Below are 57,671 nucleotides of genomic sequence, written 5' to 3'. Positions count from 1 at the left end.
CGTGGCCGTACCGGACTTGGTGTCAGATGGGAGGGTGTTGATAGCGGCGACCCCTGCGCCCGACGTTCAGTCGGAGATCATACCGACCAAGGAATTCCTACTAAGAGCGAAACACCGCTGGCTTTCAAAGCCGGTCGTCCGTTCCAGGCGGTTTTCGCGGAGAGCTGCGCCGGGTGTTGCGCCGATTGCGATTGAGTCTCTGGCGATCAAACCGATTGAGGTCGCGTCGCTGTACAAGTCAACGGAACGTTCAAGTGGAGGGGGAGAAAAACGATGAAGTGGATATTCAGAACGGCTACAGGTCTCGCGCTGCTGCTGGCAGCTATCGGAGGAGTCGCGCAGACGGCGGCGAATCATGCGGTGTCGGCCGCCGCCAGGACGCGTTACTTCCAACTGACGCTGAATCTTAAGTTCGGTGCGAACGGGGAGCAGCAGGCGACGATGCAGACGATCACTACCGAATTCGCTGTGCGCGGCACGATCCCCGGGACGACGAAGGCGCGGATGGTGTCGCAGACGCCTGCGGGGAACGGGGTCCAGACGAGATATATCGAGGTCGGGACGAAGTTTGATGCCGACGATATCCACGTTGAGGGTAATGGCGTGGCGCTGCACTTCGTGCTGTCGGCTAGCCGTCCTGTGAAGATGATCAAGTACAAGGCGAACGATGGGACCGAGATTGAGGAGCCGATCATCACGGATAGGACCGTCGAACTCTCTGTGAAACTTCCGCTCGACAAGGCGAAGGTGGTCTTCGATTCGAGCTCAAAGAGTCTGGAGGTTTCGAAGCCGTTAGGGGGAAATGCGAAGGACGATCCGGCGGCGGCGATGCCAAAGCCGGATCAGCCGATGGCGATCGAGATGACGGTGAGCGAGGTTAGGTGATCGAGCCGGCACCTGTCCTGCCGGACGAGCCCGCTGCGCGCGGGGCGGTCACTTCGTGACGTGTATACCGCTTCGCGTGGCTCTCGCGTTGCTCGGGAACAGGGTTTTCTTACCGTAGACTGGGAAAGTCATGGCAACGCATGTTCGCTCGTTTTCGAAGATCAACCTGGGGCTGGCGATTGGGCCAGCGCGGGCGGATGGGTTTCATGGTCTGACGACCATGTACCAGACGCTGGCGCTGCGTGATGTGGTGACGGTAGCTGCGACTCGTTCCCCAGAGACGTCGATTGTGCTGACTTCGAATCATCCGTGGGTGCCGGGGGATAACCGGAATACGGCCTGGAAGATGGTGGAGCGGTGCCTGGAGCGGATGGGTGTGACGGCTACCGTAAAGATCCGGATCCAGAAGAACTTGCCGGTGCAGGGCGGGATGGGCGCGGGATCGGCGAATGCGGCGGCGGCGTTGATGGGGTTGGAGAAGGAGCTTGGGGTGGCGCTGCCGGGGCCGGAGCGGATGGAGTTGGCGGCTAGCGTCGGTTCGGATGTGCCTCTGTTTTTGCTGGGGGGATCGGTGCTGGGGCTTGGGCGGGGGGAGCAGGTGTATCCGCTGCCAGATTTGCCGGAGACGATCTGCGTGATGGCTCTGCCGGAGGTAGGGGTTTCTACGCCACAGGCTTTTCGGGATTGGGATGGGTTGGGGGGCGGGGGAGTTGATGGTGGTTCACCCACTGACTTTGGTAGCGGACCCACTCATCGCGAAAGACAAAGGCGCGATGAATGGGGCACAGGTTTAAGTACGGGTTTGGGCACAGATTTCGCCGCTAATTCAGGGGGGTTGACGGAATCCACAGGTCGCGATACTCTAAGTGAGTTGAGTTGCGCTCTGGCTTCTACATATGCCGAGCCTGGCACATCCGGTATCTTTTGCAAGCCTGGAACACAATCTACTGAGTATGGAATAGAGACTCAGGGTCGCGCCGAGAAAAAAGCGGGCGAGTTCGATCAATCTATAGGCCAATTGCAAACAGATCTTGCCGAGAATACTCTTCTCGCGCTTGTCCGCACCGGGATAGAAAACGACTTTGAAAAGGTCGTCTTTCCGATCCACCCCTCCCTGCGTGAAATCAAGCGTCAATTGATGGGTATCCGGCAGAATGAGTCCGCCAATGCGGGTTCAGGTTCGCTGGATGGTGCCGATTCGAGTGGCCCTGCGTTGTACGCTGCGCTCTCGGGTTCGGGTTCGGCGCTGTTTGGACTTTACCGGTCCATGGCGGATGCCATCGCGGCTCAACAACGCGTGCAGGCTTTAGGATGCAAGGCGGTGATTACTCACACCTTGCCCCGAACGGCTTACTGGCGCACAATGTTCGCAGGGTAATTTTTCCGGCGGCCGTCTTCAACAGGCGGGTTCCGGAGATTATTGGGCGATCGATCAATGGTAGGTCCGGAGCCTTTGAAGCTCTTTATCTAGGTTCGAATCCTAGTCGCCCAACCAAACTATCGACCGCCAGACCTCTTCGAGGTCTTCTGCGGGCGGGCAACACTTAGGGACCGTTTCACGGCAGCAACATGCCGCAGAGGTTGAACAGGTTTTTGGCCGGCGAAAACAGCGCTGGCGGATGTACCGAAGTTTGAAGGGCCACAAGTCTTACTTTTCGCAACAGAGTTTCGATCGCAACAGATGCTTCTCTTTGTACCGAAGTGTGCAGCCGCGACAAGGCTGCATGAACAGACCAAGCAGCAGGAACTACCAAGGTCAACCAGCCTGGAGGGTTTCACGTGAATAATCAAGACACGACTGCGGTTCTTTCCCCTATTTCAGCGCAGGCAGAAGAGACAGAAACGAACTCTTTGCCTGCAGCGACGCCGAGTGCGTCAGGCGCGTCTTCCTTTAGTGGACAAAGACTGGTCGCGTCCAGCCCCGAGAAGAAAAAATCCGGGAAGCTGGGCGAGGACAGGCGCTTCAAGATCTTTTCAGGAACCTCGAACCGGGAGCTTGCAGAGGAAGTCTGCAAGTTTGTCGGCGTTCCGCTGGGTGAGACCCGGCTGCAGCGCTTCTCGGATGGCGAGGTCCACTTTCAACTTTTAGAAAACGTTCGCGGTGCGGACGTGTTCCTGATTCAGCCCACATGTTTTCCTGTGGACCAGCACTTGATTGAACTGCTGATCATGATGGACGCGCTGAAGCGCGCATCAGCTGGCAGGATCACCGTGGTGATTCCGTACTACGGCTACGCCAGGCAGGACCGCAAGGACAGGCCGAGAGTCGCGATCACCTCGAAGCTGGTGGCCGATCTGCTGACTACGGCGGGAGCTAACCGGGCTTTGCTGGTTGATTTGCACGCGGCACAGATTCAGGGCTTCTTCAATATCCCGGTCGATCACTTATTCGCCAGCCCGGTGCTGGTGAGCTACTTCCGGGACATGAAGCTGCCGAACCTGACCGTGGTTTCACCGGATGCGGGAGGCGTGGAACGAGCGCGCTTCTTTGCGAAGAAGTTGGATGTTCCGCTCGCCATTGTGGACAAGCGGCGGACGGACATCAACGTCACGGAAGTGATGAATGTTATCGGCGATGTGCGCGGGCGAACCTGCCTGATACTCGACGACATTATCGACACGGCTGGAACGCTGGTGAAGACTGCCGATGCGTTGCTGGCGCAGGGTGCCGAAGAGGTTTATGCGTGCGCAAGCCATGCCGTGCTTTCGGGCCCGGCGGTAGAACGTATCGCAGCATCACGACTGAAGGAAGTGGTCGTGACGAATACGATTCCGCTGCGTGAGGATGCGCAGAAGGTGTCGAAGATCAAGGTGCTTTCGGTTGCGGGGCTTTTGGGCCGGGCGATTGAGAGCATTCATATGGAGACCAGCGTAAGTACGCTGTTCAACTAGTTTTTTACAGCCGCGAGGAAAGAGCTCGTAGCAAATGAGCAAAGGGAGCGGAGCTCAACTCCGTGCCCGAAAGGAATGAAACATCATGGCAAACCCCACTTTTGATGCCGTCGTCGCAACTCCGCGCGAGGGTAAGTTCAACAAAAATGCAGCTCGTCGCGTTCGTGTAGCTGGCAAGATTCCCGCAGTGGTTTATGGCGCAGGCCAGGACGCTGTTGCGGTCACCGTCGACCCGAAGGTCATCACCAAGATTCTGCACTCCGAGTCCGGGCACAACACCATCTTCGACTTGAACGTCGAAGGCGCTTCGCTGGTTAAGGCGATGATCGTTGATTGGCAGAACGAGCCCATCAAGGGCAAGCTGCTGCACATCGACTTGAAGCGCATTGCGATGAATAAGATGATGCGCGTCTCGGTGCCGGTGGTTCTGGTGGGTATCCCTGCGGGAGTCAAGGCCCAGGGCGGTATTCTCGAGCATGTCATGCGCGAGGTTGAGATCGAGTGCCTCCCGGGCGATATCCCGAGCCACCTCGATGTCGATGTGACCACGCTTGAGCTGAATGGCGTGATCCACCTGTCGGACCTGCCGCATTCGGGCAGCATCAAGTACCTCGGCGAAGAGAATGCGACTGTCGCTCACGTTGTGGCGATGAAGGAAGAGGCTGTTGCTGAGGTTGCTGCTGTGGCTGAGCCTGAAGTAGCGAAGAAGGGTAAGACGGACGCTGCTGCCGCTGCACCGGCTGCGGACGCTAAGAAGAAGTAAGCGGCTCTGGTTTTGCCGGGTGAGCGTTTACGTCCCACCCATCGCGGTGAAACTGCGATGGGTGGGGCACCCGGGCTTTCGTGGCGCAAACGAGGCAAGCAGATCCTCCGACTTCGTCGAAGGATGACAAGGGTTGGGGTCTGCGGCATCTGGCTTAGATTTTGCTGTAGTGAGGAATTAGGACGTGAAGCTGATTGTCGGTCTCGGCAACCCCGGTATCGAGTATCAGTTCACACCGCATAACGCCGGGTTTCTGGCGGTCGATCGCATCGCGGAGGATTGCGGCGTGACGATTGCCAACCGGCGGGGCAGGGCTCTTACGGCGAAGGCAAGGTTTGCGGGGCAGGAAGTTCTGCTGGCTAAGCCCGAGACCTTCATGAACCTGAGTGGGCTTTCGGTAGCCGCCCTGTTGCGGGAGTTAGAGATTGGGCCGGAACGGATGGCAGAGGACCTGGTTGTTCTCTACGACGAACTGGCAATTCCGCTGGGCAGCATTCGCATACGCGAGCGTGGTTCGGCGGGAGGGCACAACGGGGTGAAGTCGATCTCCGCGGTGCTGGGCACGGAGGAGTGGACGCGGATACGGATCGGGGTAGGGAAACCGGCGCTCGAAAGTGGACGCGAGGTGAAGGCAGGTGGTAAGGACTACCTGCTGTCACCGTTCCGCAAGCAGGAGCTTGTGGTGTTGGATGAGGTGCTTGACCGGGTTACGAAGGCGGTCGAGACGATTTTTACCCGTGGCGCGGGACCCGCGATGAGCGAGTTCAATGGCAATGCGGGGATGTAGTGGCGGGATCCCACCCATGGCCAGAAGCGAGCCATGGGTGGGGCACCCGGCAGCAGTTAGCAGCAGTTGATTCCAAACCGTCGTGTGCAGAGGATACGCATGCGCGGTGCGAAGAAGAACTTCGCAGAAAGAAGTAAACGAATGAATCGTACCTACGAAATCATGTTCATCGTCCGTCCGGACGTTGAAGAAGCCGACCTGGACAAGCTGATCGAAGGATTCTCCGGAAACGTCACCTCGGGTGGCGGCGAAGTGAAGTCCGTTGAGAAGATGGGCCGCCGACGTCTCGCCTACACCGTCCGCAAGTTCAACGACGGCTTCTACGTGCTGCTGAACATCGCTGCTGAGGGTAAGCTGATCACCGAGATCGAGCGCCGTCTGCGCGTGACCGAGCAGGTCATCAAGTTCATCACCGTGCGCATGGACGAAGAAGAGAAGCGTCTGGCTAAGGTGAAGGCGATCCGCGACACCAAGGTGAAGCGCAGTGCACAGCCCGCACAGTTCCAGCCTCAGGCTCCGGTTGCGGCTGCTCCGGCGGTTGCCGCTCCTGTTGCAGAAGAGACCCCTGCTGCAGAGCCCGTCGCCGCAGTCTAGTTTCTTCGACCGCGATTTCTTTGCTGGGCCGCGCTTGCGCAGCCCGGCACATGAGTTTCCACCCTGCTTCCACCGATTCCGTCTGTCATGCAAGATGTGAGGACGTTCAGAGACTCCACCGCGAGTCTGGATCGGCCCGGCGGCACTCCACCATCCGAAAGGGATATCACCATGGCTGACGAAACCAGCACCCCGAATACCGCTCCCGCAGCAGCGAGCGAGCACACTCCCAGCCCCCGCCCGGCATATGCCGGACCCGGCGGTCCCCGTCCTCCGCGTCCTGCCGGCGCTCCTGGCGCAGGCGGCCCTGGCGGCCGTAAGTTCTTCCGCCGCAAGAAGGTCTGCAAGTTCTGCACGGAGAAGATCGACTCGATCAGCTACCGCGATGTTCGCCTGCTTCAGGGCTTCGTTGCCGAGCGCGGCAAGATCATCCCGCGCCGTCTGAGCGGCGTTTGCACGCGTCACCAGCGTCGCCTCTCGCTCGCCATCAAGCAGTCGCGCAATATCGCCCTGCTGGCCTTCGCCGCGCGCTTCTAAGCGCGGTCTGGCGCAAAGAACCTGGCTGAACACTGATTCGCGGATTCGTTCCGCATACAAGTCATTCGGAGAATTGCAATGGAAGTTATTCTGAAAGAAGACGTCAACAAGCTGGGCCACCGTGGCGATGTCGTCAAGGTCGCCGACGGCTACGGGCGCAACTACCTCCTTCCCGGTAAGCTCGCCATCGAGGCGACGCTTGCCAACCGCGCCGTCATTGAACAGATGAAGGGCTCGGCTATCCGCAAGTCTGCCAAGGAGAAGGCTGCCGCTGAGACGCTGGCAACTTCGCTTGCGCACGTTGAGCTCACGTTCGAGCGCAAGACGGGCGAGAACGATCACCTCTTCGGTTCGGTCACGTCGGGCGATATCGCTCACCAGCTCGAACTGCAGGGCTACACCATCGACCGCCGCAAGATCTCGCTTGAAGATCCGTTGAAGTCGCTCGGTGAGTACCACGTGCCGATCAAGCTGCACCGCGAAGTCACCAGCCACATCAAGGTGACGGTGAAGGCTGAGGAGTCGGAGACCGAGGCTGCACCGGTAGCGTAAGCGTTTTGGAGTAAGAACAGAACAAATGCGGGGGTTCTCTCCACTTCGCATCGCATAAAGCCGCGATGCTTCGGTTGAGATAACGTTTCGTATGTATCATGAACGCCGCCCACCATCGAGAGATCGATGGTGGGCGTTTTTTTGCATTTGTCCCTCCCGTAGGGAATCCACGTTTCTCCCGTGACCGCAAAGGAGTAGCAAAAGCAGATTCCTTCGGGGAATGACAAGCAAAACAGCAGGTGTGGTGCGAGGCCGATCGGTGCCTGTCAACCTGTGTTTATGGGACGCGGCCATAATGGCTGTTATGACTGGACGTCGATCGTTTTTGCAATCTGGCCTTGCAGCGGCGCTGCTGCCAGCGGCGCGTGCGGCTGACGCTGCCCCGTTGCCAACGAATTTCCCGGCGCAGCTTCAGGAGGCGCTGGCGAAGTCGCTTGACGATCCGAAGGTGGCGGCGAGCCTTGCTCCCGTGCTTCTGGATGTAGGGTTCACTTGGGATGCGCCTTCGCAACCGGCTGCGGGATTTCACACCATCGTTGCGTATGCCTTTGGCAACCGTCCTGCGGCTGCGGGGACGACCACGCCTGCTCCGGGGCCGATGAACGAGACGCTGGCGAAGGCGGTGATTGAGGCGCAGCGTAAGAGTGGAGCGGCGACGATCTATGCGCAGTGGGAGATCGCCAGCTTTCTCACGGGGCGCGAAGGGATTGGCAAGGTGGTGGCGATCAATCCGGTTGTTGCCGCCGATGGTTCCGTCAAATATCTGAGTACGGATGGAGTTGCCGAGGCGATCGTGACGATGGTGGGCGGGGATGCGAAAAAGCTAGGCCGGGTGTGCGTGATTGGGCATCATGATCATTCGAAGCGGTGTGTCGAGACTTCGCGGGCTAGAGAGATGGATGCGTGGGTAATGGACGGGGTGCAGTTACCGGTGAACTACGATGTCGAGTCTGACCAGGCGTGGACGCGTGATCGGGAGATCTACCTGATCCACGATATGTTCGCGCAGTTGGGACAGATTCGCGCGGCACTGATTGCGCCGCTTAAGGCCAAGAGCTAGTGTTGTGCGTCATGCAGAACGGCGGTTACTCAAGCGGTATACGTCCCACCCATCCTCGCAAAAGACGCGAGTATGGATGGGCATCCGCGCTGTTGAGTACTGTCGGGATATCTGAAGCGCTTCATCAGCTGCTTTCTATCTAGGTGGGTCCAAGAGGCGGTCGCGGAGTTTCTGGATGTCAGTGGGGCTGAGCCTCAAGCTCTGGGTGACGTAGTTGTCGAAGGAGCCGTAACGGGCGTCGATGGCGGCGAAGGCTGCTGCGAGATAGCCAGGGTCGACACCCATCAACACCTGTACGGACGCGGGAGGCAGGCTTGCCAAAGGGCTCGGCGGATTGGTTTTTGCGCTGCTAACTGCAGCGGCCTGGAGGCGGGCCATCTGGGCGGGGACGGCGTCGTTGCTGCGGAGGTAGTCGGCTTCGACGGTCGCGTGGGGAACTCCGAGGACGCGGAGCAAGACCGCTGTGACGATGCCGGTGCGATCTTTGCCGGCGGTGCAGTGGACGATGGCAGGTTCGTCGCCTGTGGCGAGGTCGCGGAGGATGGTGCCGATCTCCCGGGCTCCGTCGAGGGCGATCTGGACGGTGATGGCCTTCATGCCGTCCTTCACCTGATCCGGGCTGGTGCCGTTGGCGAAGAGCTTCCGCATCGAGCTTGAGGGGGCTTCAGTCGCGGGGAAGCCTACGGAGATGGGCATCAGGGTGGGCTGATCGCCGGGCTGTGCTGCGATCCAGTGCGTGGGAGCGGAGGCGCGTTCCGCGTCGGTGCGCAGATCGAAGACGTAGTGGATGTGCAGGGGGGCGAGGGCGTCGAAGTCTGAGCTGGTGAGGTGGCTTAGTTCGCCGGAGCGATAGATCCTTCCTCTGCGGACGACGTGGCCGTCGGACGTGCGAATGCCGCCCAGATCGCGGAAGTTGAGGGCTCCGGTGAGGGTGGGAGCGGAGACGGTTTGGGCGGACGCCACGCCGGAGAGCAGGAGTGAGAGGAAGATGGCTGGTCGCACATTTCTTGATAGCACTGGCGGGCTAGGATCGCTTCAATGGGAAGTGAAAGCTCTCGCTCGCGCTCGAATTTCTCTAAACTAGAAGAGATGGTTACCGTTGCTGCCTACTATCGATTTCTGCCGCTGGCTGATCCTGCAGGTTTGCGCGAGGAACTGCGTGAGGCGTTTGTGGGGAGTGACCTGCTTGGGACGACGCTGATCGCGCCTGAGGGTGTGAATGGGACGATGGCTGGTTCGGCGGAGACGATTGAGCGGCTGCTCAGTCTGTTGGGCGAGCGGGTTGGGCTTGAGCGTGGCGAGGTGAAGTTTTCGACTGCGGAGGCGCTGCCTTTTCGGAGGCTGAAGTTCAAGCTGAAGCGCGAGATTATTACGTTTCGCGGAGCGGAGGTCGATCCGGCTCGGCCGGGGAAGTATGTCGAGGCGAAGGAGTGGAACGCGCTGCTGGCTGATCCCGAGGTGCTGGTGCTGGATACGCGGAATACGTATGAGTCGGAGATTGGGAGCTTTGCCGGGGCGGTGAAGCCGCAGCTCGAGACGTTCTCGGACTTTGCGAGCTATGTGAAGGAGCAGCTCGATCCGGAGAAGCATCGTCGGGTGGCGATGTTTTGTACGGGCGGGATTCGATGCGAGAAGGCTTCGGCTTATATGTTGCAGCAGGGGTTTCCTGAGGTGTTTCATCTGAAGGGTGGGATCCTGAAGTACCTCGAAGAGGTGCCGGTGGAGACGAGCCGGTGGGACGGGGAGTGCTACATCTTCGATGAGCGGGTTTCGGTGGGGCACGAGGATTTCGGGGACGGGGAGTAAAGGCTAAACGCGGGGATCTCTCCGCTGCGCCGCGCGATGAAGCTGCACGGCTTCGGTTGAGATGACGTTTCTTTTTTTTAGCGGGACCTAAGGATGAGTTGCGGTCCCACATCTCAGAAGCGGGATGTGGGGTGCTCGACCTTGTCTAACTGCTTCGTGGTTGAAAAGTTCGAACGGTTGAGGTGATGAAAGCGGTATCGGGGTCCTTCGACTCCGTCTCTCGCGATACGGTCGCGAGAGACTTCGCTCAGGATGACGGGTCTTGGGCGGGATCCCACCCATGGCCAAAGGCTAGCCATGGATGGGGCACCCGGCGATGCTTCGGTCGAGATGACGCTTCTATAAGCAGTTCTGAGGGACGGTGGCGTTGGTGGCTGTCCCACTCATCGCGATAGTGCTGCGATGAATGGGGCACAAAGCTGAGGCGAATGGGGCGCAGAGTTGTATAGTGGCGTAACCGGAGCTTTCCTTCTCACAACTCATCATCACCACGCGGATTTCTTCCGCCGAGGTTCTGCATGTCTCTTTGCCGACGACTCTTTTCGATCGCCTTGCTTCTGATCGCTGTGCCGAGCTGCTTTGCCCTGCAACCGGAAGTGCATCATCCGCTGGATGCGCTGACGCCGGATGAGTATTGGAAGGCTTACAAGGTGTTGCAGGCGGCGGGGAAGCTTGCGCCGAAGACGCTGTTTGCGAGCATCCTGCTGGAGGAGCCGGTGAAATCGGTGGTGCTGGCGTGGAAGCCGGGCGACCCGATCGTGCGCAAGGTGGATGTGGTGCTGCTGAACGAGAGCAAGTCTTATGCGGCGGTGGTGGATGTTTCGGCGAACAAGCTGGAGTCGTATACGGAGCTGACGAAGGAGCAGGCGCCGATGTCGACGACGGAGTCGCGGAGCTTCGATGAAGACATCAAGAAAGACCCGCGCGTGATTGCGGCGCTGAAGGCTCGCGGCATCACTGATCTGCGGACGGTGCACTGCGGGGTGATTCCGGCGGGGTATGTGGGGCTGCCGGAGCAGACGGACGGGCGGCGGATTGGATGGGGCGAGTGCAGCGATGAGATGGACTCGCTGTACCGGTGGGACCGGCGGATTGCGGGCATCTTTTACGTGATGGATTTGAAAGAGAAGAAGATCACGCGGTTCTCGGATAACGGCGCGGTGCCGATGCCGCCTTCGACGAGCATCTACGACGCGGACGGCGGCAAGGCGATGCCGGGGACGAAGCCGATCATCACGCTGGAGCCGGAGGGGCCGAGCTACACGGTCGAGAACGGCGAGGTGGACTGGCAGAAATGGCACTTCCGCTTCCGGCTCGATCCGCGGGTGGGACCGGTGATTAATCTCGTGAGCTATAACGATGGCGGCAAGCCGCGGTCGGTGCTGTACGAAGGGTCGCTCTCGGAGATGTATGTGCCTTACCAGGACCCGGATGAGGCCTGGAACTCGCATGTGTTCCTGGATGGGGGAGAGTTTTTTGCGAACACGGGATCGGGTGGGATCATCAAGCCGCTGCAGGTGGGCGTGGACTGCCCGGATTACGCGACGTTCTATAGCGGGACGTTCTTTCGTGATGACGGCACGCCTTATGTGCGGCCGCAGCTTGCGTGCCTGTTCGAACGGGTGACGGGGGACCCGATGTGGCGGCATTGGGATGGGTCTACGTCGGCGATCTCGGGAAGGCCTACGCGTGAGCTGGTCTTCAGGACGGTCGCGACGGTGGGGAACTATGACTACATCTTCGACTGGCGGTTTGGGCAGGATGGGTCGATCACGGTGGGTCTGGGAGCGACGGGCATTCTTGAGGTGAAGGCGGTGAAGGACCAGACGGCGGATGGGGATTTGTCCGCTGCAATGGTGGGCAAGACGCCGGAGGGTAAGCGGGTGGAGTTCGGGCAGTTGATCGCGCCGGGGATCTCTGCGGTGGACCATGACCACTTCTTCAGCTATCGGCTGGACCTGGATGTGGATGGGCCGAACAACTCGCTGATGGTGGACAAGCTGGTGCCGTACAAGCTGCCGGATACGGCGCAGGGACGGAAGTGGATATGGGCGATGATGCCGGAGATGGCGAAGACCGAGGGCGAGGCGAAGTACAACGTGTCGGTGGAGCACCCGGCGATGTGGCGGTTTGCGAATGAGGGCGTGAAGAACAAGCTGGGGCAGCTGACGAGCTACGCGATCATGCCGGGGGAGACGGGTATCAGCATTCTGCCGGCGGAAGAGTGGCCGCAGAAGAGGGCTGGCTTTTCTGCGCATAACTTGTGGGTGACGCCGTACGATCCGAACGAGCGGTATGTGTCGGGCGTGTACACGATGGGGAGCAAGGGAGAGGACAGTCTGCCGGCGTGGACGAAGCAGAACCGGAACATCATGAACACGGATATCGTGGCCTGGTACACGATGGGGTTCCATCATGTGCCGCGACCGGAGGACTGGCCGCAGATGCCTACGATGTGGCATACGTTTACGTTGATGCCGTATCAGTTCTTGATCAAGAACCCGACTATGGATCTGCCGATGACGCCTTAGGATCGTTTGGTAGGAACGCCCGCGAATCGTGATTGATTCGCGGGCGTTTTTTTGTTTGAGGCTGAAAGTGGGTTGAACCCTTGGCACGGGAAAAGCGTGGGGGTTCTTCGCCTTCGGCTCAGAATGACGGCGAGTTTAGGGTGTGAGGCTGACTCATTGCTATAAGGCTCTTTGCTTCAGAGTGTGGCACGTAGCTCCTTTGCGGCGGCGCACATGTTCTGGAGAGCGGCGATTGTTTCGGGCCACGCTCTTGTTTTGAGGCCGCAGTCGGGGTTGACCCAAAGTTGGCGTGGGGTGAGGACGTCGAGAGCGAGTTGGAGTAGATCACGCATCTCGGCGACGTCGGGGACGCGGGGAGAGTGGATGTCGAAGATGCCGGGACCGATCTCGTTGGGGTAGCCGTGGGCGCGGAAGGCGTGGAGGAGTTCCATGCGGGAGCGGGCGGTCTCCATGGAGATGACGTCGGCATCGAGGGCGGCGATCGAAGGGAGGACATCCTCGAACTCGCAGTAGCACATGTGGGTATGGATCTGGGTGCGGTCCTCGGTGCCGCTGGTGGTGAGGCGAAAGGCCTGGACTGCCCATTCCAAGTAGGGTGCCCAGTCGGAGCGACGGAGTGGAAGGCCTTCGCGGAGGGCGGGTTCGTCGACCTGTATGACCTGGAGGCCGGCGGCTTCGAGGTCGCGGACTTCGTCGCGGAGAGCGAGCGCGATCTGCCATGCGGTGTCTTTGCGGGCGATGTCGTCGCGGACGAAGGACCACTGCAGGACGGTGATGGGGCCGGTGAGCATGCCCTTCATGGGTTTGTTGGTTAGGGAGCGGGCGAAGCTGGACCACCGGACGGTCATGGGAAGAGCGCGGGAGACGTCGCCGTAGATGACCGGGGGTTTGACGCAGCGGGAGCCGTAGCTCTGGACCCAGCCGTTCTCGGTGAAGGCGAAGCCGTCGAGGAACTCGGCGAAGTATTCGACCATGTCGTTGCGTTCGAACTCGCCGTGGACGAGGACGTCGAGGCCGATGCGTTCCTGTTCGCGGATACAGTCCTCGGTGGCCTGGCGGAGGAAGGTGTCGTACTGGGCATCGGTGATGTGGCCGTGCTTGTGGGCGGCGCGGTGCTTGCGGACGTCAGCGGTTTGAGGGAAGGAGCCGATGGTGGTGGTGGGGAGCAGAGGGAGATTGAGCTCCTCGCGTTGGATCTCTGCGCGTTGTGGATAGGGACTCTTGCGACTGAAGTCTTGTTCGGAGAGACGGGTAAGGCGATTGCGGACGGCGGCGTTCTTGCTGGTCTCGGCGGCTTCGCGGTTGGCGACGGCGGCGGCGTTGGCGGTGAAGGCCGCATCGTTGCCGGTGGCGAGATCGTGCAGCTCTGTGAGCTTTTCGGTTGCGAAGCGCAGCCACGATTTGATGCGCGGACTCAACTGCTTCTCCGGTGCGAGGTCGTGCGGGACGTGGATGAGGGAGCAAGACGGAGAGACGATCACGCGGTCAGTTCCGAGTGATTCCACTGCCTGTTCGATAAAGGGATTTACAGCAGCGAAGTGCGTGAGCCAGATGTTGCGGCCGTTGACGCAGCCGAGGCTGAGGGTCTGGTTGGGGGATAGTGCGGTGAGGACTTCGGGGACCTGTTCCGGGGCGCGGACGGCGTCGATGTGGATGCCAGCAGTGTGGAGATCGACGGCGAGGCTGAGGTTGTCGCCGAGGCCGCCGAAGTAGGTGGTGAGCATGAGCTTGATGGGAACTTCCGCGAGCTGCTTGTAGGCACTGCGGAAGGCCTGTTTCTCCCATGGGGTGAGGTCGGTGACGAGCTTGGGTTCGTCGATCTGGACGTCGGTGACACCTTCGGCGTGGAGAGCTTCGAGAACCTGTTTGTAGGAGGCGATGAGTCTGAGCAGCAGCAGGGTGATATCGACGCCGGGGGCGGGCTTGCCGAGGAGAAGGAGGGTAACGGGGCCAATGAGGACGGGGCGGGGTTCGATGCCGAGCGCGCGGGCTTCGCGGAGCTCGCTGAGTAGCCTGGTGGTGTCGGGCATGAAGGAGAGGCCGGAGGTCCACTCGGGGACGAGGTAGTGGTAGTTGGTGTCGAACCACTTGGTCATCTCCATGGCGGTCTGCTCGGTGCTGTTGCGGGCCATGGCGAAGTACCCGGTGAGCGAGACGGGATCGTTGCCGAAGCGTTCGGGGGTTGCGCCGATGAGGACGAGGGCGTCGAGGACGTGGTCGTAGAGCGAAAATTCGTTCGACGGGATGATGTCGATGCCTGCGGCTTTTTGCAGGAGCCAGTGGTCGCGGCGGAGTTGCTTTGCGGTGGCGAGAAGGTCAGCCTCGGAGGTCTTGCCCTTCCAGAAGGATTCGAGGGCGAACTTGAGTTCGCGATCCTTGCCCATGCGCGGGAAGCCGAGGGATGAGGTTTTGAGAGGGGTGATGCGCGACATATATACGGTTCTCCTTGTTGCTGGAAGAACCACCCATGCGCAGGCGACACCGGCGAGCCGGAGCACGCGATGTTGCACTGTCCACCGTTCCAATCCACGAGAGCGGCAGGCTCAAACGCACCCACGGTGAGCGACCTGTCGCTTCCATGGTGGTGGTGGCAGGCCGGCCTTCGGACTTTGGGCACCCTACTGGATCGCCGCTTCCCATCTCTTGAAGAGACAGTGCGTTGGCTTCGCGCCGTTGCGACTGTTCGTTCCCATCACCGCTGCGGGACAGCGCCGGATTTACACCGGCTTTCCGTTTAACAAAGCTCGGGAGCTTTGCACCTACACAGGAAAAGTCTACAGGATGGGGGTGAGATGAAGGCTGCGATAAACTGAGGCCTCGCGGGCCGGAGTGAGACTTAGGGATAGAGGAATGCTTGTTTCATGAAGGATGAGCCTTATCGTTCCCGGGTGTCGCTTGAGCCGATTCTGCTTTCTCTGCTGGTTGGGGCAGCCTTCCTCATTCGCGTGTGGGGAGTGTCCAGGGCGCACTTCTGGGACGAGATGGTCTACCTGCAAAACGCGCAGGTGATCTGCTGCGGCAAGAGCAACTACTCCGAGTTGAGCTATCGTCCTCCGCTGATCTCGCTGCTCTTCGCGGGCGTGTTTCTGATCTGGCATAGCGTGTACGCGGCATCGATCGTCACGGCGCTGGTGAATGCTCTCGGATCGTTGTTTCTCTATCGCGCGGCGAAGCTTGCTTTTGGACGTACTGCCGCTGCAATATCGGCTTTGCTGCTGGCGCACTCGCCATTCTTCGTGGGCGTGTTTCCTGATGGCTTTTTGAGTGATGACACAGGGAACAGTCTGCTTACGGATTCGCCGGCGCTGACGCTTCTGGTGCTGGCTTTGTGGCTTTTGTTGCGGGCGCTTGCTCGCGAGAAGACTTTGCCCTTTGCGTGGGCTGGAGTGGTGCTGGGGCTGGCTGTGCTGATGCGGTTTGGCTCGCTTCCGAGCGTGGGATTGCTGTTTTTGCTGCCTCTTGCAGCGAGGTCTAGGTGGAAGGCTCTGCTGGTTTGTGTGGCCGGATTTCTGGTTGCGATGGTGCCGTATCTTGTCTGGTCGCGGGTGGAGTTTGGAGGATTTTTCCAGACGTTTCGCGATGGGTGGGCGAATGTCGAAGGGCCTGAGGGGGCGTCGTTTCTCAGAATTGCACCTGTGATCTTTACGCCGATCGCGTTGGTAGGACTTGCGATGGCTGCCTGTTGGGGGCTTTGGAGAGGCTATCGTGGCCTGCGCTTCAAGACTTTGCATGGGGCTTCTCATGCAGAAGCTCAGCCGGTTTTGATTGAGGCGTTTCTTTGGATGTGGCTGCTGGTGGATTTTGCCTTCTTCGGCACGATGGCTCACAAGGAGCCGCGTTACGTGCTTCCGCTTGCGCCGCCACTTCTGATGCTTGCTGGGGCGGGGCTTGCGCTGTTCCGGTTGTTGCCTCGGCGGTCACTTCGCCTTGGTGGAGGAGTGGTTGTCGTAGCGTTGCTGATGCTGACCTTTGTTCAGAGTTCGAAGCGGTTCGGCGGCCGGATGATTGATCTCAACGTTCCGGAAGAGATGTCGGCTTCGCAGTTTCTTCAGGACTCTGTTCCTGCAAGCACAGCGCTCTATATGAACTTCAACTATCCAGTGTTTGCTTATTACACGGGATTCCGGATTCACGAGATGCCGCCTGCCGGGGCTGATCTGTATAAAGCGATTAAGGAGATTCCTGCTGGCGGAGTGTTTATCGTGTACCGGGAATCTGAAGGCGGGGAGCCTGATTTGCGTTGGATGGATTCGAACACGCGGTTCCAGCGCATGCGGGATTATTCGGGGTTCGTGGTTTATCGATGCACGGCTCATGGTGGTGGGTAGTTCTGCACACCTAGACGTAGATACGGCTTTGCATGGCAACTGCATTGAAGCTGTTTGCACCATGGGAAATAGGAAGATTGAACGCGGATGCCGACGATGTGGCATAGGCCTGCGCTGATGCCGTATCAGTTTGTGCTATGAATCTGCCGTTGACGCCTTAGGAAGCGGGAGCTAAGGGACTCACACAAATACGGTTGAATTCGTGATGCTTCCCGTGACTAACATAATCCGGCGACATCTCTACGGTTCTGCGCTTCTATTTGGCTTTGCGGCCGATCCACGTCTCACCCTGCGCTCAGGGGCTGATGACTTGCTCCGGCTAAGGTGATCAATCAACGCCTCTACGAGGCGTCCTTCGCGCGTCACACGTTCTTTTGGATCTTCCATTCCCTGAATCGTCTGGATGACCAGTGCCCATTGATTTCCGTACTCCACGGTGCTTCGCTTTGCCTCTGCGGCTTGACGGTACTCATCTTCTCTTCGCTGGAAGACACGCTGCAAGAAGTACAACATGGCACTACTGGCGGTAGTTATGGCTCCGCCCGTCGTCTGATGTAACAGGAAGAGGATGATCCCCGATAACAGCACGAGAAACGCCATGCTTACAGCGACCAGCCAAAGTAGATAGGTAGTTCGCATCTGCTGCAGAAGAGCTTCGTATTCCTTGTGGAGCTGCTCCTGGTAAAAGTCCAATTTCTTTTTTATCTGTAGGAAGTGCGCCTCGCCCGATCCAAAAAAAGGGCCTGTCGTTCCCACAACCTGGGTGAACGAGTATCCGGTCGGTGTCGATCCCTGACCCATCACTGAAAGCCCGACAGTCATCGGCAGGTTCAGGCGGGTCATTACCGTGTTTGGTAGATCTTCTCGTTGAGCCGACCTGGGGACGACTGTTCCCCCTTCAGAAGGACCGAGAGTCCTCGGAGGCGCACCTGCGAGGAAGGGCAGCGCTTTGGGACCGTGGCCAAGGACTTTCAGCAGAGCTTCCACGAACTCCGAACAGGTTGCAAACCGCTCCGAGGGTTTCTTCGACAGCGCTTTGTGGAGCACAGTCGTGCATCCTGGCCCGAGCTTCGGGTTGAGCGAAAGCGGGTCGATCGGCTGTTGAACCATGATGGCGCTCATGGTTTCGACGAAGGTCTCGCCGGCGAACGGGGCCTTCCCAGTCAGCAACTCAAAGGCGACTACGGCGAGCGCGAACTGATCGACAGCAGGCGTGATGGCTCCTCCTGAGATCTGCTCCGGGGAGAGGTAAGCTGGGGTTCCTATAACCACTCCGGTCTGAGTCATTCGGGAGCCGGACGTCTGTTGAATCACGGCAATCCCGAAGTCAAGAATTTTGGGGTTGCCATCTTGCGCCAGGATTATGTTCGATGGCTTAACGTCGCGATGAATGACACCGCGCGTATGTGCATAATCAAGCCCAAGCGCGGTGCCCCGCAGGATCTTGCCAAGTTGAAGGGTTGTGAGTTTGCCCTGATGGTGCCGTAGGGATTTGCCGTCGACGAACTCCATAACAATGTAGGCTTGATTCTCTGCTGTTGTTCCAAAATCGAAGAGAGTAACTATTGAGGGGTGCTGGAGTTGCCCGGTTATTGTGGCTTCGCGAAGAAAGCGAGCACCGAGATCGAGGTTGTTCCCTGCATCTGACGCCTTCAACAGTTTGATTGCAACAGGTCTACCTATCCGCACATCCTCGCCGCGGTAGACGGTGGACATTCCGCCTTCGCCAATAAGTTCGATGGTCTTGTATCTATCGAGGTCCACGGAGAGCAAAGCGTATCACAAACGATCGACGTAATCGCCCGCATGTGAGGTAGCGTTTTTCAGGCTCTATTTCGTGGTGACGGTCTATTCGTATTTAAGCGTGTCGACGGGGTTCAGGCGTGCGGCGCGGTTAGCGGGGAGGGTGCCGAAGACGATGCCGACGATCATCGAGGTGGCTAGTGCGACTATTGCGGACCACCAGTCCACGGGGATCGCAAAGGGTGTGAAGAAGCGGACGGAGAACGGGATGGCGAGGCCGATGAGGGTGCCGACGAGGCCTCCGCTGAGCGAGAGGAAGACGGCTTCGGTGAGGAACTGGAGGCGGATCTCGCGGCTGGTGGCGCCGAGGGCTTTGCGGATGCCGATCTCTTTGACGCGGGCCTGGACGTTGGCGAGCATGGAGTTCATGATGCCGACGCCGCTGACGATCAGGGTGACAAACGCTGCCAGTGTGAGAACCAGGGTGAGCATGTTGGCGATCTTGCCCATGAGTTCGAGCACGGGTGTCATCACGAAGGCTTTGTAGACGGACGAGGCGCGGTGGCGCCCCTGGATGATCTTGAGGATCTGAGCGGAGGCGGTGGTTACGGAGCTGGTGCTCTTGGTGGAGAAGAAGATTTCTTTGACGGTGTCGGTGCCGGTGAAGTAGCGGGCGACGGTGTAGGGGATGAGCATGGTCTGCTCACTGATCTCCGACTGGCCGAAGGTGTTGATGCGCTCCTTGAAGACACCGATGATGGTGAAGGGGATGCCGCGGATGCTGAGGGTCTGGCCGACGGCGCCGTCGGCTGAGCCGAAGAGGGTGATGGCGAGGGGTTCGACGAGGACGGCGACCTTGGTGTGGCCGGTGGCGTCCTGGTCGTCGAAGAAGCGGCCGGCGACGACGACGGAGTTGCGGACGTCTTTATATTGCGGGGAGACGCCGAGGATCATGACGTTCTTGGTGAGGCCGTCGCCGATGTTGACGTTGTCGTGGGCCTCGAGCATGGGGGAGGCGGCGGCGAGGCCGGGGACCTGCTCCTGGACGGCGAGCATGTCTTCGCGGGTCATGAAGTCGGGGTTGGTGGTGTTGTCGGGGCCGGCGATGCTGCCGCCGGAGTACTGCATCTCGATCATGTTGGGACCGATGGAGGAGATGAGGTTGAGGGCGTACTCCTTGCCGGTGAGGCCGAGGGTAACGACGAGCACGATGGACGCGGAGCCGATGACCATGCCGAGCATGGTGAGGAGGAAGCGGACCTTGCTGGCCTTGAAGCTGTCGTAGGCGAGCTGGAGGACCTCGCTGAACATCATGGTCTTGCGGGCGCTGGCTAGGGTGCGCTCGAAGCGGCGCCTGGAGCCGGCGTTGCGCCGCGACTCGGTGCTGGGTGAAGCGGTTTCGAGATTTGGGATGTTCGCGGTCGCCATGGGGCTTGGTAAATGTCTCTTCCTAAAACTTTAGACGCTTTCGAGGGGTTTGTCGGCGCATTGTTTGTGGGGGATGGCCCGTCTGTTGCAGAGAGAAGAGCTTGGCACCGGTGGTTGGGGTCGACTAGACTTGAGGTAAGGAAGAGTGGCCGAGTGGTTGATGGCTCCAGTCTTGAAAACTGGCGTACCTGAAAGGGTATCGGGGGTTCGAATCCCTCCTCTTCCGCCATTTATCGATTCAAAGGAGCCTGATAACATCCAGATTCAGAGCTGAAACCCCAGCAAATGCTGGGGTTTTATGGTTAATGTGATCCAGTAACGTATTACGACAGCCGACTCCCGGTGCGGCTACATCTGTGGGTATGCGGCTTGCGAGATGTGGGTATGTCGGAATCTGGAGGGCGACGATCATGTCGCTCAGCGACACTGACGTCAAAAAGGAGAGGCTTCAAGCAAAGCCATACAAGCTGAGCGATAGCGGGGGCCTGCCTTTGGGGCACGCCTGCAGGAGGCAAGCTCTGGCGCTGGTCCTATGGGTTTGAGGGCAAGCACAAGACGATGACCCTTGGACGGTATCCCGAGCTTTACTTAGCTTTGGCCCGCGACGGACACCGGCAGGCCAGGAGGCTGCTCGCTGCCAAGGTTGACCCAATCGAGGAGAGGAAGACGGAGCGGCAAGCGAAGCACGTGTCGATTGCAAACTCTTTTGTCTCGGTGGTGCCTAAATAGTTCAGAGCACGGAGGAGCGGCTTCGCTGCTACAAGCCGTGAGTGTTAGCAACTGGTTTCACCCAGAAACCGGGGTGCATGCTCAGCCGGCGCTTGATTTCGAGCGGAAGTTGATCTTCTGCCCGGCCTAAGCGATATCCGAGCATCTTGCCAAAGGTACGCGTTAGCGCGACGGGTAGCTGTGCTGCGGCATTCCGCCACAGGTAGGTCAACTCAGACTGCAAAAAGCGCTTACCTTCTCCGCTCGCTTGACCAAACTCTTCGAGCAACCAATGCTCGCGGCTATGCAGAACTCCTATGTCGAAGTATCTTTTGAACTCCTGCATCCAGGTATAGGAATGACTGTGATAGGCGCGTGCCTCCGCAACATACCCTATCTTGTAGCCGGCGAGCAGCATGCGGGCAGCGGTGATGGTGTCTTCACCAAAGATCACGTTCGTGGGGAAACCACCCACTTCCATCAAGGCAGAACGGCGATATGCGGCCAGGGAGTTTGAAAGAAAGACCGTCTTAATGCCGAACTGTTTGCGGCTGCTCAGGGACCGAGTCTGCGATAGGGCTGGATAGTTGAAATTCCGGGCATGAATCTCAATGGGGTCCGCTCCCGGCCGAGGTAACTGTCTTCCATATACCGCAGCAACGTTGGGGTCGCCGAAGGCGGCTTGCAGTTTTGCCAGCGCATCAGGTTCGGCGAGCACCGCATCCTGAGTCATGTACACGAGAATCTCGGCATCGGGCAACATCTCTGCAGCCATCTGACGTGTGCCACCATGATTGAACTTTGCCCTCGCCACGGAACACAGCTTGAACCCGGCCTCGCTTGCAAGTTCGATTGTGTCGTCGGTGGATTCAGAATCTACAATCAGCACTTGCTCTGGACGGACGCACTTGAGGATGGCAGGTGCAAAACGCGGCCAGTCCTTGGCGGCGTTCAGCGTCGGGACAATGACGTTCAGCATGGCCTTTAAGTGTAGCGCATTCAATCAGGCTCAAGATGAGTTGCTGACGCGGATGCGGGGTGGTATTGGGACTGGCTAGACGGCATTCAGATCTGACTGCTTTTGCTCCAGAGCCGCCGATCAATATAATCAAGCGCTGGCGTAAATGAGTAGCAAGGTTGTAAGGAGTCACGTGGCAAAAGTTGCATTGATCACAGGTGTCACCGGGCAGGATGGCGCCTATTTAGCTGAGCTTCTTCTTCGTAAGGGGTATGAGGTTCATGGTATCAAGAGGCGCAGCTCCCTCTTCAACACAAACCGCATTGACCATCTCTACCAGGATCCTCACATCGCTGGACGCAACTTCGTGCTCCACTACGGTGATTTAGCCGATTCGACCAGCTTGATCAATATTGTTCAAAAGGTGCAGCCGGACGAGATCTACAACCTTGGAGCGCAAAGCCATGTCGCCGTCTCGTTTGAGCAACCGGAGTACACAGGGAATGTCGACGGGCTTGGCACTCTGCGGCTGCTGGAGGCGATTCGCATTCTTGGGATGGATGCGAAGACTCGGTTTTATCAGGCCTCAACCTCGGAGCTCTATGGATTGGTGCAGCAGGTACCCCAGACTGAGAAGACACCTTTCTATCCAAGGTCCCCTTACGCAGTCGCAAAGCTTTACGCATACTGGATCACGGTGAATTACCGCGAAGCGTACGGCATGTATGCCTGCAACGGTATTCTCTTCAATCACGAGTCGCCGCTGCGGGGCGAAACCTTCGTTACCAGGAAGATCACACGCGCCTTGGCGCGTATCAAGCTCGGGTTGCAGGACAAGCTCTACCTGGGAAATTTGGATTCTCTTAGAGACTGGGGCCATGCGCGGGATTATGTGGAGATGCAGTGGCGCATGCTACAGCAAGAGACCGCCGAAGATTTTGTAATCGCGACTGGGATCCAGCACAGCGTCCGGGAGTTTACGACGTTTGCGGCTCGGGCGCTCCGCATCGAACTGGAATGGCGGGGGAATGGTGTCGAGGAGACGGCGATGGATCAAAACGGTTGCACCGTGGTCGTCGTCGATCCGAGATACTTTCGTCCCGCCGAGGTTGAAACTCTTCTTGGCGACCCGAGCTATGCCCATGAGCGGCTGGGGTGGAAGCCCACCGTCAAACTGGAAGGTCTAGTAAAAGAGATGGTCGAAGCTGATCTATTGGCCGCGGAGAGAGATCAGCTTGTGAAAGAGCACGGATACGGGGTGTATGAATACCATGAATAGCCCACTGCTTGCCAACTCCAAGATCTATGTTGCGGGTCATCGCGGGCTTGCAGGGTCGGCCATTGTAAGGCGGCTGGAGCGCGAAGGATGCAGCAAAGTCTTGGTGCGCTCCCATCAGGAGCTTGATCTAACGGATCAGGCTGCGGTGGCTAGCTTCTTTGCGAAAGAGCGTCCGGAGCACGTCTTTCTTGCAGCGGCCAAGGTTGGTGGAATCCTGGCTAACAATACGCGTCCCGCAGAGTTTATTCACGAGAACCTGGCGATTCAAACCAACGTGATTCAAGCTGCGTATGACGTGGGCGTGCGGCGCTTGCTTTTTTTTGGCTCCAGCTGCATTTATCCTCGGGACTGTCCTCAGCCAATCCGTGAGGAGTACATGCTAACCGGCCCGCTTGAGTCCACTAACCGCCCCTACGCCGTGGCCAAAATCGCTGGTGTCGAAATGTGCTGGGCGTTCAATCGTCAGTATGGGACGCGGTACATATCGGCCATGCCGACCAACCTCTACGGACCTAACGACAACTATGATCTTGCGGGTTCCCATGTGCTTCCCGCCTTACTCCGCAAGATGCACGAGGCTAAACTCGTCGGCGCGTCGGAGGTAGTTGTGTGGGGTACCGGCAATGTGAGGCGAGAGTTCCTTCATTCTGATGACATGGCGGATGCCTGTGTCTTCTTGATGAAACTATCGGACGACGCATATGGACCAATCGCGGCCTCCGAATCGCAAGCGCCCCTGCTCAACATCGGCTGCGGTGAGGATCTGACGGTGCAGGAACTCGCTGAACTGATTCGGGATGTTGTTGGTTTCGAGGGACGCCTCGTATTCGACACTTCCAAACCCGATGGCACGCCACGCAAATTGTTGGATGTATCCCGCATGAAAGAACTGGGCTGGCACGCGGGCACATCGTTGCGGAAGGGTCTGACGGCTGTTTATAGGGAGTATTCGGACATTCTTACGACTGCCGAATCGCCAGCGGTAAGAATGTCCGCTAGATATGTTTAGGCGATAGATGAACGCATTTGTTTATCCGGAGAAATTTGAGACGGCTCGCCGTTGAAGCGATACGGGATGAAGGATTTCATCTGCATCAGAAAGGTGGGTCTGGTTCGCGCGCTCAAAGCATTGGCAAACATTCCAGAGATCGCGTATGACACGACGGTGGCAATGGCTGCTCCCATGGCTGAGCATCGGTGAATCAGATAAGATTCATCCTTATGTTGATTACGGCCCCGCCAAGGGACTGGTTAACGCCAGCGCAACAATCGTGCCGATCGCGCAAGCCGTGATTGGCATCAGAGAGGACAGCCTGCGCAGGCTGCCATTAGACCCATTGCTTGTAAATTATCGATTTCATGGGCACCGATGGCAATAAAAATCATTGAACACGCCCCTTTGACGCTCTAAACCTGTCGAGAGCACCCTATTTCGAGGTGAACTTATGAATTGGTGCCTGCAACCATAACAGGGCACTCGACTCGCAAAGTCCAATGTTATACCCGCGTCGTTGGCAGCCATATCGGTTTCGATACGCCCCGAGGTCACCCCACACCTCGTAGACCGTAAGCATGTGCAACGGATCAGCCCGCACCGGCTTGGATTGCAGACCCGCGATACCGCGAGCGTATCTTTGCGTTAGTTGGCGACTGCATGCTGTGCCGCTGGAGCAATCCTAGGAGTAGTCTACTGTTCCGCAATTTCTGCTTTCGACTGCTCCGTTGCAATGTGGTCCCGGAAGAAGCTAAGCGATCTTTCGAGCCACTCAAATAGGGTAATCCTGGGTTCCCAATCGAGGATTCGTTTCGCTTTGGTGATATCTGGTCGGCGTCGGGTGGGGTCACCAGTAGGGACGTCGCGAAAATCGGTCACCGCCTTTGATCCAGTGACCGAGAGGACCTCGCGTGCGCATTCGATGATGGTCCACTCAATAGGTTTGCCAGTGTTGACAGGTAGCGCTTCATCCGATCGCGACAGCCTCATAATCCCTTCGACGAGATCAGAGACAAAACAAAAGCTGCGGGTTTGCGATCCCAATCCATACACCGTCAACGGCTCACCACGAAGCGCTTGCATCATGAAGTTCGATATGACGCGCCCATCATTGGACTGCAGCCGCGGGCCGTAAGTGTTGAAAATCCGTACCAAGTGTGTATTGACCTTGTGGGACTTGTTATAGGCCATCACAGCGGCTTCGGAGAAACGCTTTGCCTCGTCATAGACAGACCTCGGGCCAACTGGGTTGACATTTCCCAATAGGTCTCCACTTGAGGATGTACTTATGGATCGCCATAGCACTAGGACGTAGAGGCATGCAGATCAACGGGACCCACCTCGAACGGAGTGCAGGTATCCAGTTCAACCAAATCGAATCGCCGTTCATTGCTGAGGTGGTCAAGATTTCTATGATTACCTCAGCATAGATTATCGACTCCTACTACCGTAGAACCTTCTCCAAGCAGATGGTCGCAGAGGTGAGAACCGAGGAAGCCTGTGGCTCCCCTAACGAGGATGTCTCTTGGAATTTGTGACCTTTAAGAAGCTGCCGTGTGGTCTATTTTAACAGCAGTCGAGATTAGCAGAAAGTGCTGCATAGACCGGGTTCCGGAATAGACTCGATGGATTGAAGACTTAACTCGCGACTTGGGTGAGCCCGAGACGCCCGATGCTAATGTACTTGAATCGCGCAACTGCCATCTCCGCAGGATCAAACATGTCCTGTCCGTCAGCTAAGCTAGGATATCAAATAATGACGTTCAGGCGCCGCACATCGAGCCTCCTAAACTCGACAGCCCAGCCCTTGGAGAGGTTATCAGAACTATTCCGAAACGGATTCGCGTTGAGATCGAGTTCGCGAAGTGATTAGGCACGTTGCCGTTGCTGACGAGCACCTGGGCTATAGGTCCTTCTTTCCGTAGCAGAAGGGGCTAGAAGAGGCTCCGATGACAGATCTTATTCGTTCTAAATCCAAAAGCGATATGGAAGGAATGATTTCATCTGCATGAAGAAAATAGGTCTAGTCCGCGCACTTAGCGCATTGGCAAATACGCTGGAGATAGCATATGAAACGACAGTAGCAATAGCGGCTCCCATTGCTGAATATCTGGGTATCAGATATAAATTCATGACGATATTGATGATTGCCCCACTAAATGTGCGATAAAGCGATAGTGACAACAGATTTTTTGAAAGGTCCCAAGGTGATTGCGCAACTCCCAAAAAGACGAAAACCGATGCCCAAACATGAACGGCAAGAACGGGGGCAGCGCCACTGTAACTACTAGCATAAAGAGTCCGGATGATGGCGTGGGAGGCTAACGCCACGATTGCACCAATAACGCAGGCGGTGATTGTCATCATCGAAAAAAGCTTGCGAAGCCTACCGTAGAACAAGGTGGGATCATCTTTGGCGCGTATGATCGCAGGCGAAACAGAGGATACAATCGCCGTCGGGATAAAGTACCAGACCTCGGAGACCCGTGTGGCTGCAGAATACAGGCCAACTGCGAGATCACCTTGCATCACCTTGAGCATTACTGCGTCTATGCGCATGTAAACCATGATCGCCATGCCCGAAAAGATCACCGGCCAGCTCTCCTTCAAGAGCAACATCGCCCGGGCCTTGCTGACGCGCCATGCAAATATTCTGCCACCGCTGAGCCGGTAGCCAAGCGTCAGGAAAAGAGCGCCAAATGCGATTTCGCCCGCGTAGGAAGCAGCGAAGGTCCACAGCGGGGCCCTAACATGTATCAGCGAAACTCGGATACCGGCAAACAGAAGAAAAGCCAAATTTTTCGCCCAGACGGTTATTTTTGACTTTACTTCTGATTGGAAGAAGGAATCAATGGTGTCGAATGCCTGAAAGATGAGGTTAAATGACAGGATGCTAACCAGGATGAGCGCCTGTTGGTCATGCGGCTGGATGAACTTGACGGTTGCAATCGATAAAGCGACTGATAGAAGACCCCCGCCGGTTCGAAGTGCCAGGGTCGTACCTAACATTTCATCCGTATCTCTTGGATTGTGGAGCAGTTCGCGAACCAGAATTCCCTCGAGGCCGAGGGTGGTAGCGGTGGTAAACAGCGCGATGAAGGCAAGAGCGAAGTTCAGACTGCCAAATTGAGCTGGTCCTAGGTACCGCGCAACCCACACCCCTACAAATAGCCCCATCCCCATTCGTACAAAGCGGTCAACCAGCAACCAGCCCATGTTTTCAATGATCTTGCGCAGACCCGGGCCGACCCTGTTTAGTTCTAGCAGTCCACGCTCACGAAGCCACTGCATCTTTAATGCCTGCTTCCTAAATTTGGCAGCCGCCCTTGGAACAAAAGTGTCTGACTGCACGGCGATCCACCGCAAGCGACGAATCGCCGGCCCAGGAACACCGTCCGAGCTACGACCGTAATTTTCTATGTACCATCCTGGATGATATTCTACATTTCAACTGCTTTGGGAGCTTTAGGTTATCTTCATGTGTTCAGAGGCGTTCTCAATTCCCGTAGCATTTTTCGTCTTTAATAGGCCCAGCACCACTCAGAGGGTGTTTGAAGCAATCGCGAAGGTCCGGCCCAACCGATTGCTGCTCATTGCGGATGGGCCTCGTCCGTCGAAGGCAGGCGAGGGGAAAGCTTGTGAGCAGGTGCGAGAAATTGTTAGTCGTGTCGATTGGCCATGCGAAGTCTACACCAATTTTGCTGACACCAACCTTGGCTGCCAGGAACGAATTATCAGCGGTCTGAATTGGGTTTTCTCCTTGGTTGAAGAGGCGATCATCCTCGAAGATGATTGCTTGCCCGTTCCATCATTCTTCCCATTCTGCCGTGAACTGTTGGAACGGTATCGGGGAGACAGCAGGATAGCAGCGATTTCGGGAACAAATTTAGTTGAACAACATTTGAACACTGACTCCAGCTACTTCTTTTCCCAGCTTGGCGGTATATGGGGGTGGGCGACCTGGAGAACTGAGTGGCAGCGTTACGACAGGCACATGGAAAAATGGCCTGAACTTAAGCGGGCTAAAGCGCTTTCCGAGGTGTTCGAAAGTTCCAAGACCGTAGCATTTTGGACTCGGATCTTTGATGACATGTATGAAAATAATGGCAGGAACACATGGGACTACCAGTGGATCTATACACACTTGAAGAATAACGGGCTCACAATTGTTCCGCGTGTCAACCTAGTGACGAACATCGGTTTTGGGCAGGGCTCAACGCATACCAGTACGGTGGATCCTCGGCTTACACCGCCCGTAACAGCGATTCCTTTTCCCTTGATCCATCCACCCGATTTTATTCCTCTACGAAGCGTTGATCGTCATTTCCAGAACCTATTTGCTGAACCCCTTCGTCAGAAGGTGAGCCGAAAGGTCCGTCGCCTGGCTCGAAGTCTTTCTTCCTAATTGCCGGACTGTAAAAAATTGCCTGGTTTTGATAGCTCCGAGTGATTGTGAGGATCAATGAATCTCGTATTGAAAGTGATCCGCAAGGTTCTCCGGATACCTTTTCGCCTGATAGAAGAGTTCGAGCTGCGCCTTAAGAAAGAGGGCTGCATAATCGGGGAAGGCGCTCGGTTGTACCCGTCCAGCCGCGTGGAAAATAACCAGGGAAGACCGTCAGCTATCGTAATCGCCGCTCGCTCGCAGGTACTCGGACATCTCGTTGTGATGGGGCACGGCGGAAGTATCCGTATTGGAAGCTCCTGTTTTATTGGAGAGCAGACCCGCATCTGGTCTGCGGACTCAATCGTGATTGGCAACCGCGTCCTCATTTCACATAACGTGAATATCCATGATCACAACTCCCACTCCTGGTCTGCGCAACGCAGGCATATGCACTTCAACCAAATCTTTTCCGCGGGACACCCTAAAGAGCTTAAAGACGTTCCCTCTTCGCCCATCATCATTGAGGACGATGCATGGATCGGATTTAATGCCACAATTCTCAAAGGGGTGAAGATTGGAACAGGAGCTATCGTGGGAGCTGCTTCCGTTGTGACGAAAGATGTTGCCCCTTACACAGTGGTTGCCGGCAACCCGGCGAAGGTGATGCGAGAGATTCCCGTTGAAGATCGATAGCTTTTCACAAGATTCACCGGGGCGTGTGCTGGTTACCGGCGCGAATGGCTTCCTGGGCAGGTATGTAGCGCGATCTTTCGCGGATCAAGGGCATACGGTATCGGGGATTGGCCACGGCGGCTGGTCGAAAGACGAGTGGGAGCCTTGGGGCCTTAGTCAATGGAACTCCGCCGATGTGACCCTTGAGACGCTGCGCCAGCATGCCGAGAGGCCGGATGTAATCGTCCATTGCGCCGGTGGCGGGTCAGTGTCTTTCTCCATCGAGGACCCCATCGCGGACTTTGAGCGAACGGTTGTCACCACCGCTCATGTTCTCGAGTATTTGCGGACTTCGGCACCCTCCTGCCGCGTGGTCTACCCTTCCAGCGCCAGCGTTTACGGAACGGTGGACACCGTTCCGATCGCGGAGGATTTTCCTACCGCCCCGATATCGCAGTATGGCACGCATAAGTTAATGGCAGAGCAAATGGTGACCTCCTATGCGCGGCAGTTTGGAACGCACGCGTCCATTGTGCGACTATTCTCTGTGTATGGTTGCGGACTGCGCAAGCAACTGCTGTGGGACGCCTGCATAAAATTCGCCAAGCAGGATGGCGTATTTATGGGTACCGGCGAAGAGGTGCGCGACTGGCTGCATGTGCAGGACGCTTCAACGTTGCTGCTTGCCGCCTCCAGGCATGCGTCGCCGCAATGCCCGACCATCAATGGCGGCAGCGGACGGGGTGCGACGGTCCGCGAGGTGTTAATGCGGCTTGGACGTAACTTTGATGTAGAGCCTGGGTTTTCCGGCACGCAGAGACAGGGAGATCCCAGCCGCTTCATCGCGGACATCAAGGGCGCGAAGGCCTGGGGATGGCATCCAACAAAGAAATGGACACAAGGCGTGGAGGAGTACGCCGCCTGGTGGAAGAGGAATTCGCTGTGACCAAGAATGAGAGCACGCGGGTCGGATTCCTTCTTCCCCTGGGCTATTGGGTGGGTGGGCGGAATTATCTAAAGAACCTCTTTGCCGCGATACGTATGTTGCCCGGAAATCCAATCGTGCCGGTCATATTCACGGGGAAGCGTCAAGGCAATAACACTGAAGATTTTCCAGGTGTTGAGGTCATCCGAACCTCGATGCTAGACCGAAGAAGTCCGACCGCGATCCTTCGAAAAGGTATTCTCAAGGCAAGCGGGCACGATATCCTATTACAAAAGTCATTGCAAAAGCACGGTGTTTCTGTCCTTTCCCATTGCATTCATCCTGTCTACCTGGGCATGCGGCAGAGAATCAAGATCATCGGATGGATTGCAGATTTTCAGCATGTTCATCTGCCGGAGCTTTTCACTCTGGAAGATCGCAATCATCGCGATCTCGAATTCAAGCAGATCTGCGCTCAGTCCGACAAGATCATTCTTAGCAGCGCATGCGCCTACGAAGACTTGCGGGCTTTCGCTCCAGAACACATAGATACGGCGGAACTACTGCGATTCGTCGCCAGTCCCACACCCCTTCAAGGGGCTGCAAGTCTGCCGGAGTTGCAGCGGCTGTATACCTTTACGGGGCCATACTTTCTGCTTCCCAATCAGTTCTGGGCTCATAAGAACCACCGCGTCGTAATAAGTGCATTGCAGCGCCTGAAGAGCAATCGAGAACCGTTGCTGGTTCTGGCCGCCGGCTCCCCAACCGATTACCGGAACTCGTCTTTCTTTTCCGACCTAATGAAATATGCGTTGGAGTGTGACGTGCTGGATTGCTTTCGCGTTCTCGGCCAAATTCCCTTTGACCATCTATTCGGCCTGATGCAACACGCGACCGCCTTCATCAATCCGTCACGCTTCGAAGGATGGAGCACAAGTGTTGAGGAAGCAAAGTCCCTGGGGAAACAGATTGTCCTCTCTGACATCCCTGTCCATCGCGAGCAGGCCCCGCCGGGGGGATTCTTCTTCCCTGCCGAGGATCCGGACGCGTTGGCCAAAGCTATGAAGGCCGCTCACGACCGGTATGACGGCGTGAGAGATAGCGCGCTGCGAACGGCGGCGGCGGCTCATTTTCCAACACGGCAAAGAGAGTTCGGGGAAACATACCTGCGAATAGTGGAAGATACATTGGGACGGAAGGCTAACGAGCTCTGATGCCGTGAGATCCGGCGAGATGTGCTCTCAAAAGGGAGCGGGTAACGACGGTCCGACCTCTACCCGCAAAGTCTTCATGGCATGATTGGCGGCACATTGCCAGCCGCCACTTGGCAGTATGCTTTATATGATGTCCTCAATTTGAGGCCGGAGAATTGAGTTGCGCGTTACCGTAATCACCCCTAGCAAAGACCAGGGAATCTACATTGAACATTGTCTTCGGTCGGTACACGGGCAAACACACCGCGACCTTGAACATATAGTCCTTGACGGAATGTCTAGTGATGAAACAGCGGAGATCGCTTCAAGATTCCCGTGCACTTTCTTGCAGCGGAAAGATTCGGGTCCTGCTCAAGCGATCAACCGAGGCTTAGAGATGGCCACGGGGGATATCATCTGCTGGCTCAATGCCGACGATGCGTTTTGGGACCCGACAACATTGGAACGCGTTGTCAGATCGTTCACGGACCTGCCCGAAGTTGACGCAATCACTGGCAATGGCTACTACATAGATAATCACGGACGGTTTGTCAGCCCGATCATAGCTAGCAGGCCAGACCGTCTCTCTTTACGATGGCTAACTCGTCACGACACCGTGTTGCAACCCGCTACGTTTTGGCGCCGAAACCAATTCCGGCTGGATGAAACTCTTCGTTTTTGTTTTGACTGGAAGCTTTGGATCGATTTCTTTCAAGATGGAAAAAACATTCTCTACGTGGCGGAGTATTTCGCACTTTATCGATTACAGCCGGAATCACTGACCTATCAGGACAGCGCGTCGAGACGTCATGAGATATACGGAATGATCAAGATCTTCTCCAAGCGTCGCCCCCAGATCGCGTGGTGCTGGTTTATTTGGAGAGCTTACCAGCTCTCCGAGCTACTAAATGCGCCTACTCTAAAAGCTGCGGCCAGGGGCGCAAATGAGATAATGAAATTGATGAGTGGAGACAGAATCTCATCAACCTAGGTAAGTGTTGCGAAATTGGAATTCGGCATACTTGATCGCGATGCAGCTTAGTTTACTTTTACGCTATGACACATAGTCAAACACGTTCACGAAGCTAAACAAGGTCGCTCTCGACAAATACCGCTCAATTCCAAGGCCAACGAATCCGGTGGAAATGATATGAACAACGGGAAGAGGGAAACTTCGGGGGGACAGCGACTAAAAGGAACTCTGGCTGAAGGAAGCACCGATCTTCCCCTGGTAACGGTAGTAACGGCGGTCTTCAATGGCCAGTCCTGTCTTGCGGGATGCCTTGAAAGTGTGCTTGCCCAGGACTATCCCCGCATTGAACACATCATCATGGATGGTGGCTCGACCGATGGCACGCTCGATATACTTCACCGATACAACGATCGAATCGCGCTTTGGAAAAGTGAACCGGATAAAGGTGTTTATGACGCCTGGAACAAGGCGCTTAACCTGGCCCGCGGAGAGTGGATCTGCTTTCTTGGTGCCGACGATCTCTATCTTCCCGGTGCCATCGGCGCTTATGTTGCGCTTGCACGGAAGTATCCAGGGGCAGAGTTTCTTAGCTCGAGAGCAAAACTGGACCACTCGACGGGATATTCTCCAACCTTCGGGGGGCCTTGGCTTTGGCCGCGTTTCGCCACAGCGATGACCACGGTTCACGTAGGCGCTATGCACCATAAAAATATGTTCGCACGGCTGGGCCGTTTTGACAGCACATACCGCATAGCCGGCGACTACGAGCTAATGCTTCGAGCGAAAGACACCTTGAAGTCCGCATTTACACCTCTCACTACTGTCGTGATGCGAGCAGGTGGTCTCAGCGACTCGACTGCAGGCTTATACGAGGCAAAGCGGGCCAAGATAGCGGCTGGAGTATGCTCTGCCCCACTTGCGACCGTCCAACTCCAAAGAGCGGTGATGCGTTTTCACCTCCGGCGACTGTACTTGAAAGCCAGATCACTGTTCTGAAGTTTCGTCTGGTTCGGAATTTTGTATTATGCAGATGCAAGCTCTCCTCGACCAAAAACCCGCTCAGGATCCCTGTGGCAAGTATGCCCGAGCATGAGCTTCAGCGTATTGCCAAGCCTCCCGGAACGCTGTTCCCTTCAAAATCAGGCTCAGTAAAATACCGCTGAAGTAGTAAGAAGCCTCTAGATATGAACCCGTCTTTTTCCGTGCGCGAACATTCAGCCTGACGCGCTGAAAAACCGCGTCTGGCGACTCGCGATGAGAATGCATGACGGTGACGGACGGTAAGTAGAAAAGTTTGCCGCCAAGGGATAAATGTCGTTTAGCCCAAATGAAGTCCTCGCTGGCGCCGATTTCCGGAAAGGGATTGCGTTGCCAGGCTGCCCTAGTCAATCCAGATGCAGAATTAGAGAATCCGAGGGGCTCGTGCAATTCAATAGCTTTCGATTTCTCCGGGGCGAATCTCTTCGCCAAAAATGCCTTCTCATAAGCGCTAGCGCCCCAAAGTGTATTTGGCACCTGCCGCATGTAAGCGGCTGCGTGTTCATGCTCCACCAATTTCTCAAACAACCTCTCCAAAGCATCATGTTGTTCAAGTAATACATGACCGGAGAGTAAAACAAGTATCTGCGCCTGGGAGACAGAAATCAATTGATTGCAACTACGCCCGAACTGGAAGTCTGAGGGCGAAATTTCGTAGACGCAAACCGGCAATCCTAACAAGAAGTCCAGCGTGCCATCTGTACTGCCGCTATCGAGAAAAATCACTTCGGTGCGCGAGAGAATAGTCTGTGAGGAAAGACGGCGCCAGAATTCCGGCAAGGCAGAGATCTCATTCTTTACCCTTATCAGGACAGCGAGTTGCGGGTCTAGAGGGCGTTCAACCTTTGCCGGGGTCATGTCGTCACCTATAGATAGGACTTAATCGATGTTAGAGGAACTTGGCTTTGGTCTTGGCAAGTGAAGCAACGGCTTGAGCAAGCTTGCAATTGGGTTAAAGGGTGAGGCGCTAGTCGGCACGAGTAGCCGTAGCATATTTTTTCGAGGCGACCTTTTCCTGAGGAACACTTCGAGCCAAAATAACTGCGTGATTATTGGCAACGAGAAGAATTGATTCCAGAAGAGGCTCAGTACTAGGCATTGCCCTAATACGGTATAGATGAGAATGCCTTTGAGGTCATTGCGATACCAGTAACGCATGCAGAAAAAAGAAGTGGCGACACTGAAGAGTAATATCCCAGCAAAGCCAAGGTCCTGGTAAGGTCCAATGTAGCCGGTACTCACATTAAACGTTGGGTCGACAAGCTGTCCGCTTTCTACGTCCCCAAGTTGCTCTCCATAAATTACGTTTCGAAGCAATGATGGGAACAATAGAGACACTGTGTTCGGAAACGTTATGCTGTTGAGTGGAGTAAAAACGTGGCTTGTATATATAAGGTTGTTGATAGGGGTCGATGTGTAAATATACCCCCATAGCAGCCCGGAAGGAAGCCATTCGGGATAATTGTCGGTCGGCTGGGCCCATTGACGAATCAGATCTGAGGATCCTGAACGATAATCTCCAATGATTCCAAACAGTAGTACAAAGCTTGCCAGCGACGCGCAGACATTGATTACCGTTTTCTTTCGAATAGGCCGGATACGAACGAACAAAATTAGAAATTGAATGAGCGACACCAGCATCAGATTTCTCGTGACGACCAACATGGACCAGAGCAAGATGAATGCGGGCACACGAAGATGTCGCCGGTCCGATGTGATGAGGAACAATGCAAACCTGCACAAGGAGATCGATAATATAAGCGAGTTTACAAACCCATGAAGTGAGGGTATTCCAAAATTTACGTACGTCTTCGTGCTGCCGATCATAAGCCAGACAATTGGGATGCCTCCGCTAAAAATGATCTCCACGACACTGATTGTCATCCAAATGCGGAATGCTACTACAAGTTGCCTGTCTAGGCTTGACAGGTGAATTGGTTGAATAGAATGACGGAGGGGGTATCTTGCGGAAAGAACTTTACGCACCGGCAAATACGCGATGGCGGCTAAAGCAAAAGGTGCCCAGATCCAGAGTACTACGCGGCTTGTCTCGTACGTGGTGTAAAGCAACAGCTTACTCAGATGGAGAGAATAGAGCGAAACAACCCCGAGCCAAACAGCCGAGAAGATGGCGACTGGGTGTAGCACCAAGGGCGGTCTCCGAGAAATCGCAAACGCTCTTTTCGTAGGGGCATGATCGTTTTTGTGGTGCTTTAGTTTCACTCAAGACCGCCATGATGGAATGTTTGTGTTCGTCGCCAGCCAAGTTCTCTTGCCCGGATGCGTTCCTAGAGCAGAAGCGATGCTTCTCGTTTTAGGTTGACGAGAGCGGGTATGAGGATTACCCAAAGCACTCCCACAACCAATCCGAGGAACATACCTCCCAGCATCATCAAGACCCTGTGTGGCCCTGACTTTCTATCGGGAACGACGGCGCGGTCAACAACCTGCAACAACGGGGACTGACGTGATTCATCCAGCCTGGCCGACTCGTACTGGCGAGCCAGCAGCTCAAAGAGAGTCTCGTGGTATTTAACTTCCCTCTGTTTGCGGATATAGGCAAGGGCCAGCTCGGGTACTTTCGCTGTGGGCGCCTGCACACTTCCGGGCGCTCGCTGGGAGGGATCGTTCTCCATCTTTCGCAATTGCTGCTGTAAGCGCTCAATCTCAGTCCTGGAGCGGACGACTTCGGGGTTCTGATCGGTGGAACTCTGCTGCAGGACACTCAGACTAACTTCCTGGCTGGTGATCTGTGCCCGCAGCTGTTCGATCGCCTCGATCGCAACTTGCGCCTGTCCGTTTGGAGCAATAATTCCGGTCTGCTCCTGTGTCCGCTTTAACTCGACTTCCGCATCAGCTAGGGCATCTTTTTCGCGAGCCAGTTGCTGCTCGAAAAAAACCCGTCGCTGGCCTGACTCAGTCAGTGCGAGTCGACCGTTTTGCTCGTACAAGGCGTCCAGGTATCCGTTAGCGAGGTCCGCGGCGCGATGCGGGTCGATGTCGACAACCGTGATGGTAATAAGGGTATCTTTCCCGGCCACGAAGGTGCTTTGCTTCTTTAACACGGCTTCGGCGTCGCTCAATCTCTTTGCCTTGTAGACGTCCTGGAGATGGAAGCGGGCGATGAGCGTGTCGGAGATCGTGCGACTTGCCAGGATGCCGAGATAGATGTCGCCCGGGCTTTTCAGGCCGCCAAGGCCCCCCAGCGCCCCTAGCCCCCCTAGCTGGCCCGCGAGCAAGGTTGATGCACTTCCGGGCGCGGACTGCGGCGGTAAGAAGACCGCCTCCGCGGTGAACGTCGGCTTGATCACGAAAAACGCGATCAGAGCCGCCAAGACCCCTGCCCCAACCGAGAATTGCGCGATGGTCTTCCGGTTGCGCCAAAGCAGCAGAGCAACCTGAAGTAGATCAACTCTGTCTTCTTCAAACGGCTGGTCTAGACGCCGAGATCCTGAGTCATCCTGTGAGGTGTCTCCGAAGGAGTTCACTGGGGTATCGAGGTGCATTCTGCTTCTCCGTTAGAGCGCGATCTTACAAGATTCGACCAGAAAGCCCGGTTGAAATCCATTTACCCAAGAGTATGTCCCACCTAAATCCAGAGGAGACAGAGGTATAGGCGGTCGAGGGTCAGTCCACCTATCCTACCAAGCGAAGGCTCGGAACGTCGAAGCGGGGGCTGGACTTGGATGGAATCGTGCGGAGCACGTAGTATTTCGGATTATGCCCAGACTGTGGAAGAAAGCAAAGAGAAGCCCTGTGAACGTGTGTCTTGATGTGCTCCGCCTGTGGCTTTCGAAGCTTTTTCTGCCCTTCGCGGGCCTGAATCTGTTGCTTCTCTCAGGGTGCGGATCAGGAGTGCATTGCTATAACCCGCCTACGATCACCAATCAATCTCTGGATGAAAGCGTGGACTCCGGCAGTCCGGCGATCTTCACGGTGGCCGCGATCGGGACCGGCGTACTTTCCTATCAGTGGCAGAAGAATGGCGTGCCGATCACGGGGGCGACCCAGCCTGGATATACGATCCCGGCGACGGTGTTGTCTGACTCGGGCAGTTCGTTCAACGTTGTCATAAGCAGCGCTTTGGGAACGGCCCGCAGCCTGCCTGCAAAGTTGAATGTGGTTCATGTTCAGGCCCCACAGACTAGTTTCGTGGCGATGACCGGCAGCGACTCAAGTCCGGGCACGATCGATCAGCCATACAAGACGATCCAACACTGCGCGGAGACGATGACGGCAGGAGGAAGTTGCGAGATTCGCGCAGGCGTCTATTACGAGACGGTGAAGCCGAATGACGCAATCACCATCACGGCATACCAGCTTGAAGTAGTGACCATCGATGGCTCGGACCCAGTCAAAGGCTGGACGCTCGATCACGGCGCTATCTATAAAAGCACGGTCACACTGAATGCAGATGACACGAACCAGCTGTTTGTTGGCGCCGACATGATGACCGAGGCGCGCTGGCCCAATGGAGATGACCTCTTCAATGTCAACTGGGCAAAAGCAGGCGACGGTACCGGCAGTACGGAAATCGTGGACTCAGGTCTGCCCAAGATCGATTGGACTGGAGCCAAGGTCCACTCGTGGGGCGGTACCGACCCTTTCTCGCACCAAACGGGCGTCATCACTTCCTCTGCGAACGGCAGGGTCGGCATTGACATGGGGCAGACAGGTACCTGCCCCTATATCTGTCCGTCGGCGGGCGGCTACTACTATCTCTATGGATCACTTGGAGCGTTGGACGCTGAAAGAGAGTGGTTTTATGACTCGAGTGCCTCCACCCTGTACTTCATGGCGCCAGGCGGAGTTAATCCCGACTCCCTGGACGTGCGCAGCAAGGTGCGACCTTATGCATTTGACTTGAGAGGTAAGACGGAGATTACTGTGTCAAATATTCGCCTTTTTGCCAGCAGCATTGTTATGGATGAACACAGCTCCAAAAATACAATAGACAGGATGACGGTGACCTATCCCTCCCATTTCACAAGCCTGCCAGTAGCCGCTGACGACCCAAACGGATCAAACTTCAGCTTCCTGCAGGTCCATGAAGCTGATACTGGCATCATCCTGGACGGGACTGATAATATGCTGGCGAACAGTATCGTTTCTTTCAGCGCCGGTGCCGGTATAGCAGTCGAAGGAACGGGCAATACAATTGTCAATAACCTGATTCAGAATGTCGGCTACGTTGGTAATTATGCTTCCGGGATAGATCTTGATGGAGAGAATAACTCGATTCTCTACAATACCGTTTCAAACTCTGGAAGGCATGCTTTGATTGTCAGCGGCGACCAGAACGAGGATATTGGCTTCAATAACTTCTTCAATGGGATGCTTTTAAGCAGGGATGGAGCGGAGATATACGCTTGTTGCCGTCAACAAGCTTCCGGTACCAGGATTCATCATAACTGGATTCACGATACGAAAGCGATCATATCCGGACAGGGTGATTCTATCGCCATGACAGGCATTGGTTTTGACAACGGGAGCGGCGGTTTTCGAGCAGACCAGAATATTCTGTGGGACAACCATGTCTACAATATCTTAGTGAATGGTGCTAGTACGAGCTCGCCAAACAATAATCAAATCGCCAACAATTCCGTTCCGGATAGTTCTTCTGAAGGCCGACTTGCCATTATCTATGTGGAGAGTTGCGCGTCTACGAAAGTGGCTGATAACAAGCTAGTGGTGAAAATAGAACTCAACTCTAATAAAACTGCGTGCAATGTTGTGAACAACGGCCCGCATTCGGCGGGCGCAACGGAGATGTCCTCTTCGACTCGAGTTGGCTGCAACTTCATGGGCTGTTCTTCGAACAGACCGCCGGTAATTTTGGACGGCGGGAGCGTTACTGGGTGCCCGGTGTCAGGTACGAACTAAGCAGGGTAAGATCATTTGCTTGTTGTCCCAAGCGTCCGCAAAGGTTTTCGCACGACAGCAAACATTCGATGCGCTCGGTTGCTGTAGTTGCGTCGGGCAGGAAAGTCTCAAGAGCCTTCGCTTTGCTGCCTCTGCAGGCGTCCCGAAGGTAAGATCGCGCAACAATCGCCTTACGCGACAGGCAGGCGCACATCACGCCTCGTAGATATCACTCTCCGATATCGGGGAACTCCACTCCTCTTGTCAACAAGGGAGAGTCAAAGGAGCGAAAAAAGTGGAGGTTAGTATCACAATTTGTTTATGCGTCCTCCCTTCCTCCCAGGTTTTGCAGTCTCGGTCTGTTTGTCTCTATTCGTTAGCTGCTCAAGCAGCAGCACTGCAACCAGCACAGTTCCACCACCGGCTGATATCTGGGCCGTCGCCTGGGGAGCGTCGGCAGAAAGCGCTGTCGCGACCCCTGCTGGGACCGAGGGGACGCTCCGCTCCTTCTTTATCCAACAGTCTTCGGGACCAAGGAGCGCGTCCGGTCCTCAAGTTACTTCGGCCCAGCCCCCATCACGATTGGTGCGGCGCGGCTCTCCATTGCGGCCACGCCGCCGGCCGTAGATTCTACCCATGACGTCGCCCTCTGGTTTGGAGGCAGTCCCTCGGTCACCATCGCTCCGGGCGCTGAGGTTATGTCCGACGCCGTGAGTTTGATATACGCTTTTAGTCAAAACTAGCTGTCTCAGCCTATTTGCAGGGCTCCTTTTCCACCCTTAGCCAACACTATTCGGATTCAATGGTCAACTATAGTTCGGATGGCACCAGCGGGGACACTACAACTGACACCGCCGGCAGCTCTTTCGTCCAACCCAACGCAGAGTGGTACCTGCTGGGCGGCATGGACGTCTACGGCCAGGACGAGGGAACTGTCACGATCTTCGGCAGCTCCACCATCGACGGCCACGCTTCGAACTATGGCGACACGAACGCGTTCCGTGTCCCGAACGTTCCCGTTCCGGGCCAAGACAACGAGCGGATCTCCGATGCCCTCGCGCACACACTTAATGCAGCCGGATTTCACCTCGGCGTACTCAACGCCGGCATCCTTGGCGAAGTCGCTGGCCCCGCCAGCGGTTCAACCTCGGGTTCGCCTGGCGTAGATCGCATAGGACGAGATGTCCTTCATCAAGCCGGAATCAAAACTGTCGTCATTGATCTGGGCCAGGTTGACCTGCGTAATAATGCTTGCGGGCAAGCGACGGAGGTCGAAGCTTCGCTCCAGAATATGGTCGCCCAATCCAATGCCGCTGGTGTCCGCGTCATCCTCGGTACGATTCCTCCCGCATCTTATTGCTATAACCCCTCAAGTCCGAACTACGGCCAGCATCCAACGTCGGATAACTTATTCGGGGGCGACATCAACCCCGGACCGCGAAACCCTGAAAATATACAGCGTCAAATCGTGAACGCCTGGATTAAGACGACCGGCGTTACGCTACCGGGCGTCGTGGGTGTCGCTGACTTTGAGGCGGTCCTCGCCGGGTCTGAGCACCCCGACTTTCTTATCCCAAACTTAAACTCCGGCGACAATTTCCATCCCAACGGCGCGGGTTACAAAGTTAAGGCAGGGGCGATTCCCGCCAGTGCTATTTTGGGACCAGATACGCAGTGACGGCTCAACAGCGCATCGGGGCGCGAGAATTTTCTGTACCGCTCCTTCGAGGGCCGGCTTGACACGAAGGAACTCCGAGTGTATTCCACGCGTGCGCGGCGATTATCCATCATGGCAGCCAGAGCGTAAATCAGATGTCTAAGGCGAGCACTCGTGTGATGCACAAGGGCTTCTATAATTTCAATGAACACTACGATGATTTCGAGTCAAGCCGAGTCGTGAAGTCTCTGACCTGGTGAGCGATCACGATCCCCTGCTGGATGAAGATATTGGAGTATCACCCGGGTTCGGACAAGAGATTGATAAAGGGACTGGGACGTGCGAAGCCGTGAGCGTAGTAACGGCTTCGATCACCTGCCGGAATCTAATCGCGCCTTGGGAGACAGTCGGAACTCGAAGGTCGTCGTGAAGTTGGACCTGGCTCCTGTTCCCAGCAAAGGAAATTTCCAATGTTCGTACTGGGTCGTTGCTGATAACTCCACGTCCCGCCGGACGAGCCACGTCAGATTTCCTGAGATGTCGCTCAGATTTCCACCCCGAAATAATGACTTATCCGCAGTCATCTTCCTATAACTCACCGTAGCTTTATTGCGCGCCGAGAACCAATAGGTGCTCGAAGCCTGCCCACCCTGGCCTTGCCTGCCCACCCAACTTCCGAGAATCTGTCCGTAGTTGGTATATCCCTGGGGATAGTGGAAATTGGAATAAAAGTATCCCTGATTTGGGAGCTTTGGAAGATTCGTGTAGACTCCCTCCATACGGAGATCCAGCTTGTTTACACCGGGTATCCTGGGGATATAAATGCCAGGATCCATCGCGTATCGCGCGATGAACTTACCTTGGATAGGATCATCCCAAGCCATCTCTTCGGTATAAAGAACGACCTTCTTTCTCAGGCCAGGAGGGTGATAGGTGAAGTTGAACTGAGTCACACGTTTGCCGGGATCTACCTCCTGGGCATTCCCGTACATGGAAAAGGTATGAAGGAAGGTTCCGAAGGTGAGTGGGCGGCCATATCCGGCAAAGATAACTGTGTGCGCGAAGCCAACTTCCAGGTTTTCTGTTGGCTTGAAGGATAGCGTAGCTCCCCACAGATAAGGAGGTGGCGTGAGAGCGTGGGCAGGATCACCATGAACCGTGAAATTGGCTCCGAGACCAACATAGTGTATTCCGCCCTGCCGCGCGAAGAAGGCGTCGAAATGTCCTGGCCCAAGGGCGCCGAGGAAGCTCGGCATCTTGAACGGTTTTGCCCGGGCAAGACGGAGCATGGGCATTGCCTCGGCATTGTTAGAGAGGATCAACGAGGTGGTTCTGTCAGGACCCCACCATAGACTCTGCTGTCCAAAGCTCAGCTGCCAGTTAGCCAAATTGAGTACAGCGTAGACTTCCACGGGGCGAACCCTGCTGGTTTTACCGAAGCGTAGATTCCAACCAGATGGCAGGCCGTCCGCCGCGGAGATGGCCTGTTGCGCGGCGGGGCTATACAGCGGGATGGCTCCGGCATACTGGTATTCGCCGCGGAAGTAGAGGGCTAATGGACCCGCTTCACCTCGTCCGGAGATTCCAATGATTCCGTTGGCCCCGTGACCGTAGGGTCGTCCGAAGTCGTCTGCCAACGTCTGTCCAAAGTGAAAAGAGTCTCGTAAAGGAGTGCCTGTGATCCCGGTGAATCGTCCATAGACTGTCTCCACTTGTGATCCCGCGTTGGGAGCTCCATCGATCACATGAGTCTCGTGGGCGAATTCCCTGTCGAGCGCCGAAAACAGAGGGGCGGTCGTTTCGTTGATCTCGTCGGTCACCTCGTGGGCCTCTGCCAGCAACCGTGCACACTCAAGCCGAGACCAGGGACGGATCGTCGCTGAACTCGTCGGGATGTATCCCATTGCAGCCAAGCGATCAAAACTAAGGTAGATCCAGCTATCGAGCGGCACGTAGCTGGATGCCTGATAGCCGGTCCCGGAGGAGTTCTCGCGGTCAAGCTCCTCGTGAAATCCGGTCGAACCGCGCAGCGCCATAGCCGCACCCATGGCGTTTGGCGGTCTGGGCACCAGGTATTGGCTTCGTCCTGAGATTGCCTGGGGGAAAAGGTTATGAGCCTCCAGCAGATGGAACTGACCGCCATCGACCTGCTGATTGATGGATCGGGCCTGAGGTGCCGCTGGAATCGCGTTGTCAGAGACAGGCGCCGTTGACTGTGCCTGACTGACGCAGGCGATTGCGGCCATCAAGATACCTGCGACCCGGCTGTTCACTCTCATTGCTGCTTCCTATATTCGACTAAGAAAAGAATGCACTTCCGCGGAGTCAGCGACCTTGAGCACTTCATTAGCAGGAGCATTGTTAGAAGATCACGTTCGCCGCGGCAAGTGCGATACCGAATTGTCCGAAGATCTGTGCGATGTCGACGACGTTACGCAATGTCGCCCCCTTATTCAGGTTCAAAGGGACAATGACCGTATCTCCGGGATAAACATGCAGAGAGTCAAAGGCATTCCGACGCAGGGATGAAATCTGTTGCTTGCTGATCACGGAGCCGTCGGCGCGAATCACATACGCACGCTTGCGATCCGCATCGTGGTTTGCGCCACCGGCGAGCCCGACGTAGTAGCCAACTCTGCGGCCTGGCTCAAACAGGAACGTATTGGGGTTGTATACCGCACCGGCAACACTGACTGTGGACGGGCGATGAGGAACGATGAACGTATCGCCATTCTCAAGCGATAGCGCGGGCAGTTCTGATGCGGCGCTCGTATCCGGTTGAAGATTGAGGACGATCCGCCCGCTGGCTCGCGCTTGTCGCAAGCTGCTGATGATGTTTTGATTTTGTCCCTGTAGAGCGGCAGCTGCAGCGGTGTCCACCGCGCTTATATTGCGTCCCGCCGAGTTCGCTGCGTTGATTCCGGCTTGCAAGGAGATCTGGTCGACATATTCATTGAGCCTCTGTTGCTGAATCCTGCGCGTGGACTCACGAGTAAACTCTGACCCATAAAGGTATGCATCCGACGTCAGACCGCCTGCCCGTGCAACGAGGTGCTGCAGCGTTTCGCCGGGCATGACGCTATAGACGCCCGACGACAAAAACTCGCCCTCGAGGCGCACAAATCGAGTCTGCTGGGTTTGTGGAACCCTAATGTCTGCCTTCGAGAAGATCGTGACCACGTCGCTTGGCTGGAGTTCGATGTTCTGCGAAGCGTCTCCGTCCAGGACCAGACGGCCAAGATTGAAGGGAATCAGCGAAGTGGTCAGGGTGCTCTTATCCTGCCTCTCGACGACCGCGTAGCTCCAGTCAATATCCGGTGCACTTAGCGTCACATCGTTGCGTGGTTGAAACTCACCTTCCATACGGCCGACCGCAGCGGAGGCCGTGCCTCGAGTGCTGCCAGATGCCGCTGCACTCGAATTCGACTGTGGGGCAATCCTGCCCGTAGACTGCCGTGGATCATTTGGCGAAAGTGACTCTGCGGCGGGGATAGGGATACAGTCGCCAGAGACCGCCGTGTTTGCAGGTGATGTTTCAGCGGTCTTAGCGGGTGTCGTCTCTCGCGGACAGTAAGGCGTATAGGTAAGTACCGGCTCTCCAAGCCGTCCGCGTCGCAGCCAATAGTCTCTTGTGATGAGTGCGTCGCGGTCCGGAATGAGATCCCCTACACGCATACCTGGTTTCCATGCGTAGTGGCCCGGGTTCGCAACATTTCCGTGCAGCGTCACTCCATTGCGGAAACGGTCAGTGACCGCAGCGAGTTCGAGAATGTCTCCGTCCCGCAACGTAGTAGAAAGGCCTGATTGATCTAATGTCAGGTCAGTGACGCTCCTCATGCTGTGTGCATCAACATGTTCAAGGCGAGCCCGCGTCTCGGAGGCGACACTGGTCGGCCCCGCGGCTAGCGCGAGAGCCTCAGCTACAGTGGAGTTTGTCGACTTTAACTCATAGATTGCCGGTGCATTCACGCTGCCTGCAATCGCTACCTGTAACCCTACTGGCGGAATGTAAATTACATCTCCAGGCAGCAGCGGCGCGTCTTTCGACTTGTCACCACGTTGGAGCAGGTCGTATAAATCGAAATCCACGACAACATCGCCGGCGCGCTTGAGTTGAATATGACGAAGGCTGCCCTGTGGCGTGGGTCCTCCAGTCACGAAGAGCGCGTCCACCAGGGTGCTCAGCGAGCTAACCGTGTAGCTCCCCGGCCGCCGTGCCTGTCCCACAACGAAGATCTGGATCGACCGAAGCTGGCCCATATTGACATTCAGGTCGAAGTTTCGGAAGACCCTGCCCATCTGGGCTTTCAGAAAGCTTTGCAACTGAGCGAATGGCAGGCCAGCTACTCGCACCGTACCGACCTGCGGGACATAGATGTTTCCCGCGCGGTCTACGGTGTAACGTGCATTCAGGGTCACCTGACCCCATACCTGGATCAGGAGCTCGTCTCCCGGACCAATCACGTAGTCAAGCGGCACCGGAACTCTGTCGAGCGGAGCAAAGGTGGAAGGAGCGTTCCGAAACAATCGAGAGCCGTAAAGAGGGAGCATTCGCCCTGTTGAGCTTTGAACGAGGCGCTGAAACTCCGTAGGAGGATCCGGAGGCAGTTGGTTCAGGTCGCGGGAGGAGGTCGCAGCGCTTCTTCTCTCGTCCAGGGCCGTGCGGTCCTGCTCTGGTGCGTTCTGAAGGTTCACGCCGTTGATCTGCTGCCGACTGTCCTGCTGCCGGCTGTCCTGCTGCCCAATATCCTGCTGGCCATTGCTTTGCTGCCCATTATCCTGCTGCCGACTGTCAGCAGAAGACCTTGGCTGACCAAACGAATTCAGAAGAGGATTGCCAGTCTGAGGGTCAGACGATGTTCCATTCTGCTGATCAGCCAGGATGCCGTCGACGCCTGTACCCGTCGTCTGCTGCCCATGCGCTTGTCCGAGAAAAGCAGCTAGAAGGATGGTAGCGAACCATGCAGATGTCTCGATTTTCCTACAACTCATACTCAGATTGCCTCGGTACTCTTAGAACTTTGCGAACCCTTATAGGGTATAACGCTTTGAAAGGCGCGGCTCGCCCGGCTGACATAAACTGAGTTGGCCCCGAGACACATTTCCGTGGGTCTTTCTAACGACACAGATCTTATCAACGGTCAATTCAAAGAGGATTGCAGGCTGTCCGGCCTCGAGCCAGCAACCAAGGCCCATCAAGGTCGATATGAGGGAAGGTTGCAAGCCCTTCCTGGACGAGTTGCCTATCACCAGGCAACGCTTAGGATTGGCAACAATGCCTTTAGTGAATGAAGGGTGTGCGGTCAGTTTCTCCAAGACAGTGAATGGATGCGTCCCTTTTGAGATCGATATCTCTAAGCAGCACCTACCCGCTAAGCTAACGCAGCTACCATCTCACCAAGAGTTCAAGGCTTGACGAGATGATGATACGGACTACCGAACTCAGCAACAGTTCCGCTGGAGTGCCTCCGCTGTGTGCTGATGGCAAGGTGCTGTGGAGCTCCGCCCTAGTAAGCACCATCTGACCTAGCAACTGACTTGAAAGTGCGAAGCAGAATTTTCAGTTCGAGCCACAAGCTCCAGTTTTCAACGTACTGACGGTCCAGGGCTACGCGTTGAGCGTAGGTGAGATTGGATCGGCCGGAAATCTGCCAAAGGCCGGTTATGCCAGGCTTAACGGCAGTGTAATAAACGAAGTTAGTACCGTATCTTGCTATCTCAGCCGTAACGATGGGGCGTGGACCGACAAGACTCATTGTCCCGGTGAGGACGTTCCAGATTTGTGGAAGCTCGTCCAGAGACTTGCGTCGAAGAAAGGCCCCGACCGCACTAATGCGCGGATCGACCTTAAGCTTGTGGTGTAGCTGCCACTCTTTGCGGCGTTCCGGGTGGCGCTCCAGATGCTGCTCCAGAATGGAAGATGCGTCCTGGCACATCGTACGGAACTTCCACATATGAAAGTATTGTCCCCGGCGTTTTACCCGCTGATGCGAGAAGAAGACCGGGCCAGGCGAGTCGATAGCAACGCATAAAGCTATCACAGCCCCGACACTCAGCACCAAAGGTGCTATCAGCAAGACGATGAAGATATCAAGCGCTCGCTTCACTACCCTATACGAGAAGGTTCCAGCAGGAGAATTGTCGTCTAGGTCCCAGTAATGAAGACTTTCGTCCACTCTCTCGTCGACGTATTCGACAGGCTGATGATCATATGAAGAGCTCAAGGGTAAATCAGCAACTTGGTTATAGGGAGACATGCAAATCCTGAATGGCTAAAGTAAACGTTCTTACATGGCAGAAGTCACTGTGTGCGTGTGTAAGGGTGACATTTAGTGGACTCGGGGCGCCAGTGCTTGCAGAGTCGCCTCCAGGATTACCTGTTAACACTAACCTGTTTGCTTACAGTTAGCAACCATCTAGGTGGCAGTGATTGGAAGCCTAGTGTCGCCAGCCGCAACCTTGGAAGGACATCGAGATTGAGGAGCGAGGAATCGCTGTCAAAGTTCCTCATCGATTCATTCAAGTCGTGACTGAAATTGTCGAGGGCGGAGCAAGAGTAGGAAAGTGCACTGGGAGATGTTGAGGTTTTCATGGCGGGGGACCTCGGTACCTTAGCAGAAAGGCTCTTCGCCGGGGAGAGGCATCTCGGGAACCAGCGTTCTGAAGCGACTTCGATTGAGCTTGAGGAAAATCAAGAACGATCTGGTTGGAGGCATAGGCCAAGCCATGAGCGGTCAGATACAGAAAGCTCCAAGCTGTGACGTCAGCTACTTCTGGGGCGCAGCTCTCTCCGCCGACGCTAACCTCCTCTTCCAGCCGGTTGTGAGCGTGATGGATTCGTTCGAATGGAACAAAAGCATTCGCGGCACGAAGTCGCCATCTATATCGCCACCAAACAGGCAGTGCCAGTCTTCAGCAAAAGCTGCAACCCAGGACGTTCCTCCTGATGAGCGCAATGGCGACTGAGCAACAAGCGCGAAGGGGAGACTACTGCTCGCGGCGTTCCTGTTGAATTGACTTTTGCAACTTGAGCATGCTCCCATAATCCCGTTTGCTCCGGCAGCCAGGCGGCCTATTCCTTGAACCGACGCGATTTTATTCAACAGGCCGCTCTCACAACAATTGGGCCGGCACTCTCTCGTCTGCCTGTAGCAGCCGCACCGGACTACACACTCCGGATCGTTCCGACGACGCTCGAGATTGGCCCCAAGATAGAGATCCGCACTACCGCCTATAACGGCCAGGTGCCGGGGCCGATTCTGCGTGTCAAAGAAAACTCTCCGGTCACTATTGACGTGACCAACGCAACGGAGGTCCCGGAGATTGTGCACTGGCACGGCCTGGCCAATGGCACTATTCCGGATGGAGCCGTCGAGGAGGGGTCGCCCATAATCGCAGCCGGCGCCACTCTGCGGTATCGCTTCACGCCGAAACCGGCGGGCACCCGTTGGTACCACACCCACGCCATGGCGATGGATGATCTGTCCCGCGCCACTTACTCCGGACAGTACGGCTTCCTGCTCGTTGAAGGGAACTCTCCGGTCCCCGCGTACGACCAGGAGGTGAACCTCGCCATTCACCACTGGAACCCGTCCTTTGTCCCGATGGTGGAGACCATGCGTGCGGAGTCTGCCAATGCTCCGCAGACGAGTGGCTCCGATGTGGGCTACCAGTATGCAACGATCAACGCGCACATGCTGGGAGCGGGCGAACCCCTTCGCGTCAAGCCGGGGCAGCGTGTTCTCATGCGATTACTGAACGCGAGCGCCACGGAGAATGTCCTGGTCGCGCTCCCGGGCCACACCTTCCGCGTCATCGCAATGGATGGCAATCCTGTGCCCAATCCTCGCTCCGTTGAAGTTCTCTCGCTGGCTGTTGCCGAGCGCATCGACGCCATTGTGGAAATGAACAACCCCGGTATCTGGGTCCTTGGCTCGACCATCGCCGCCGAGCGTGCAAAGGGTCTTGGCCTGGTGGTCGAGTATGCGAACGCAAGCGGCAAACCCGTCTGGCGCGATCCGGCCGCTGCTGATTGGGATTACTCCTCATTCGCCTCAGCTCGCCCCGTCCCCGACCCGGCCGAAATATTCATCCTCACCTTCCGCGACGCCGGTGCTTTGGACAACTCAAAGTTCGACACATGGACGATCAACGGCGATGCGTGGCCCAAGGTGAAACCACTTATGGTCGACGCCGGAAAGCGCTATCGGCTTACCTTCCGCAATGCCAGCGGGGATCAGCACCCCATGCACCTGCACCGGCACAGCTTCGAGGTCGTGAGAATCGGCGAGAAGTCCCTTAGCGGGCTGGTCAAAGACGTTATCAATGTCATGCCTCTTCAAACCGTCTCAGTCGATTTCCTCGCCGATAACCCTGGCGCTGCGCTGCTCCACTGCCATCAGCAGCTTCACATGGACTACGGCTTCATGCAGATCATCCAGTACACAGCCTCATGAACGTTGCCCGTCGAATCCGTTTTTCCGCGACAATTCTCGCAGCTGCCGCCGTGCTTACGTGCCACACGACGCATGCTCAGCAAGTCGACTGGCGCACGTATAACGGCGGCGTCGATGGCGACCATTACTCTCCGCTGCAGCAGATCACTACCGCTAACGTGCCCAAGCTCAGGCAGATGTGGCGCTTCGACGCTGGTACCGAGGGTGGTCTGCAGACCAATCCTCTTGTGGTCGGCCATCGGCTCTTCGGATACACCTCCAACCTGCAGGTCATTGCGCTCGATGCGACGACCGGCGAGCGTCTCTGGCACTTCGACGCAGGCGTATCGGGTGGGCAGCCCAGCCGGGGCCTCACCTACTGGACCGACGGCCATGAGTCGCGCCTCTTCGCCTATGTCATGAACTTTCTCTTCGCTCTCGATCCCGCAACGGGCAAGCCGATTCTCAGCTTCGGCGAAGGCGGACGGCTCGACATGCGGAAGGACCTCGACTCGGATTACACGCAGAACAACGTGGCCCTGACCACGCCTGGCACGCTCTACAAGAACCTTCTCATCGTCGGCTTCCGCGCGCCTGAGACCAACCCTGGTCCACGGGGCGATATCCGCGCTTACAACGTCCTTACGGGAAAACTGGTGTGGAGCTTTCACACCATCCCCCACCCTGGCGAAGACGGGTACCAGACCTGGCCGCCGGGTGCGTGGACGACTGCGGGCGCTGCCAACAACTGGGCTGGCATGTCGGTCGACATGCGTCGCGGCATCGTCTTCGTCCCCACTGGCTCCGCCGTCTCGGACTTCTATGGCTTCGACCGGCTAGGCGATGACCTCTTCGCCAACAGCCTGATCGCGCTCGACGCCAACACGGGCAAGAGACTTTGGTTCTTCCAGGGCGTCCACCATGACATATGGGACCGCGACTTTCCAGCGACGCCTGCGCTGGTAACCGTTCGACACGATGGCAAGCTCATCGATGCGGTCGCCCAAACCAGCAAGCAGGGCTTCGTCTTTGTCCTCGACCGCGTCACCGGCAAGCCGATCTTCCCGATCGAAGAACGTGCCTTTCCTCCTTCGACTGTGCCGGGCGAAGTCGCTTCGCCGACTCAGCCCATTCCCAGCGCTCCCGCGCCCTTTGCTCGCCAACTGCTCACGGAAGACCTGCTTACCAACCGCACCCAGGAGGCCCACGCCTGGGCGCTCAAGGAGTTCAAGACCTTCCGCAGCGAAGGGCAGTTCGTGCCGCTGTCGGTGGATAAGCAGACCGTCGTCTTTCCGGGCTTCGACGGCGGTGCCGAGTGGGGCGGTCCCGCCGTTGACCCTCGCACCGGCGTTCTCTATGTGAACGCAAACGACATCGCGTGGACCGGCGGCCTCACCGAGAACAAGCCGGGTGGCAGCCCGGGTCAGGTTCTCTACCAGACTCAGTGCGCCATATGCCATGGCGGCGACCGTAAAGGGAATCCACCAGCCTTTCCCGCGCTTGTCGACATCGACCATCGCCTCACCACACCGCAGACCGTGGGCGTGATTCAGGGAGGCAAAGGCCGGATGCCCGGGTTCCCATCGCTCCAGGGCGGCCGCCTCGAGCAGCTTATGGACTACCTCGTCCATCCGACCGACTCAGAATCTGCGGCAGTTTTCGACGTTGGCGGAAAGGATCCGATCGGCCAGGTCCTCTACGCAAAACACTGTGCCTTATGCCATGGAGACGATCGCAGCGGCGAGGTCTCAAACTATCCAGGGCTCCTTGGCGTCCGTGCTCGCCTCACCGACAGCCAGATCCTTGCCAACATCCACGACGGCAAGGGTCGCATGCCTGCCCTTCCCGAACTTACCTCTGCCGACAACGCCGCCATCCTGCGCTTCCTCGGCCCGTCATTGGAGTCTTCCCCGCAATCTGATAAGACCGAGCTGGCGAGTTCACCGAATGGCACCTCGCAGGTGCCACGCTACAGGTTTACCGGTTATCGCAAGTTCCTCGACCCCGACGGCTACCCTGCAGTTGCTCCGCCGTGGGGAACCCTGAACGCTATCGATCTCAACACGGTAAATTTTTATGGAAGGTCCCGCTCGGCAGCTACCCGGAGCTGGCCGCCGAAGGGCTGAGTAACACCGGCAGCGAAAACTATGGCGGGCCGGTAATCACCGCATCCGGCGTTTTGTTCATTGCGGCCACCATCTACGACCACCAGATTCGGGCGTTTGACAGTTCGAACGGTAAGTTGATCTGGCACTCCGATCTACCCTTTGCCGGAGTGGCGACGCCCAGCACGTACATGGTGGATGGCAAGCAGTATGTCGTGATTGCGACGAGCAACGCACGCGACCCAAAGGCTCCGCAGGGAGCGGCTTACGTTGCCTTCGCTTTGCCGTAAAGAGAAGTCGTCCATGACAGACCCATGTGGGTGCGATCGTGCTGCCTGAGCTTGCGAGACTGCTGCCGTACCTTACACTCAAGCCACATGCTCAACCGGGGCTATGCCTACACGACAGTCATCAGCAAAAGAGACCATGGACAAGCTTTGCTCTCTCACCTGGCAAGCCTTTATCCACACTCGAGCTCGCCGGCCTGGCAGCAAAGACTGAACAACGGCGAAGTCACCCTTGACGGCATTGCCGCTAACGGAAGCGAAACGATCACTCCAAGTCAAATCCTTGTCTGGAACCGCCCGCCCTGGATCGAACCAGACGCTCCTCGACACTTTGAAGTGCTGTTTGAGGATCCCCATTTGTTGGCCGTCAACAAGCCCAGCGGGCTGCCCACCCTTCCCGGCGGCGGCTTCATGGAGAACACTCTGCTGCGCCTGGTGCAAGAGCAAACCCCCGAGGCAAACCCTGTCCACCGGTTGGGCAGAGCCACTAGCGGCATCGTTCTCTTTGCCAAGACGCCGCAGGCGGCCTCTCAACTAGGCGTGAACTGGAACACATCCAGAGTTCAAAAGATCTACCGGGCGCTGGCTCAGAACGTTGCACAGGAGGACGTCTACGAGATCCTCACGCCCATTGGCCTGGTGCCGCACCCGCTTATCGGCTCCGTGTGGGCTGCAAGCCCTGGCGGCAAGCCGTCAAAGTCATTGGCGAAGGTGATCTCACGCACTACGAACACCACGACATTTGAGGTAAGCCTGCATTCGGGCCGACCTCATCAAATCAGAATCCATCTGGCATCCATCGGCCATCCGCTGGTGGGTGATCCTCTATACGGCTCAACAGGCCAGCCCCTTGAAAGTCTTCCCGGCCTGCCAGGCGATGGAGGATATCTTCTGCACGCCCAGTTTCTGAGATTCCTCCACCCAATCAGCGGAGAACAGATCAATCTTGAGGCAGCTTTACCATCGGGATTCTCGACGCATCAGTAGGGCACGGAATTGAATCAGGGTGATGTTGCAACCCGCGCGATGCCACCATTTCGAATCTTAGCGAAGCGAATTCGGGTGAATGGGGACCAGCTCCATCAAGAGGCTTTGGAAGCGGGGGTCGCCGTGCAGTGAGAAGTATGCGGGGCTGACACCGATCTGCAGCGAGTCGGGATCGTGGGCGGTGATCATGGCTTGAAGTGATTGAAGCGCGTTTACCTTGTCTCCGGCGTCGACCTGCCACTCTGCCACCTGAAAGTCGTTGGGATGCTTCCATTGAGTGGGAGCGAGTGAGGCTTCCAGCTTCAGATGCGCGTAGGCTGGCATGCCTGAAGACTTCAGGATGGCGAGGCCGTGGCGTTCGAGCTGAGCGCGGGCGTGGTCATCTTCGAGGTCGGCCATGCGAATCCATTCGTTCACTGCTTCTTCGTATCGTCCGGAATACCAGAGCGCCCAGCCGTTCTGGTCGTGGGCTAGTGTCCAGTCGGGTTTGAGCTCGAGGAGATTGTGGGCTGCGGCGAGGGCGCGGGGGTTGTCGCGGGCGGCGGCGGCGAGATAGGTCTCGGTGAGATAGACGGGCGGCCAGAGCGGGTCGGCGGCGTGGGCGCGGTCGACCTGCGCGAGGGCTTCGGGAAGGTGCCCGGTGTTTCCCAGCAGCAGAGCGTACATGATCCTGTGCATGGCCTGGCCGGGTTCGAGTTCGATGGCCTTTTCAAGCTCGGGAGCGGCGGCGGGGGCGTTCCAGTCGTGGCGGAAGAGAAGGAAGCCGAGGGTCGCGTGGGCCTCGGCTACGCGTGGGTTGAGGGCGATGGCGCGTTGGGTGGCTTCGCGGGCGGCGGCGTAGTTGGCTTCCTTGTTGTCAGCTAGGTGCTCGGCCCTTAGCAGGGAGGCGCTGCCGAGGCCGGAGAAGGCCTGGGCGAAGGTGCCGTCTTCGGAGATGGCTTTCTGAAACGCAGAAATTGCGCGGGTGAGTGCCTCGTCGCTGTGCTCAAGAAGAGAGGCTCTTGCGTTCAGGTAATCGCCATAGGCCTGGGTGTTGTTGGTGCTATGCAGCGGGTTCAGGTGATTGTGGCGGGTGTCGCTGAGAGCGGCGAAGAGGTCGCGCTGCATCTCGTCGCGAATGGTGCCAAGGGCCTGCGGAGTTCCGGTGTAGTGGAAGCTCGAGAGATGGACGGCGTCACTGCCGCGGATGAGCTCGAAGGACAGGTCGAGGGCGTTGCCGGTCGCGGAGATGGTGCCCACGAGAAGGGCGTCGACGTGGAGCTTGGCGGCGAGATCGGGGATGTGGGTGAGGTCGATCGGAGAGCTTCCGAGGGAGTTGGCTGCGGTGACCTCGACGCCCGGGAGCTGTGAGGCCATATCGGTGAGTTCGAGGCGGAAGGGGCCAGCGTACTGCTGGGCGAGGGGGCCGGTTGCCTGGATGGGCGCGATGGCGAGGCGGAGGTCGGTGTGGGCCGGGGCTGGGCGGCGGTATCTGTAGATGGCTGCGGAGACGATTGCGAGAACCAGGATTGCGGCGGCGAGGATCGGCCAAAGGAACGATCGCGTCTTTTGGTCGGTCGGTATGGGTGCCGGTTGACTGCGGAGCGGTTGTGGCTCTTCCGGAGGCGGGGGCTCCATCGCGAGCTGCGGCTCTTCGGGCATCTCCAAGGTTGAAGCAGGCGGTGGGGCCTCAGCGGTCTCGAATCGGACATCGGCGATGAAGCGGTAGCCGCGCTTCGGGAGGGTCTCGATGAACGAGGGCGACTTCGGGTTGTCGCGGAGGATGTAGCGAAGGTGGTTGATGCCGTTACTGATGGCGTGGTCGTGATTGAGATGTTCGCCGGAGGGCCAGATCTGGGAGCGAATCTCGGTGCGTTCGACGAGCGACCCTGGCCGCTGCAGGAGGAGTGTCAGGAGGCGGGCGTTCTGGTCGGTGAGGCGGAGCTTCGACCCCTTGCGCAGAAGCTCCCCGGAGGCAGGATCGAACGTGAAGTCATCGAACGCATACCTTCCTGCCGAGTTTTCCGCCATGTTGTTAATCTAAATGATGGCTTCGAGCGCTTGTCTAATTCGTTTAAGTAGATGTAAACAGGCAACTTGCGAGACGAGGTTTAAACGAGGTTCTTGCGAGATCGAATTGTTAACCCAGCGTGTATGTTCGAGATCAATCCCTATCAAGCCTTGACCCCTAAGCCGGTCAAAGATCTCTTGCGAGTCTCTCGCGACGACCAGGAAGACAGTTATGTCTCTGTTGTTCGCCAGCCCGATGCTGAACCCGATGGGGCTGAGAAGCCAATCGGAGGCTAACGCCTGTTGTCGTTTTGAGTTGATCTGTCGCCCGCTGAGTTGAACTTCGCACCCTGACTTAGTCCTCATTGAGCAGCTATTGAACTTTGAATCCTGAATTGTCTCCCGGAGGTCTTCCATGTTTGACCGCATCTCGCAACATCGTTGGTTTGCTGCTACGGCTCTTTCTCTTGGACTCATCTTTGCTCTCCCCGCTGCCGCGCAGACGGTGGTGAAGCCTGGCGCAGCTTCGCGGGTAACAGCGCAAGTGGACGATGCGAAGCGGGTGATGCTGCCCGGTTCCGTGATGCCGGCGATTCGGAAGGCGACTGACCTTGGCGCGGCTCCAGCTTCAAACGCGGCGAATCGTATGGTGCTGCTGCTCCAGCCGAGCGATGCGCAACGCAAGGATCTCTCTGCGCTGATTGAGGCGCAGCATACCAAGGGATCGGATACGTTTCACAAGTGGCTTACGCCGGCGGAGTTCGGCACGCGGTTCGGGCCTTCAGCGGATGATGTGGCGAAGGTATCGACATGGCTACAGGGCAAAGGCTTCACTGGGGTTGAGGTCAGCCACTCCGGGCAGACGATCGAGTTCTCGGGAACCGTGGGTACGGTTCAAAGCGCGTTTGGGACTTCGATCCATCGCTTTCAGACCAAGTCGGTTAGCGGGGCAGTGGAACAGCACACGGCGAACGTAACTGCGATCTCGATCCCGGCGGCGCTGGCACCGGTGGTGGCCGGGGCGCTCTCGCTGAGTGACTTCCATTCGCGTCCGATGCATGTGGACTTTGGAACGGCAACACGCAATGCTGCCGGGAAGATGGTGCGGACCAAGGGTGATTCGACCTCGACCGACGGCAACGGCAACTTCGCTTACGCTGTGGCTCCGGCGGACCTGCGCAAGATCTATGGTGGGGACGCGCTTCCGGCGGGTGTCGATGGCACGGGCGTTTCGATCGCGATCATTGGGCGCAGCGACGTTCAGCTAACGGATATTCAGTCTTTCCGCGCGATCTTTGGGCTGCCAGAGAACGATCCGAACTTCATCGTCAGCGGCACTGATCCCGGCTCGGACAATCCCAACGATGCGGGCGAGTCGACGCTTGATTTGGAGTGGGCTGGAGCGATCGCCCCGAAGGCGACGATCAACTTCGTAACCGCTGGAAGTACCGATACGACGGACGGTATCTCTCTTGCGGCTCTCTATGCGGTGAACAATGTGGTTTCGCCGATCCTGACGGTCAGCTACGGATCGTGCGAGATGCACAACGGGCCAGGCGGCAACCAGTTCTGGAACGGTCTTTGGGAGCAGGCGGCGGCTGAAGGCATCAGCGTCTTTATCTCGAGCGGTGACGGCGGGGCAGGGACATGCGACGCGGATGAGCAGAACTCTCCGGCGGTTGAGGGCGACTCGGTGAATGCGCTGGCGTCGACTCCTTACAATGTCGCGGTGGGCGGAACCCAGTTCGCTGAAGGCGGCAATTTCATGCAGTATTGGGACTCGAATAACGAGGGCAATTTTCTCTCGGCGCTGGGGTATATCCCGGAGGCCGCATGGAACCAGAGCTGCGATCCCACCCAGGCGGCGGGGCCTTTGAACTGTGTGCTGGGACAGACCTACTATGAGGGGGTCGGCGGTGGTGGTGGCCGAAGCAACTGCGCCTACGGAACAGAAGATGACGCAGGCAATGTGACGTGCACGGGTGGTTATGCGAAGCCTTCCTGGCAGACTGGCACCGGGGTTCCGGCTGACAACGTGCGCGATGTTCCGGACGTGGCGTTGAACTCTTCGGGTGCCGACGATCCTTATCTGTTCTGCTTCGAGTCGGGTTGCCAGTACACGGTGACGAATGGTGTCTACTCCCTGAACAGCGCGAACCTGGTGGGCGGAACGTCGGTCGCTTCGCCCATCATGGCGGGCATCATGTCGCTGGTCGAGCAGAAGAATGGCCAGTGGCAGGGACAGCCGAACTACACGCTGTACAACCTTGCGGCGAAGAGTGGTGCATCCTGCTCTTCGAGCACGCGCACCGATCCGACGCAGTCTGCAACGTGCACGTTCAATGACGTGACCGATGGGAACAACAGCGTTCCGGGATTGCCGGGATATGGGACGTCGACTGCCGACTTTACGGCTGGTGCTGGTTACGATCTGGCGACTGGACTGGGAAGCGTCAACATTGCGAATCTCGTAGCGAACTGGAGTTCGACGACACCTGCGGCTAGCACGACGACGACACTTTCGACGACTGTGACCACGGCGAAGCATGGCGCGGCGATTCCGATGAGTGCGGCGGTTACTTCGGCGAGTGCAACGCCGGGCGGCGACCTAGTTCTTCTGACCGACAAGTACGGGGCAGGCGATGGGTACACGCTCGACTCGACGGGTAAGTGGTCGGGTGATGCGAAGGATCTTCCGGGAGGGACCTATAACCTGAGCGCTCGGTATGCGGGCAATGCGGCGTTCTCTACAAGCACTTCGACCGGTATTCCCCTTACGATTACGCCTGAGGACAGCGCGCACCAGTTCAGCACGCTGGTCTTCAACACGACCAACTTCACTTACGTTCCCGGCACGCAGTCTCCCTATTTTGGCGCGACCGTGTACATGAAGGACTATGTGGCGGGTCTCTCCGGACAAGGGATTGTGACGGGAACCGCTTCGGTGCTGGTGGATGGCAAGACGACGCTGGCGAGCGGGCCGGTGACCCAGGATGGCGGGATACTGCTTTCATCGACGGACATCCCGGTGGGTACGCATGCGCTGACGGTGCTGTACTCCGGAGACAACAGCTTCAACCCAAGCACGTCAGCGCCGATCACGGTGACGATTCCCAAGGGGCAGAGCGTTACGTATCCGAACCCAGTGGGAGGGCCGGATTCATTGACCTTCGCGGGACTCTCTGTATCCGGGACGACGCTGCCCACGGGCACCATGCAGCTTTGGGACAATGGAGTTGCCATGAGTCCGCCGCAGCCTGTCGTCTACAACGGCATAGGCGGAGCAGGATTCGCGCAGATCAACACGCAGCATACC

45 protein-coding genes, 2 tRNA genes, 1 pseudogene and 1 riboswitch (2 of these 49 running past the window's edge) are annotated in these 57,671 nt (G+C 57.0%); of the genes and pseudogenes, 32 read left to right on the top strand and 16 right to left on the bottom strand.

Going from position 1 to position 57,671, the window contains the following annotated elements; genetic code table 11:
* The 11 genes from HDF16_RS09830 to HDF16_RS09780 all read left to right on the top strand — a co-directional run.
* Window positions 1–277 carry the 3' portion of a hypothetical protein gene (locus tag HDF16_RS09830; protein WP_184215952.1) on the top strand. The gene continues 203 nt to the left of window position 1, outside the view, so the window shows 277 of its 480 coding nt (coding positions 204–480); its start codon lies off the left edge, out of view; the stop codon is at window positions 275–277.
* Window positions 274–885 (top strand): hypothetical protein, encoded by a 612-nt coding sequence (locus tag HDF16_RS09825; RefSeq protein ID WP_184215950.1) that lies wholly within the window; start codon window positions 274–276, stop codon window positions 883–885. The genes HDF16_RS09830 and HDF16_RS09825 overlap by 4 nt, the downstream gene beginning before the upstream one ends.
* A 130-nt stretch (window positions 886–1,015) precedes the next feature.
* Window positions 1,016–2,263 carry a 4-(cytidine 5'-diphospho)-2-C-methyl-D-erythritol kinase gene (locus tag HDF16_RS09820; protein ID WP_184215948.1) on the top strand — a complete coding sequence of 416 codons (1,248 nt, stop codon included), beginning with the start codon at window positions 1,016–1,018 and terminating at the stop codon, window positions 2,261–2,263.
* A 43-nt stretch (window positions 2,264–2,306) separates the two neighbouring features.
* A tRNA-Gln gene (locus tag HDF16_RS09815) sits at window positions 2,307–2,380 on the top strand.
* Window positions 2,381–2,664: 284 nt separating this feature from the next.
* The gene (locus tag HDF16_RS09810; protein WP_432432237.1) at window positions 2,665–3,777 is read left to right on the top strand and encodes a ribose-phosphate diphosphokinase; all 1,113 of its coding nucleotides are present in this window, start codon (window positions 2,665–2,667) and stop codon (window positions 3,775–3,777) included.
* A gap of 85 nt (window positions 3,778–3,862) precedes the next feature.
* A complete protein-coding gene (locus HDF16_RS09805; protein ID WP_184215946.1) occupies window positions 3,863–4,540 on the top strand; it encodes a 50S ribosomal protein L25 in 678 nt (225 codons plus the stop codon).
* A 184-nt stretch (window positions 4,541–4,724) separates the two neighbouring features.
* Entirely contained in the window at window positions 4,725–5,327 is a 603-nt protein-coding gene (gene pth, locus HDF16_RS09800; RefSeq protein WP_184215944.1) for an aminoacyl-tRNA hydrolase, read from the top strand.
* Window positions 5,328–5,468: 141 nt separating this feature from the next.
* Window positions 5,469–5,921, top strand: a complete 453-nt coding sequence (rpsF, locus tag HDF16_RS09795) for a 30S ribosomal protein S6 (RefSeq protein ID WP_184215942.1) — start codon at window positions 5,469–5,471, stop codon at window positions 5,919–5,921.
* A 171-nt stretch (window positions 5,922–6,092) separates the two neighbouring features.
* Window positions 6,093–6,458, top strand: coding sequence for a 30S ribosomal protein S18 (gene rpsR / locus HDF16_RS09790; protein ID WP_184215940.1), 366 nt, complete (start codon window positions 6,093–6,095; stop codon window positions 6,456–6,458).
* A gap of 78 nt (window positions 6,459–6,536) precedes the next feature.
* The gene (rplI, locus tag HDF16_RS09785) at window positions 6,537–7,010 is read left to right on the top strand and encodes a 50S ribosomal protein L9 (RefSeq protein WP_184215938.1); all 474 of its coding nucleotides are present in this window, start codon (window positions 6,537–6,539) and stop codon (window positions 7,008–7,010) included.
* Window positions 7,011–7,314: 304 nt separating this feature from the next.
* Complete coding sequence (locus tag HDF16_RS09780) at window positions 7,315–8,070, top strand: hypothetical protein (RefSeq protein WP_184215936.1); 756 nt, start codon at window positions 7,315–7,317, stop codon at window positions 8,068–8,070.
* A 135-nt stretch (window positions 8,071–8,205) separates the two neighbouring features.
* Here the strand turns inward: HDF16_RS09780 and HDF16_RS09775 are convergent, their stop codons facing one another.
* Window positions 8,206–9,072 (bottom strand): tyrosine-protein phosphatase, encoded by an 867-nt coding sequence (locus tag HDF16_RS09775; protein ID WP_184215934.1) that lies wholly within the window; start codon window positions 9,070–9,072, stop codon window positions 8,206–8,208.
* Between the two features lie 87 nt (window positions 9,073–9,159).
* Between HDF16_RS09775 and HDF16_RS09770 the strand changes: the two genes are divergently transcribed.
* Window positions 9,160–9,876, top strand: coding sequence for a rhodanese-related sulfurtransferase (locus HDF16_RS09770; RefSeq protein ID WP_184215932.1), 717 nt, complete (start codon window positions 9,160–9,162; stop codon window positions 9,874–9,876).
* Window positions 9,877–10,394: 518 nt separating this feature from the next.
* The gene (locus tag HDF16_RS09765) at window positions 10,395–12,407 is read left to right on the top strand and encodes a hypothetical protein (protein ID WP_184215930.1); all 2,013 of its coding nucleotides are present in this window, start codon (window positions 10,395–10,397) and stop codon (window positions 12,405–12,407) included.
* A gap of 176 nt (window positions 12,408–12,583) precedes the next feature.
* Here the strand turns inward: HDF16_RS09765 and metE are convergent, their stop codons facing one another.
* A complete protein-coding gene (metE, locus tag HDF16_RS09760) occupies window positions 12,584–14,839 on the bottom strand; it encodes a 5-methyltetrahydropteroyltriglutamate--homocysteine S-methyltransferase (protein ID WP_184215928.1) in 2,256 nt (751 codons plus the stop codon).
* Between the two features lie 144 nt (window positions 14,840–14,983).
* Window positions 14,984–15,185: riboswitch (cobalamin riboswitch) on the bottom strand.
* Between the two features lie 83 nt (window positions 15,186–15,268).
* On the opposite strand from metE, the gene HDF16_RS09755 reads away from it, so the two are divergent.
* Entirely contained in the window at window positions 15,269–16,735 is a 1,467-nt protein-coding gene (locus HDF16_RS09755) for a glycosyltransferase family 39 protein (protein ID WP_184215926.1), read from the top strand.
* A 240-nt stretch (window positions 16,736–16,975) separates the two neighbouring features.
* Here HDF16_RS09755 and HDF16_RS09750 read toward each other — a convergent pair whose 3' ends face one another.
* Window positions 16,976–18,499, bottom strand: coding sequence for a protein kinase domain-containing protein (locus tag HDF16_RS09750; RefSeq protein WP_184215924.1), 1,524 nt, complete (start codon window positions 18,497–18,499; stop codon window positions 16,976–16,978).
* An 84-nt stretch (window positions 18,500–18,583) separates the two neighbouring features.
* Entirely contained in the window at window positions 18,584–19,906 is a 1,323-nt protein-coding gene (locus HDF16_RS09745) for an ABC transporter permease (RefSeq protein WP_184215922.1), read from the bottom strand.
* Window positions 19,907–20,045: 139 nt separating this feature from the next.
* On the opposite strand from HDF16_RS09745, the gene HDF16_RS09740 reads away from it, so the two are divergent.
* A tRNA-Ser gene (locus tag HDF16_RS09740) sits at window positions 20,046–20,135 on the top strand.
* A gap of 245 nt (window positions 20,136–20,380) precedes the next feature.
* The gene (locus tag HDF16_RS31805) at window positions 20,381–20,635 is read left to right on the top strand and encodes an Arm DNA-binding domain-containing protein (protein ID WP_184216292.1); all 255 of its coding nucleotides are present in this window, start codon (window positions 20,381–20,383) and stop codon (window positions 20,633–20,635) included.
* 28 nt (window positions 20,636–20,663) lie between these two features.
* Here the strand turns inward: HDF16_RS31805 and HDF16_RS09730 are convergent, their stop codons facing one another.
* The gene (locus HDF16_RS09730) at window positions 20,664–21,593 is read right to left on the bottom strand and encodes a glycosyltransferase (RefSeq protein ID WP_184215920.1); all 930 of its coding nucleotides are present in this window, start codon (window positions 21,591–21,593) and stop codon (window positions 20,664–20,666) included.
* A 172-nt stretch (window positions 21,594–21,765) separates the two neighbouring features.
* Here HDF16_RS09730 and gmd point away from each other — a divergent pair, with 172 nt between their 5' ends.
* Both gmd and HDF16_RS09720 read left to right on the top strand, forming a co-directional pair.
* Entirely contained in the window at window positions 21,766–22,851 is a 1,086-nt protein-coding gene (gmd, locus tag HDF16_RS09725) for a GDP-mannose 4,6-dehydratase (RefSeq protein ID WP_348641284.1), read from the top strand.
* Window positions 22,835–23,860 carry a GDP-L-fucose synthase family protein gene (locus tag HDF16_RS09720; protein ID WP_184215916.1) on the top strand — a complete coding sequence of 342 codons (1,026 nt, stop codon included), beginning with the start codon at window positions 22,835–22,837 and terminating at the stop codon, window positions 23,858–23,860. The genes gmd and HDF16_RS09720 overlap by 17 nt, the downstream gene beginning before the upstream one ends.
* Here the strand turns inward: HDF16_RS09720 and HDF16_RS09715 are convergent.
* From HDF16_RS09715 to HDF16_RS09700, 4 genes are all read right to left on the bottom strand, one after another.
* The gene (locus tag HDF16_RS09715; RefSeq protein ID WP_184215914.1) at window positions 23,857–24,036 is read right to left on the bottom strand and encodes a hypothetical protein; all 180 of its coding nucleotides are present in this window, start codon (window positions 24,034–24,036) and stop codon (window positions 23,857–23,859) included. The two genes, HDF16_RS09720 and HDF16_RS09715, sit on opposite strands and share 4 nt — an antisense overlap.
* A 502-nt stretch (window positions 24,037–24,538) precedes the next feature.
* The gene (locus HDF16_RS09710; protein WP_184215912.1) at window positions 24,539–25,108 is read right to left on the bottom strand and encodes a GDP-mannose 4,6-dehydratase; all 570 of its coding nucleotides are present in this window, start codon (window positions 25,106–25,108) and stop codon (window positions 24,539–24,541) included.
* Between the two features lie 158 nt (window positions 25,109–25,266).
* A complete protein-coding gene (locus tag HDF16_RS31550) occupies window positions 25,267–25,365 on the bottom strand; it encodes an NAD-dependent epimerase/dehydratase family protein (RefSeq protein WP_348641290.1) in 99 nt (32 codons plus the stop codon).
* Between the two features lie 448 nt (window positions 25,366–25,813).
* Window positions 25,814–27,136 carry a flippase gene (locus tag HDF16_RS09700; protein WP_184215910.1) on the bottom strand — a complete coding sequence of 441 codons (1,323 nt, stop codon included), beginning with the start codon at window positions 27,134–27,136 and terminating at the stop codon, window positions 25,814–25,816.
* A 187-nt stretch (window positions 27,137–27,323) separates the two neighbouring features.
* Here HDF16_RS09700 and HDF16_RS09695 point away from each other — a divergent pair, with 187 nt between their 5' ends.
* From HDF16_RS09695 to HDF16_RS09670, 6 genes and pseudogenes are all read left to right on the top strand, one after another.
* A complete protein-coding gene (locus tag HDF16_RS09695) occupies window positions 27,324–28,250 on the top strand; it encodes a hypothetical protein (protein WP_221312626.1) in 927 nt (308 codons plus the stop codon).
* Window positions 28,251–28,736: 486 nt separating this feature from the next.
* A pseudogene (locus tag HDF16_RS31800) lies at window positions 28,737–28,925 on the top strand (DapH/DapD/GlmU-related protein); the annotation flags it as partial.
* Window positions 28,912–29,850: an NAD-dependent epimerase/dehydratase family protein gene (locus HDF16_RS09685; protein ID WP_221312625.1), complete on the top strand. Its 939-nt coding sequence runs from the start codon at window positions 28,912–28,914 to the stop codon at window positions 29,848–29,850. The pseudogene HDF16_RS31800 and the gene HDF16_RS09685, both read left to right, overlap by 14 nt.
* Window positions 29,829–31,043, top strand: a complete 1,215-nt coding sequence (locus HDF16_RS09680; protein ID WP_184215904.1) for a glycosyltransferase — start codon at window positions 29,829–29,831, stop codon at window positions 31,041–31,043. The genes HDF16_RS09685 and HDF16_RS09680 overlap by 22 nt, the downstream gene beginning before the upstream one ends.
* 160 nt (window positions 31,044–31,203) lie before the next feature.
* Window positions 31,204–32,013: a glycosyltransferase family 2 protein gene (locus HDF16_RS09675; RefSeq protein WP_184215902.1), complete on the top strand. Its 810-nt coding sequence runs from the start codon at window positions 31,204–31,206 to the stop codon at window positions 32,011–32,013.
* A gap of 159 nt (window positions 32,014–32,172) precedes the next feature.
* Window positions 32,173–32,991 carry a glycosyltransferase family 2 protein gene (locus tag HDF16_RS09670; RefSeq protein WP_184215900.1) on the top strand — a complete coding sequence of 273 codons (819 nt, stop codon included), beginning with the start codon at window positions 32,173–32,175 and terminating at the stop codon, window positions 32,989–32,991.
* A 63-nt stretch (window positions 32,992–33,054) separates the two neighbouring features.
* On the opposite strand, the gene HDF16_RS09665 is transcribed toward HDF16_RS09670, so the two are convergent.
* The 3 genes from HDF16_RS09665 to HDF16_RS09655 all read right to left on the bottom strand — a co-directional run bounded on the left by HDF16_RS09665 (window position 33,055) and on the right by HDF16_RS09655 (window position 36,539).
* The gene (locus tag HDF16_RS09665; RefSeq protein WP_184215898.1) at window positions 33,055–33,891 is read right to left on the bottom strand and encodes a glycosyltransferase family 2 protein; all 837 of its coding nucleotides are present in this window, start codon (window positions 33,889–33,891) and stop codon (window positions 33,055–33,057) included.
* 21 nt (window positions 33,892–33,912) lie between these two features.
* Window positions 33,913–35,181 carry an O-antigen polymerase gene (locus HDF16_RS31795; protein WP_432432238.1) on the bottom strand — a complete coding sequence of 423 codons (1,269 nt, stop codon included), beginning with the start codon at window positions 35,179–35,181 and terminating at the stop codon, window positions 33,913–33,915.
* Between the two features lie 140 nt (window positions 35,182–35,321).
* Window positions 35,322–36,539: a GumC family protein gene (locus HDF16_RS09655; protein ID WP_184215894.1), complete on the bottom strand. Its 1,218-nt coding sequence runs from the start codon at window positions 36,537–36,539 to the stop codon at window positions 35,322–35,324.
* 250 nt (window positions 36,540–36,789) lie between these two features.
* On the opposite strand from HDF16_RS09655, the gene HDF16_RS09650 reads away from it, so the two are divergent.
* Complete coding sequence (locus HDF16_RS09650) at window positions 36,790–38,916, top strand: hypothetical protein (protein ID WP_184215892.1); 2,127 nt, start codon at window positions 36,790–36,792, stop codon at window positions 38,914–38,916.
* Window positions 38,917–39,697: 781 nt separating this feature from the next.
* Window positions 39,698–40,573, top strand: a complete 876-nt coding sequence (locus HDF16_RS09645) for a GDSL-type esterase/lipase family protein (protein ID WP_184215890.1) — start codon at window positions 39,698–39,700, stop codon at window positions 40,571–40,573.
* A 350-nt stretch (window positions 40,574–40,923) separates the two neighbouring features.
* Here the strand turns inward: HDF16_RS09645 and HDF16_RS09640 are convergent, their stop codons facing one another.
* The 3 genes from HDF16_RS09640 to HDF16_RS09630 all read right to left on the bottom strand — a co-directional run bounded on the left by HDF16_RS09640 (window position 40,924) and on the right by HDF16_RS09630 (window position 46,809).
* The gene (locus tag HDF16_RS09640) at window positions 40,924–42,831 is read right to left on the bottom strand and encodes a capsule assembly Wzi family protein (protein ID WP_184215888.1); all 1,908 of its coding nucleotides are present in this window, start codon (window positions 42,829–42,831) and stop codon (window positions 40,924–40,926) included.
* An 82-nt stretch (window positions 42,832–42,913) separates the two neighbouring features.
* Window positions 42,914–45,544: an SLBB domain-containing protein gene (locus HDF16_RS09635; RefSeq protein WP_184215886.1), complete on the bottom strand. Its 2,631-nt coding sequence runs from the start codon at window positions 45,542–45,544 to the stop codon at window positions 42,914–42,916.
* A gap of 515 nt (window positions 45,545–46,059) precedes the next feature.
* Entirely contained in the window at window positions 46,060–46,809 is a 750-nt protein-coding gene (locus HDF16_RS09630) for a sugar transferase (RefSeq protein ID WP_184215884.1), read from the bottom strand.
* A gap of 469 nt (window positions 46,810–47,278) precedes the next feature.
* Between HDF16_RS09630 and HDF16_RS09625 the strand changes: the two genes are divergently transcribed.
* The 5 genes from HDF16_RS09625 to HDF16_RS09610 all read left to right on the top strand — a co-directional run bounded on the left by HDF16_RS09625 (window position 47,279) and on the right by HDF16_RS09610 (window position 52,366).
* The gene (locus HDF16_RS09625; RefSeq protein ID WP_184215882.1) at window positions 47,279–47,518 is read left to right on the top strand and encodes a hypothetical protein; all 240 of its coding nucleotides are present in this window, start codon (window positions 47,279–47,281) and stop codon (window positions 47,516–47,518) included.
* A 113-nt stretch (window positions 47,519–47,631) separates the two neighbouring features.
* Complete coding sequence (locus HDF16_RS09620; RefSeq protein ID WP_184215880.1) at window positions 47,632–49,008, top strand: multicopper oxidase family protein; 1,377 nt, start codon at window positions 47,632–47,634, stop codon at window positions 49,006–49,008.
* On the top strand, window positions 49,005–51,113 hold the full coding sequence (locus HDF16_RS09615; protein WP_221312624.1) for a c-type cytochrome: 2,109 nt from the start codon (window positions 49,005–49,007) through the stop codon (window positions 51,111–51,113). The genes HDF16_RS09620 and HDF16_RS09615 overlap by 4 nt, the downstream gene beginning before the upstream one ends.
* 53 nt (window positions 51,114–51,166) lie before the next feature.
* Window positions 51,167–51,382: a hypothetical protein gene (locus tag HDF16_RS30195; protein WP_221312623.1), complete on the top strand. Its 216-nt coding sequence runs from the start codon at window positions 51,167–51,169 to the stop codon at window positions 51,380–51,382.
* Window positions 51,383–51,469: 87 nt separating this feature from the next.
* Window positions 51,470–52,366, top strand: coding sequence for an RluA family pseudouridine synthase (locus HDF16_RS09610; protein ID WP_184215878.1), 897 nt, complete (start codon window positions 51,470–51,472; stop codon window positions 52,364–52,366).
* 57 nt (window positions 52,367–52,423) lie between these two features.
* Here HDF16_RS09610 and HDF16_RS09605 read toward each other — a convergent pair whose 3' ends face one another.
* Window positions 52,424–54,376, bottom strand: coding sequence for a winged helix-turn-helix domain-containing protein (locus tag HDF16_RS09605; protein WP_184215876.1), 1,953 nt, complete (start codon window positions 54,374–54,376; stop codon window positions 52,424–52,426).
* 394 nt (window positions 54,377–54,770) lie between these two features.
* Between HDF16_RS09605 and HDF16_RS09600 the strand changes: the two genes are divergently transcribed.
* On the top strand, window positions 54,771–57,671 hold the 5' portion of the coding sequence (locus HDF16_RS09600; protein WP_184215874.1) for an Ig-like domain repeat protein. It continues 1,503 nt past the right edge of the window; the window shows 2,901 of its 4,404 coding nt (coding positions 1–2,901); its start codon is at window positions 54,771–54,773; the stop codon falls past the right edge of the window.

The organism is Granulicella aggregans, assembly GCF_014203275.1.
Classification (GTDB): domain Bacteria; phylum Acidobacteriota; class Terriglobia; order Terriglobales; family Acidobacteriaceae; genus Edaphobacter.
Note: the sequence above shows the minus strand (reverse complement) of the source record. Positions and strands in the feature narration are given on the sequence as shown.

Coding starts and splice junctions, on each gene's coding strand:
- HDF16_RS09825 (WP_184215950.1), top strand. CDS start 274: ATGAAGTGGATATTCAGAACGGCTACAGGTCTCGCGCTGCTGCTGGCA.
- HDF16_RS09820 (WP_184215948.1), top strand. CDS start 1,016: ATGGCAACGCATGTTCGCTCGTTTTCGAAGATCAACCTGGGGCTGGCG.
- HDF16_RS09805 (WP_184215946.1), top strand. CDS start 3,863: ATGGCAAACCCCACTTTTGATGCCGTCGTCGCAACTCCGCGCGAGGGT.
- rpsF (WP_184215942.1), top strand. CDS start 5,469: ATGAATCGTACCTACGAAATCATGTTCATCGTCCGTCCGGACGTTGAA.
- rpsR (WP_184215940.1), top strand. CDS start 6,093: ATGGCTGACGAAACCAGCACCCCGAATACCGCTCCCGCAGCAGCGAGC.
- rplI (WP_184215938.1), top strand. CDS start 6,537: ATGGAAGTTATTCTGAAAGAAGACGTCAACAAGCTGGGCCACCGTGGC.
- HDF16_RS09780 (WP_184215936.1), top strand. CDS start 7,315: ATGACTGGACGTCGATCGTTTTTGCAATCTGGCCTTGCAGCGGCGCTG.
- HDF16_RS09770 (WP_184215932.1), top strand. CDS start 9,160: ATGGTTACCGTTGCTGCCTACTATCGATTTCTGCCGCTGGCTGATCCT.
- HDF16_RS09765 (WP_184215930.1), top strand. CDS start 10,395: ATGTCTCTTTGCCGACGACTCTTTTCGATCGCCTTGCTTCTGATCGCT.
- metE (WP_184215928.1), bottom strand. CDS start 14,839: ATGTCGCGCATCACCCCTCTCAAAACCTCATCCCTCGGCTTCCCGCGC.
- HDF16_RS09755 (WP_184215926.1), top strand. CDS start 15,269: ATGAAGGATGAGCCTTATCGTTCCCGGGTGTCGCTTGAGCCGATTCTG.
- HDF16_RS09745 (WP_184215922.1), bottom strand. CDS start 19,906: ATGGCGACCGCGAACATCCCAAATCTCGAAACCGCTTCACCCAGCACC.
- HDF16_RS09730 (WP_184215920.1), bottom strand. CDS start 21,593: ATGCTGAACGTCATTGTCCCGACGCTGAACGCCGCCAAGGACTGGCCG.
- HDF16_RS09720 (WP_184215916.1), top strand. CDS start 22,835: ATGAATACCATGAATAGCCCACTGCTTGCCAACTCCAAGATCTATGTT.
- HDF16_RS09715 (WP_184215914.1), bottom strand. CDS start 24,036: ATGGGAGCAGCCATTGCCACCGTCGTGTCATACGCGATCTCTGGAATG.
- HDF16_RS09700 (WP_184215910.1), bottom strand. CDS start 27,136: ATGCAGTGGCTTCGTGAGCGTGGACTGCTAGAACTAAACAGGGTCGGC.
- HDF16_RS09695 (WP_221312626.1), top strand. CDS start 27,324: ATGTGTTCAGAGGCGTTCTCAATTCCCGTAGCATTTTTCGTCTTTAAT.
- HDF16_RS09670 (WP_184215900.1), top strand. CDS start 32,173: ATGAACAACGGGAAGAGGGAAACTTCGGGGGGACAGCGACTAAAAGGA.
- HDF16_RS09665 (WP_184215898.1), bottom strand. CDS start 33,891: ATGACCCCGGCAAAGGTTGAACGCCCTCTAGACCCGCAACTCGCTGTC.
- HDF16_RS09655 (WP_184215894.1), bottom strand. CDS start 36,539: ATGCACCTCGATACCCCAGTGAACTCCTTCGGAGACACCTCACAGGAT.
- HDF16_RS09645 (WP_184215890.1), top strand. CDS start 39,698: ATGGTCAACTATAGTTCGGATGGCACCAGCGGGGACACTACAACTGAC.
- HDF16_RS09640 (WP_184215888.1), bottom strand. CDS start 42,831: ATGAGAGTGAACAGCCGGGTCGCAGGTATCTTGATGGCCGCAATCGCC.
- HDF16_RS09635 (WP_184215886.1), bottom strand. CDS start 45,544: ATGAGTTGTAGGAAAATCGAGACATCTGCATGGTTCGCTACCATCCTT.
- HDF16_RS09630 (WP_184215884.1), bottom strand. CDS start 46,809: ATGTCTCCCTATAACCAAGTTGCTGATTTACCCTTGAGCTCTTCATAT.
- HDF16_RS09625 (WP_184215882.1), top strand. CDS start 47,279: ATGAGCGGTCAGATACAGAAAGCTCCAAGCTGTGACGTCAGCTACTTC.
- HDF16_RS09615 (WP_221312624.1), top strand. CDS start 49,005: ATGAACGTTGCCCGTCGAATCCGTTTTTCCGCGACAATTCTCGCAGCT.
- HDF16_RS09610 (WP_184215878.1), top strand. CDS start 51,470: ATGCTCAACCGGGGCTATGCCTACACGACAGTCATCAGCAAAAGAGAC.
- HDF16_RS09605 (WP_184215876.1), bottom strand. CDS start 54,376: ATGGCGGAAAACTCGGCAGGAAGGTATGCGTTCGATGACTTCACGTTC.